We start from the raw sequence: 57,671 nt of genomic DNA on the forward strand, positions 1-57,671 counted from the left end.
TAAGATTACCGACAACGAGGGTAACGAGATTACGCTCCAGGGCGGCGAAAGTATCGTTGTTCCTGCCAGCACCAAGACATTGAAGGTAGAAGGAACCCTGAAGTTCCTGGAGACATACGTATAATTTTAAAGGTAAAAAGGTAAAAAAGTAAAAAGGTAAAAAGAGCCTGGCGGGATATCATCTGCCTGCTTTCTTTTTACCTTTTTACTTTTTTACCCTTTTACCTTTTTACTTTTTTACCTTTCTAAATACTTTTCCACATCCGCCTGAATCTTCTGGAATTCGGGAGAGAACTGGTAGAAGGTGTTTTTCTTCATCATCATTTTTACCTTGCCCAGACTGTTCTCGTAGCATGCCATCTCGGTGCGGGCCTGCTCGGAATGGAGGGCACGGTCGCGGATTTCATTCTCCCTATCGTTGCGCAAAGCATCGCAGACGCTCTGGACGATAGGACTAACTACCAGGTCGAAGAGATGATGACCCTGTATATATAAATAGGTATTGCTCTCGTTTACACCCAGATTATTGAGGTAAAGAGCCATTTCATCCAACTCATCCTTAAACTTCTTGAAGCGGCGCTCCAGCTGGAACAGCTTTGCCCGCACCTTCTTTCCCAAATAATCTATCGCCCATTTAGGATCCTGGATTCGGACAGAAGGCAGCATGATGACCTTATCAAACTCCGCCATATCAAAATGCATCGACATCTTGCGATGACGAACATAAAACAGCATGTGCCATAAAAAGAGGGGCCAGATGGTACGGGAATAGGACTCAAGAAAACGCTCGAAATCGAAGATGCGACGGTCGTTGAGCGTCACCATCACACAGGTTTCGTGCAATCCTCTGGCATAACATTGGAAGTTTTCAATGGCATAGGCATAGGTATGGAAGATGTAAGGATTCTCCAACATCTGCTGGGAAGACTCGGTTGAGCCCTGACGCAGATAATCGTAATCGGCATCTACACAGGCTATCATATCCCTACCTACTCCCTTCAGCATACTGGAGATAGCAGCCTTCTTGCCTCGGTCTAAATGCTGGTTACGGGTAGGCAGCATGATATCAAAATAGCGTTTTTCATTTTCAAACTTTCCCAGTACAGAACGCCAGAAGAAGACATCATCATAGCTCTCGACGTAAGCCACAATCTTGCGCCGAGCCTTCTTCGAGGTCATCCTGTTGGCTGCCTCGAAGAACTGGGAATTGATATTATCGGTTAAACGTTTAGCCATAAGCTGAAAAAATCAACATTCAACACTTAACATTCAACATTACGAAATCGTAATATCATTCACATCCGTCACCCTATCGGTCCATCCATCCATGACCACAGCAGGACTGTGGGTGGTCATGATAATCTGGATATTCGGATTAAGCTGCAGCACCAGACCGATGAGCTGCTTCTGCCATTCGAAATGAAGGCTGATTTCCGGCTCATCCATAAAGAGGACGTATGACTGGTTGTCCTCCACCAGCACGGTGAGGAGGATGGCAAGAATCTGCTTCTCACCAGCCGAGAGCTGATAAGGCGAGAGCTGCTCGCCTATCTGATTGAAGCGGATTTCATTGGCTGTACGAATGATGGTCTTGCCGGTATCCTTGAAAAGATTATCTACCATATCCTGGAACAACTTCTTCGGTTCACTCAGTTTCTGAGCCTTGAAGGCTGCATCCGGTTCGCCACTCTGCAAGACGGCGATGATGCGGTTGCCGATGTTCACCTGATAATCCAGATACTTGCGCTGCAGCTGGAAGAGCTGCCAGTCGAGTTCGGTAACCAGGGTAAGGTCTATCTTGTTGATCATCTCGGCATTCATCAATGGTCTATCTACCGAGCGGATTACATCGTAGCGAATCCACTTTGCCTCCTCCGGCTCCACCTTCAGATGCACGCCCTTGATCATGTGACTAGGGAATTCACCGCCAGCCGCCAGACCCTTTACCACCTTATTTAATATAGTACTCTTGCCCACGCCGTTTACACCACTCAGGATATTGACACGGCGGTCGAGGTTCCAAAGAATATGTTTGGTACCGCTCCAGAGAGATTCAATCTCTATCTGTTTGATATAATCAGCATATTTCTGCATAAGAATAATCTCCTATCTTTAATAGTCAAGAACAGAAAAAAACTATTGTCTTAGCTTCTTAACTCCTTTAAGTTTCAAAAAATATACCGCAAATATAGCAAAATTCCTCGAATTTTTGTACCTTTGCACTCGATTTTATTCAAAAATAGGAAGATTTAAATAGAAATAAGGAAAAAATGGATAACAAACGACCTCTTATCGCCCATCTGTGCCTCTTCTGTTCCGGCGCATTCTGGGGACTGATGGCTCCCGTAGGCAAGGATGCCATGCTTCACGGCATCGACGGCATCGACCTGGTGAGCTTCCGTGTATTGGGTGGTGCCATTCTCTTCTGGCTCACCTCGCTCTTCACCAAGAAAGAGCATGTTCCAGTAAAAGACATCTTCAAGTTTGCTGCTGCCGGACTCTTCGCCCTCGTGTTCAACCAGTGTTCTTACACCATCGGTCTGAACATGACTTCGCCTAGCAATTCCAGTATCATGACCACTTCGATGCCTATCTTCGCCATGGTTCTCTCCTTCCTGATATTGAAGGAGCCTATCACCTGGAAGAAGGCGCTCGGTGTATTGATGGGATGCGCAGGTGCCGTCATCATCATCATGACGAGTGCTACGGCTGGCAATGCCAAGGTGGGAAACATCTGGGGCGACCTGCTCTGTATGTCGGCGCAGCTTTCCTTCGCCCTCTACCTGTCGCTCTTCAAGAACCTGCTGTCTAAATATTCGCTCTTCACCATCAACAAGTGGATGTTCCTCTGGGCAACGGTCCTGATATGGCCTTTCACCATCAGTCACGTGATGAGCATCGACTTTGCACAGGTTCCGATGAGCACCTGGTGGGAAACGGGCTACGTGGTTCTCTTCGGCACTTATCTGGGCTATATCTGCATGATGATTGGTCAGAAGACCCTGCGCCCTACCGTGGTGAGTGTATATAACTATGTGCAGCCTCTGGTATCGGTCACCGTGAGTGTCATCGTGGGGCTCGCCGTATTCAAGGGTATGCAGGCAATAGCCGCCATCCTCGTGTTCTCAGGTGTATGGCTCGTGGTAAAGAGCAAGTCAAAGAGAGATATCGACCAGCACGATCACAGTCTGGCCTACGAGAAAAGACATGCTTAAAAGATTTAATGTCGATTTATAAAACTGAAACTGTCCCCATCTGAGATAACAGATGAGGACAGTTTTTTATATAAGAAAAGAAGATCAGCAACCGAAGTAAACCATCAGTCCGCCCAATACGATATACAGCAGGGCGTATGGGATGGCCGAACGGAGAATCTCTCCATCCTTTCCCTCCATATCGCAGGCTGCAGTAGCAATGGCGATACTCTGCGGACTGATCATCTTGCCACCAGTGGCTCCCGTGGTGTTGGCAGCAACCAGCCAGTTTTCCTGACCGCCCTCCAGACCGAAGAATGTGCTCTGCCCCGTCATACCCAACTGGTTGGCAACATGAGCCTGGAGCTTGGCAAAGAGGATATTCGAAGAGGTATCAGAACCCGTTACGAAGGTTCCGATGGCACCAATCATCGGCGCTACCAGAGGATAGTAATCACCCGTCACAGCCACCAGTCCGGAGGCGATGGCAGTAATCATTCCCGAATAGTTCATCACGCTCGCCAGGGCTATCAGCGAACAGATGGTCACCACCGTCTTGCGCAGATTCACCGTGGTACGGGCAAGGAGCACCATCAATCGTTTGAGGCTCAATCCCTGTATCAATCCACCAATCGTAGCACCCAGGAAGAGCATCAGGCCCGCATTGGAAATCCAGCCAAACTTAAAGGTGCTATCGAGCACAGGCAGATGAACCGCACTCACCAGATGACTTTTGAGGAAAGCATTGACCGGAGGACAGAGTGCGCCGGAAACCAGGATGAATATCAATATAAAGAGGTAAACGCTCCATGCCTTCAGGCTCTCGGCAAGCGTAAAGATTTCCTTATCCTGCACCTTGCTCTTTCTGGCAAACACCTTGGCGTATGCGATGATGGCGATAATGGCAGCCAGCGAACCGATGATGGCTGGTGTCTCCGAACCGAGATAATAGCCGCAGACAAACTGCACTACCACGGAAATCACTCCCACCCAGAGGGCGATGATGAGATTCTTGATAAGATTGTGCTTATCGGTAAGCGTCAGGATGATGAAAGGCAGGATGATAAAAAGAGGTGCCAGCTGGATAATGGCGAAGGCCGAAGTCTCGCAAATCTGTGCCGCCGAAGCCGATCCGCTTTCAGCCACCTCATTACAGAGCGTAGTAACCGGTACACCCACGGCACCAAATCCCGTAGCCACGGTATTACCGATTAAGGAAACCAGAGCCGAGAACATCGGTTTGAAGCCGAGTCCGATGAGGATGGCAGCAGGTATCGCCACCGCCGTTCCGAAGCCCGCCATACCTTCGAGCAGTCCGCCGAATCCCCATACAAGGAGCAGCACGAGCAGCCCCTTATCATCGGTAATCGATGTAAACTGCCTCTTGATTACCTCTATCTGCTTGCTTTCCACGAGGATATTATAGCTGTAGATAGCCATCAGGATGATGATGAGAATCGGGAATACCGCCTTCAGGATGCCTTCCACCACCGCCCATCCCGTCAGGGCGATAACACTGTCCTCCGCATGTTCCGGGGCAATCATGCCCAGCGGCGAAGCAGCGAAGAGAGCGAGCAACACGGTAACTACGAGCGTCAGCAAGGCGCTTTTATGACCTGCCATCTTGAAGCCGAGCATCAGGATGAACAGCAACACGATGGGAATAATAGAAACTACAGATGCCATAAGCCATTCAGTTTTTTAATGTTTTCGATTGCTAAATTTTATGTTTATGCTTGCAAAAATAACATTTTTCTTTGAAAAAAGAAAGCATTTTTTGAAAAAAATATCTTCTTAGATGTCCGATTTTTCAATTTCATACGTCTATAGAGTGTAAAGGTTATGAGAACAGAAGAATTCAACCATATCATCCTACCGATGCGCAGCGACCTGAAAGCGTATGCGCTAAGGTTGACTGAGAGTGACGACAATGCCGAAGACCTCGTGCAGGAAGTCATGCTCAGGCTGTGGGACATACGCCAGAATATCCAGGCAGAAGATAACCTCAAGGCGCTAGCCATCACCATCATGCGCAACAAGTTTTATGACCAGTGCAGGCATGAGGAGCGGAACTTCACCACCGACAATGTGATGGAAGTACCCATAGAAGACCGGCGGGCAGAGCAACGGGACGAGGTAAACCTCATCAAGCAGATAGTGGCACAGCTACCGCCCTTGCAGCAGCAGATATTCCGCATGAAGGAGATAGAAGGCTATACTGCCGATGAAATCATGCAGATAACGGGATGCACTGCCGATAATCTCCGAAAGAATCTCTCCAGAGCACGACTCAAAATCAGAGAGACCTATATGAATATCGTGAAACAGAACAGAACAAAATAAAGAAGGAGGAAAGAATATGAACGATAAAATAAAAAGAATACAGGACTTGCTCGACAAGTATATGGATGGTGCCACATCCAATGAGGAAGAGGCAACGCTCAGAAAATATTTCGAAGAGCATGCCAATGATATTCCGGAAGAATGGGAATCCTATCGCGCTCTCTTCGGCTATATCGGATTCGAACAGATGAATCTTTCTCAAATTCTAAAAGAAGAAGAGAAGGAGATAGAAAAGGAGGATATTGCAAAGGAGAATATCGAAAAGAAGGAAGAAGGGGAAATCCTGAAGAAGGAAGCTTCTCGCAGCAGATGGCTCAAATATTTTGGCACTTCTGTGGCAGCAGCCGCTATCATCGCATTCCTGATTGTGGGCATCCAGAAGATAGCCCAGCCTCAGCCTGAATGTTATGCGGTTATCGATGGAAAGGTTTATACCGACCAGGAGTTCGTTCACCACGAAGCCCTGGATGCCCTGGAAGATGTTTCGGCAGATTCTGAAGATCCATTCAGTGCCCTGGATATGATGAAACAATAAATTCATCTTTTAGATGAAACAATCAATCAAACTATAAAGTATAATATATATAATAAGGTATAGAATATGAAACGATGCAACTTGATAAAACGCTTCTTCATCGGACTGCTTCTTATCGTGGTAGCCTCGATTTCGGCTAATGCCCAGGAGGGGCTGTACGTAAAAAGTATATTCCAACGATTCGGGCACGCCAAGGGATGCAAGATGGTTACAATGCAGAATGCGCAACTCAAAGGTTACAGGCTCAAGATATACAAGAGCCTGGTATATAAGAACCATGCCACGGAAATAGCCCACTATCTGAAGTCCGACCGCAAAGCTGCGAAAAAGATCAGAGAGGTGGTGGAGAATGGCAAGATGGTGAGCGGCTATTACATGATGGCACCCTTGAGCAATGGCAACAACCGCTTTATCCTCTTCAGTAACCCGAGTAAAAGCAAGGGAACCGTGATTTATATCGAAGGCGACCTGTCGCCCGAAGATATCATGCAACTCTGCTATTCCAGAAGATAGAAACAACATTTTTCTTCTGGAATCTTCTCAATAAGAATAAGAAACAACATAAAATAAAGTATTATGAATCACTGCTGTCCCGTTTAGAAATCATCGGGCCTGAAAAGGCTTGGATATAGCCAATCCTCCGTCTCTTCTGTTGGAACAGCTTTGTTAAACAATTCATTTAAAGGAGTCTTGTCCGTAAGGAATAGACCCACGTTCTTTGAAATAGTGTGTAGCGATTGATCTATGTGCATCACTTTCTTTGCATAAGCTAAAAGCAAGTATGTGCATATGGCAATCCAGATTTGCAGATATATGGCATTCTCGGAAGTTCCATAAAAGGATTTGATGTGAAGGTGTTGCTTAATCCATTTAAAGTAAAGTTCCACGTTCCATCTTTCCCTATATAATTCAGATATGGTAAGCGCTTCATATTCCATGTTGTTTGTGAGAAACCTATACACCTTACTTGTTGCATAGTCCTCATAGGTTATCATTCTAAGTTCTTCAGGATACCATTTGGCAGTATGTAGTCCTGTTAATTTGATACGTTCATCAGAAATGATACCAGTACTCTTGTCAACTTCGGCTTCTGATACAACTTCAAAAAGCATGTTATCTTTTGCCCTAGTAACAAAGAATGCATTCTTCTTAGTTATCAACTTGAAGAGTCTGTTGAAATCTACATATCCTCTGTCCATCAAATAGATAGCAGAAGGTTCTATGTAGAGATCATCAAGAGCTTTTACATCATTAACTGATGCAGAAGTCAAATAAACTGAGACTGGAAGATTTCCTCGCAAATCGACTAATGTGTGCATTTTGATGCCACCTTTGTTTTTGTGATACTTTGCCCAAGGACATAATTTGAGACACAGACTTATAGTACTGCTATCAAAAGCATATACCATGTTGTCTAGGTCTAATCTGAACTTGTCTTTGACATAAAGAGGACGTACTTTTTTCAAAAGAACGTCTGCAAAATCTTTATAGATATGCCAATCTCGCTTCTCGTTAGCTTTTGCTAGAGTATTACGTGGTACAGCATAACTAATACCACAATGGTAAAGTTTGCTGGAGAGTGCCGTAAGGCAGTTTTCTATATCTCGAAGACTATCACGACCTGTTAATTGAGCATAGCTCATTACTAGGAATTGGTCTTTGCAAGAGAAGTCTCTTGCTCTGTAGTTTCCCTTATAACGGTCTACACAAGTTTTGAAATCACGTTCTGGTATAAGTGACATAATCTGAGAGAATATAGTTTTGCCTTTGTTCATCGCACACGTATTTTAAATATGCGTGCAAAGATACAAAATCAAATCGAATACACTATAAAAAGTCCGTAAACTTTTGAGTATTAATAACTTATTTAATAATCGTCTCGTTTTAACGGGACACTAGTGATTATGAATATCAAAAACGTAATGATGATGGCTGCCATGATGCCAGCCTTCGCCCTTGCTGAAACCAACAGCAACAGTGCACCAGCCTCTGTAGAGGCTAACGACACCACAATCAGAGTGAACGACCAGAACATCGTCATCAAGCAGGATGGTGAACAGACTTCTGTGAAGATATATAAGATGAACGGCAACGAGATGACCAAGATTTCCGAAACCCAATTCGTAGATGGTCAGGAAGTAGAAAAGGTATTTGTCACCTCACCATTCATCCCTCAGACCTTGAGCAAGCGCAAGCGCAGTCTGGAGAGTCATTATCCAACCTTCTTCTTCGGCTGCAGCCAGTTGCCAGGCAGCAGGGGAAGCATGGGAGGCAACAACGAGATGCACAGTCGCGACTCCAAGTCGTGGGAATGGGGCATCACCCTCACCAGTCTCTGCTTCCGCCTTTCCAACGAAATGGCGCTCACCTCCTCTCTCTCCATCGGACAGGTACACCACCATTTCAAGGACAATTATGTATTAAGCACCGAAAACGGGGTATCAGCAATGACTCCGATAGAAGGCGAAACGCTGAAGAAAAGCTATATCAGCTACAATGTGCTCCGCCTGCCTATCATGCTGGAGTGGCAGAAGCGCATAGGATGCCATGATGCATTCCTGGCGCTAGGTCCATCGGTAGAATACCGCTGGCACGAGCATTCCCGCTACTTCATCGGAAAGCACAAATATACCGAAACGGGCGATATCAACCTCAACCCTATCGGCCTGAACTTCGAGGCCCGTGCCGGCTACTCAGGAGTAATGCTCTACGCCCGTGCCGGAATAACCCCGCTGCTCAACAAGACCAAGGCTCCCGAGTGCTACCCGATGACCATCGGCTTAGGATTTAGACTGTAATTTCTCTCAAAAAAGTGGCGATAGGTGTGCGAAATCTCATAAAAAAACATAGATTTCGCACACCTATCGCCACTTTTTGCTGTTTAACGGCCAAACTCGGAAGTGAAACACAGCCAAATTGGGTAACAAATCACGGCCAAATTGGGTAATTTTGCCCATTTTTCTGCTAAAAAATGCCCGAATACCACAAACGTGGTAGCAGGAATACTACTCATATGCTATTTCAGAATCCAAAAAATCGCCGTACCTTTGCAGCGTCAATCAGAACAAACAGCATGATGACTTTCAGAAGGACATCAGAATGTCTTTCAGAGAGAGAACATCAATCTGATTTTTGGGCGACAAATTTATATAAATGAATAAGATTGAATATTAACGTAAAATTAAAGAAAGGACATAGATTATGAGTACAGAAAAGAAACTTCGCTTTGAGACACTTCAGTTGCATGTAGGTCAGGAAAATCCAGATCCAGCTACCGACGCTCGTGCGGTGCCTATCTACCAGACCACAAGTTATGTGTTCCGCAACTCTCAGCACGCTGCCGATAGATTCGGACTCCGTGACGCAGGTAACATCTATGGTCGCTTGACCAACTCTACTCAGGGTGTATTCGAAGACCGTGTGGCTGCCCTCGAGGGTGGTGTAGCAGGTTTGGCTGTCGCTTCTGGTGCTGCCGCCGTTACCTACGCTCTGCAGAACATTCTTCAGAATGGCGACCACATCGTAGCTGCCGACAACATCTATGGTGGTACTTATAACCTCATCACTCATACATTATCCACACAGGGTGTCAGCTACACCATCGTGGATCCTCGCAACTTCGAGCAGGTAGAGGCTGCTATCCAGGACAATACCAAGGCACTCTATGCAGAGACCTTCGGAAATCCTAACTCAGATGTAACCGATATCGATAAGTTGGCAGAGATTGCTCATCGCCACAACATCCCATTGATTATCGATAACACCTTCGGCACTCCATACCTCATCCGCCCTATCGAGCACGGAGCAGACATCGTGGTTCACTCAGCAACCAAGTTCATCGGCGGTCATGGTTCATCTCTCGGTGGCGTCATCGTAGATGGCGGTAAGTTCGACTGGAAGGCAAATGCCGACAAGTTCCCTACTCTCGCTAAGCCAGACCCATCTTATCATGGTGCCGTATTCGCAGATGTAGCCGGAGCAGCAGCCTTCGTAACCCGAATCCGTGCGGTCATCCTTCGTGATACCGGTGCAACCATCTCTCCATTCAATGCCTGGATTCTTCTTCAGGGCTTGGAGACATTGAGCCTCCGTGTAGAGCGTCACGTTCAGAATGCATTGAAGGTGGTAGAGTATCTGGAGAACAACCCTAAGGTGGCTAAGGTTAATCACCCAGCCGTTCCTTCTCATCCAGACCACGAGCTTTACAAGAAGCTCTTCCCTAACGGCGGTGGTTCTATCTTCACCTTCGATATCAAGGGCGGTGAGAAAGAGGCATGGGAGTTCATCGACCACCTGCGCATCTTCTCTTTGCTGGCTAACGTAGCCGACGTGAAGTCACTGGTTATCCACCCAGCAACAACCACCCACTCTCAGTTGAGCCCAGAGGAGTTGGAGGAGCAGCACATCTATCCTTCTACCGTTCGATTGAGCATCGGTATCGAGAACATCGACGATCTGATTGAGGCACTCGATGAGGCATTTACGTATGTGAAGTAATTTCAGTGTTGAATGTTGAATGTTAAATGTTGAATTGCCTGACGGACAATAACGGCATTCAACATTCAACACTCAACATTAAAATTCAACATTCAACACTCAACACTCAACACTTAACATTAAAAAAATCATTATGGCAAAGATATATAAACAGATTACTGATTTAATCGGTAAGACCCCATTGGTAGAATTGGGGAAGTATTCAGCATCCAAGGGGTTGGAGACTCCTGTAATTGCTAAGGTAGAATTCTTCAATCCTGGCGGAAGCGTAAAGGATCGTATCGCCCTTGCGATGATCGAAGACGCTGAGCAGAAGGGCATCCTGAAACCAGGTGCCACCATCATCGAACCAACCAGCGGTAACACGGGTGTAGGCCTGGCTCTGGTATCAGCCGTAAAGGGCTACCACCTCATCCTCACCATGCCTGAAACCATGAGTGTGGAGCGCAGAAACCTGGTGAAGGCTTACGGCGCAGAAGTGAGACTAACCAGCGGTAAGGACGGAATGCCTGGTGCCATCAAGGCTGCCGAGGAGCTCCGCGATTCCATCCCAGGCTCTGTGATTCTGGGACAGTTTACCAACCCAGCCAATCCTACCAAGCACTATGCCACAACCGGACCAGAAATCTGGGCAGATACCGATGGCGAGATTGATATCTTCGTAGCCGGTGTAGGAACAGGTGGAACCATTTCGGGTATCGCCAAGTACCTGAAAGAGCAGAATCCTAACGTGAAGGTGATTGCCGTAGAGCCTGCCACATCGCCTGTATTGAACGGCGGACAGAGCGGTCCTCACAAGATTCAGGGTATCGGTGCCGGTTTCATTCCAGAGACTTACTCTTCAGAATATATCGATGAGGTATTGGATATTCAGAACGATGATGCTATCAAGGCGGGTCGTGACTTGGCTCAGACCGAGGGTCTCCTGGTAGGTATCTCATCAGGTGCCGCCGCCTTTGCAGCCACCGAGATTGCGAAGCGTCCTGAGAACAAGGGCAAGAAGATTGTAGCCCTCTTGCCAGATACTGGTGAGCGTTATTTAAGCACTGTACTCTACGCTTTCGAGGAGTATCCATTGTAATTCACAATCGGATATTTTCTGATGGAAGCAAAATCTATCATAATTTCCCCAACCAGCTTTCCCATAGCAGGTTGGGGATTTGCATATCAAGCCTTTCTGTTCCTGTCAAACAGGCCTTGATAGGAGTCTGCTATGGCGTGGTGCGCCTCATCCACTACGATGAGTCCTGGCGTACACTTCGCCCGTGTCATGGTTGTCAAGAAACCATTTCACCACAGCCGCACAACTCCACAATCAGTGTAATCCATGCAATCTGTGGGACTAAAGAAGAGTAAAGTAGAAAAATATGAAAAGGCAATAAGCCAACAAGATGAGCAGAACTTTTATTCAAAGCTCAACCCATCTTATCGTATATAATTAAAATTTAAAATTTTATCCTTTTGTGTTTTCCAGATATTAGGCAATTAAAGTGTATATCCGCATCCGATCCGTATGGAATTTTAATCATGCCGTTACCATGGGCGGTTACCCCTACAGCTAATTATTTTTCCATCCAATTTACAACAACAATACCATTAAGCCTCCCTATGTGCTTAACGTTTTCTGTAACCATAACCATGTTATTTATGATAGCTGTAGTACCGATAATTATGTCAGCATCTTCAATAAGTTGACCTTTTTTACGAAGAAAAGCCTTTTGTACAGCAAATTCATTCCAAATATTTGCCGTTGGCAATATTGTTACATACTGGCAAAACACATGAACAGCTCTAATGTTCTCAGAAGGTCTATCGCTACACTGAGCCCCATAAAGTAATTCTCCCAAAGTCATCTCAGAGATAAAGAAATGTTCTTGACCAATTTCTGAAATTTTAGCAGCAACATTACGTTTACCCCTCATAAAATATACACAAATATTGGTATCCAACAAGTAATTCATATCATCCAAAATTGACAGGTTCTGACTTTGACATTTTACTCTCGTTGATATTAGCTATAATATCTTCTGCCGACTGTTCGCCAACCCATGAACCACAGCAACGTTCTACCATTTCTTTAGTCCTATCTGCTGGCGTTTTAATTTCCTCTGCATCAGCTATCGACATGGAAAGTAAAGCAATAACCTCTATCTTATCTTCCTTACTTAACTTTTCGAGTTCATGCCAATGAGGAACCTTACTTGCAAGCCTATTACTTAAAGCAACTATATTCATAATTATCTCCTTTAAAACGTTCAACTTTTCCGCAAAAATACGCTTTTTCTACGAAACCACCAAGAAAATCAGAATAAATCTGCAAATTATCAGCCAATTACCCAAAATCATCAGAAAACAGCAACCTATAAACTATTAATTGTAAACTGTTAACTATAAACTATTAACTGTAAACTTTCTTCCCCCGGCGGTCCCATCCCGCACAATTTGGCGAGGGCTTTGATGCCCCGCCATCCTTAGAGCGTAGCGGTTCCGAGCACCGAGTAGGGCGGTTTTCCTCTTCTTCCCTGAGGGGAGAAGACCGAGATGAGAGGTGGAGCCCTCTTTAAGGGGAAAAAGCGATGCCAATGAATGCAATGAAAGCTTGCTTTCAAATTGCCGAGTGCAGCTCGCTTTATCAACAAAGAGAGACGGGGTGATTTTCGAAAAGAGATACCACTTCACTATTTTCTCAATACCCTTCTCAAACAAGAGAGATGCCCCCAAAATCCTTCTACAACTTGCGAGAATCGAGTATAAATTCTAGCATTTATCATTTAAAAGATTATAAAAATCAATAAATATCATTACGAGTTCCCATAGTGGGAACTCTCATTTATTTTATTTTTTCTATCTTTGCAAAAGATTACCACTTTGGAGGCGCCACGACAAAAACAGTAATTTGTGGATCTCTACTTCCGAAAGCTAACGGAGGCGGAGACAGGGGAATTTGTGTCCGAAGCCAAAGAGCGATACCAAACATCTTCTGCTCTGTTCACGGTGACACGGTGACACGATGACACTAGTTTTTCAACTTTTCGCCTCGCACGCGGGCAGGCAGGAACTTTCGGCTTGATTTTTCCTGCCTGCCCGCGCGAGAGTAAATCTTCAGAAATCACTGTCATAAGTGTCACCCTGTCATCCAAAAGCAGGTTACTTCCGAATCAAAAGTCAAAGACTTACGGTGCAAAAGTCAGGCACTTACGACGCAAAAGTCAGGCACTTACGCCCCGTAATTCCCTGGCTTACGAACCGCAATCCAATCATAAAGCCCTTAAAAATCAAACAAGCCAGGCATTTAGAAGTGATACCAAGCAAGGCATGTAAAAGGGCTTACAAACACCAGGGCAAAGAGAATCTATGAAAAAGTATGAGCAACTGTGAGCAAGTATGAGCAACTGTGAGTTGCCTCCTCACCGATTTCGTATCTTTGCATTGTGATTCAGAGATACTCAGCGGTTCCAATCAGCAAGCTATAGTAAGGCGTCCCCATAGCAAGCTATCCCCAGGCGGTCCCATCCCGCACAGCCATGGCAAAGACCGCTTTGATGTGATTTGATAGCCAACCAGCCAGGTATTAAAAAGAGAGTGGATTTGCGACAACCAGTTCCTATATAAAATAAGTTATAAGCTCGGGGAGGAATGAGTTTGAACCAATCGTCAAAGTTTAAAGAATACTAAAAGTTTCGTTTCCGCTTGAAAATTTCTTTTAAAATGCCTATATTTGCAATGCCGTTAGTAATGGCGGCAGACATAAAGAGGTAGCAACTACGCTTAGTTCGGACTGAGAATCTGGACAGTTCGCAGTACACAAGAATGACAGTTCCAGTTGTTTGCCCCAATATGTATACTAATATCCATCCCGCTTCTGTGGGATGGGTATCTCTATTTAGTTAATTTTGCAACCGAATTATCAACCCAGTCTGCGTAACATGGATTCATATTCTGGAATCATCATAGAAGAAAGCAGAAGGTCTGAGCAATTTTCAGACTTTACTCCCATACCTTGCAAAGGATTCAACATTCTTTGCAAGGCAAAGCGCTATGGCAGATGGTGGGTACTCAAGGGGTTGAAGGAGCCATACCGTCAAGACGAAAACCACAAGAACCTGCTGCACAAAGAGTTCGATATTCTCATATCCCTGCAGCATCCCAACATCGTATCAGCCTACAGCATGGAAGAAATACCGGAAATGGGTACCTGTATCGTAATGGAATGGATAGATGGTATCACGCTGGAACACTGGAGCGGTAGGAAGACTGAGGGAGAAGACATCTTCCTCCAGTTGCTTGATGCTGTGCATTACATCCACGCCAAGCAGATAGTACACAGAGACTTAAAACCTTCCAATATCATGATTACCCATAACGGCAATCATGTAAAGCTCATCGATTTCGGACTTTCAGATACCGACGACTTTGCCATCCTCAAACAGCCTGCCGGCACACCGGGCTACATCTCACCTGAACAGATTGTATCCCAACAGGCAGACATCCGCAACGACATCTTCAGCATCGGTTGTATTCTGGAAAAGATACTTCCCGGCAACCCCTATCCAGCTATCATCAAGCGATGCAAGGCACCCATAACCCAGCGATATGCCAATGTTGACGAACTCAAAGCCGATTTCATGGCTCGCAGAAACAGCCATCCATCCGGTATCAAGCGTATCGGAATCGCAGCTTTGGTCTGTATCATCTTATTAGGTTTCATCAGTTACCCATTACTGCATCAGCCGGAGAGGAGCATAAACACTACCCCTGAACATACCGAAGCCAAGAAGGATACAGTCATCCGCCAGCAAACCAAGAAGCCAGCCCCACTTTCCTATGGCCGGAAATCCCTGCAGCCAACAGCTACCGAGCCATCTTCTGCATCACAGGCACAAGCCGCCGAACTCCTATCCGAAGGCAAGAAAACAATCGACAAGATGTGGAAGGAATCCGGCATAGACACCATCCGGTCTGTTGTGAAAAAGAGCGAGGCATACTATCGGTTTATAGATAAGAGCAATGATTTCATCACGACCACTTATCCGCAGACATTCTCTAAAGACATCGCCGGCAGCAAGAAGACCGATATCATCTACGAGCTGTCCTCTTATACCTCTGAAAGATATGTGAAGCCCACCTTGTCGAGATTTCAATCTTCCAGATAATGCTCCACGATAATGCCGTTCTTCTTACCTATGACGTAAGTAACCGGTTCATCATCTCCATGTTTCCAGGCATGGAGATAAGCAGGCTCATGATTGATAAAATGACGGCACTCCAAAGTATCATCTTTCGCCAATCTGGTATTTTCAGATGATACCACCTTGAAACTACCGTTTCCCTGATACCTGATGATGCAGGTTCTGTCGGGCAGCCAGGAAAGTTTGAGCATCTGTCCCTCATAAAGATCATCGCATGAGATTTCCTTGCCTATAACCATCTGACTCTGCTGCTCTCCCGTTCCTTGCGACAATCCAAACTCCTCAAAGTCTGCATAACCGAGAAAATTAGCCAGCACATTCTTGGTAAACTTGCTGGCAGAAACCCCTTCGCTCACGTATCCCCAAAACCGTCGCAGCGTAGAGGCACTCACCCTTTGCTGGGTACGTTCCTCCACCTTTTCGCTCAACCAAGCGAAGTCGCGAGGCACAACCATCTTGCGCCCCACCATCTTTTCTATCATTTCACGTAATATCTGTTCCATGCTGCAAAGATACTGAAACAAATCCAAGCAACACACAAAAAAGCAAATATTTCCACTAAAAACGCCCTATATTTTGAACTTGGAACGGAATGGAACGCTGAAAAAGCAGAAAAAACACCTATTTTTGCAAAAAAATCAGCTCACAATGAACAACTTTAGAAAAAAAATGGTATATTTGCAGTGCTGTTATAAACAAGCAGCAGACATGTTAAGGAAACAACCATGCTTGGTTCGTACTGAGAATCTGGACAATTCATTGTACACAAGAACGAAGACAAAAGTTGTTCACCCAACCGTGTATTATTGTATCCATTCCGCTTCGGCGGGATGGGTATCAACATATACCCATTGGTGTGAGCTGATTTTCATTCTTTGTGTACAGGTAGTCCAGAACCTTCAGAACAGAATGAAATTGGTTCGCACCTTTTTTTGTGTCTAAATCTTAAAAATAACTTTAACAATGAAAGAACTGACATTAAACGAAGTAATCTCTAAATATATAGAGAAAGGCTTTGGCTCTATGAACAAAAATGACTTTGAAGTGTGGATATTCCATTATTTATTGGAGCACGAACTTCAAGGAAAGAAGAACTATGAAATCAGCATAGGTCTGAAGATACCAGAGAGCAAAGTTAAACGTCTGCGCTATGAAGCAGAACTGAAATATAGCAACAATACATCCGTTGATAAATATAATATGGTCTGCGAACATCTCAAACAGGCTCATTTCAAGAAAGACGGCAAGTGCATACAATTTGTCATAGAAGATATGTACTTGCGCAGATATTTAGACTCAACTTTAAAAGCTGGAGGCAGATTCTCAGACAGTTCCTTCAACTCTGAAATAGTCTCAATGGATTACGACGACCTTGAATATTTTCTCAGTATTCCAGCAGATGGTAAAGAAGAAATTAACAAGCTGCTAAAAGAAGTTCGAAAAAGCAAGAACAACGAAAAGCTGACTTTCAAGGAACTGATGACGAAAATGGCAGAAAAACTCGGCACGGTAGCCTTAGACTTCACTGTGCAAGGTATTCTCAATGCTGCAACAACAGCATTGTTTGCATGAAAACAAATTAATAAATATAATTTTAAACAAAAAGCATCATGAAACATTTAAGATTAATTCTACTGCTACTGGCAGTATGCTTCACACAGATTTCTTTCTCACAGGATTTAGCAAAGAAATTGGAATCAGAAAGAATTCTCAAGTCTATGATCTCAGAGATTCTTGCAGAAGCTGACACAGAGCAAGAAGCTGAGGAAAAAATCAGTCGTCTGTTGGTACATGACGGCGAGTACATCACAAAACAAGAGAAGGTAAACTGCGCCAACGAATATTTCGAGAAATGCAAGAAGAAACTTGCCAAATGGGATGCAAAACTTGCTGCTGGCAAGAAAGTGTATTACGAAGATGCCATGTATGCAGCCAACTACTACGTCTTGGGATTTAAGAAGATTTGCAACCAGGACTATTCCAAGGCTTTGGAATACCTCAAGCTGTGCCCACAGATTCCTGTCACCAAGATGTATACAGTAGCCCTGCAGTACCAGCTGAACAAAGACAAAGCTGCAGCATTGGCTGCCATGAGCTTTATAAACAAGCCTTCTAAACAACTGTCCGACGTGGCATCACAGTATGGGCTTGAAGACGTGTATCACGAAAAAATAATGTCACTGATTGCAGACAAGAAGCAAACTCTCAAGAGAGCTATCCGCTCAAAGGACTTTGAAACTCTTCTGTCGTTCATACCATACGACATACCTGTGGTAGACTCGCTTTTTGCAACAAGCAATGCTGATATTGCCATCGCAGAGTATGTAAAGGACAACACTTCATATATCCGCAAAATCGAAGAGGTAGAAGACTTCGATGACCGGAATGTCATTAAGATTTATAAAGAAGGAGACTTCCCCTATGGATACCGCAACAATGGTTGGGCTACGCAAAAAGATGACTACAAGGATTATTTCATAAATAAATGCATCTTCAAGCACGAGATGCCATGGGCGCTGAACGCACTGGAGCGTTTTGACATTGAAGAAATAGCTAAAAGTTACCCTGTTAATCTGCAAATGCTGGCTTTAACCATTAAAGGTAAAATGACGGTCGGTGATTCAAGAGGCATGGACTTAGAATACTACAAATTTTACAGTGGAATAGTATCATTGTGTAGTGAAATTATCACTTACCAAGGCCAGCACGACAACGTAAACGGGAGCAAAAGAGAACAGGATATGCTCAATTGTATAAAAACTTTCAAGTCACGAAACATATTGGCCAGTTTCCTTGTCGCAGTGATGGTGCAAGTGAATAGATACTCATCATATTTTACTCCGGAATTCAAAATGAAATTGTTTAACGCCACAAAGGAAATCGTTGACCAAGTTCCTTCGCTGAAAAATAACGAGGCTCTACCTGTCATTATAAGCAGCAACGGAAAGGTCACAACAAAAGAAAACTGTAAGTCTAATGAGATAAAGAAGAAAATATACGAGCCTATAATGAACTTAATTTTGGCAGAATACAACAAGAATAAAGATAAATAAAATTCAATATGATAAAAAAAATATTATTGACAATATGTTGTGTATTTAGCGTTCTTTTGTCCTACGCCCAAGGCGCGGAACAAAGTGCTGAATCCGTTTGGAAAGCGTATCAAGCCGACCCAAGCAAGATGTACACATTCATCGACGCCATTACAAATTCCGATTCACCAAAGGAATTCATTCCTTACGTGCAACGCTTCGTGAATGAGAACATTAAAAGAGGTGTTGACTGGGATGTGCTGTATGACGAGTTGAAAGAAACCATACTCCCAAAGGATCCGGATGTCGCAACCTACTTTGGAGTAAGCCTTGCACAAAATACTGAAAGTTATTCCAATATGATAAAAGCTTTGGACGTGCTACCAAAGACCCATACGTTTGACAATGACTTCATAGAAGATGCCGTGATATATCCCGACGGAAGAATTGTTATAGTGATAAATGGGGATGAAAGCAAATTAAAATATGGTCGTCTTATATATACTCTCTTCGAAAAGGACAAAGAGCCAAATATTATATCCCCATTTGAAACAAACATCCAGGTATTATTGTATCAGCCTGAAGGCAACTCTATGCTTGGAATTTTTAAGTATGCAGGTACTAAAGACGACTATTCTTTCACGCCAAAGACCGCCAAAGAGAATGACAAGTTGGAGTTATATGTTGGAATATATCTGAACAAGAATGGCGAGAAAGTTGGCGAGAAGTGTATACAATACGATTCTTTTGCACAAGCATATAATGCAGAAGTAAAAGCAGGACAAATAGCTGAAAAGAAGATAAAAAACGCTGCTAGGAATAAGCATGCACAAATCGAAAAAGTTCTCGTACAGAAGTATGGTCGAAAAGCATTCGATGCGATGGAAGACTTTAGACCATACATAGGTATGCCTGAGGGCATTGTTCGAGAATATAAACTTGTAATGCAGGACGTTAATTTTAACGCATATGGCTTTGTAAGAGTAGAAAAAGGCTATAAGGTATATCTCCCGACACGACTCTTCATAACGGCTGCCTCATATATAAATGCAAGGTTTCCTAGAGCCATCTATACCAAAAACGGGAAAGTGGCTGCTATTAAGTGGTAATTACAAATTAGAGGTCCACTACTGTCCGGATAAAATCCGAATTATGTAGCCTAAGTAATTGAAAATTAATTAAATATATCGTTCTTTGAATTTTTGGATTAAATTTTGTACTTTTGTAGACGAGCCTCAAATAGCTCTGATTTTCTGTAATGCGTACAAAGAAGACCATATTTTCTCTGATTATGTCTCTGGTTTTTCGTTATGACTTCCAGAAATGTATTGACCGTTACAAAGGTGATTGGCATGCCAATTTCGCTGGATTAAACAACATCTACATATCAAGAAGTTCTATGGCACTACGGAGCAAGATGATATCCATTCCATATTCAAAGTAACTAAAGAATTAAGTATTAATAGTCCGAAGCCTCAATACATAGGGGTTTACCTCTTCTGAGATTTTATCCGGACACAAATGCATTTTCTATGAAAGCAAAAAGTATCATAACTATAGCATTGATGGCAGTCCTAGGGCTGTCATCATGCGACTCTAACAAGAGTACGGTCGAAGATTTGACCAACCAATTTATCGCAGCCGTCAAAGACGGTGACAAAGCGACAGCATATGACATTTATCCAGCAGCAAAGCTGTATGGTGACCTATCATTGCCTGATAGCATCGAGAAAGGTGATTTCGACATTCAGAAGAATGAGAAGGACAGCAGCTATATAGTCAGCATCAAGAACACAAGAATGTCAAAGATAATTTTCAAGTCAACAGACAACAAGACTTTTAAGATTATCAATACATTCTCTGTCCTCAAACTCGACTCTGTAAGTAACGAACTTGCTCTGAAGACTGGAGTACCAATCAAGAAGATGCCCGACTTGGAACTTGGCAAACTGATGCTTGAAAGTAGCGACTTTATAAGCTATCTTATCAATAAGTACTCCAACAACATGTCGCTCTCACTTATTAAAGAAACAGGAAGCTATGGTTGGAGACGTGATGCCACTGGACTTCATTGCCAAATCGATCAACCTATCCGAAATACAGGATCAGAAATGGTAAAGGGTTCAGATTACTCAGTTGAAATCACTATCATGCAATCTTCAACTGGTGTTATAAAAGCAAAGAAAGTACATCAAGGAGTAGATTTGGCCTCTGGAGAAAGTACTATTTTTTCAGATGACATACCTGAGCTATACAACTATGCATATAATAAAGATATAAGTTGTAATACTAATATTATCGTCAAAGATCAGGATACAGTCAAAGAGAGTTTACTCAAAAAGATTGACTATAATGGTCAGGAATACGAGGAGTTTCTGAAAGCCAAGAAGGAAGGAAAGCTCAATGCAGCAGATATCACTGACGATGATGGTTCTCCACAAGATGAGCCAGATCCAAATTACAAAGAACCATCTGAAGACATTCCTACAGAGATTCCTAGCGATGTTGTAGTCGATACTGTACAAAGAAACAGATAAAAAGGCAACTATAAATTCAGAAACAACCCTCATCTGATACACTTTCAGATGGGGGTATTTTTTCAACGTTTTCCCCCATTTTTCCCTATCTCATGGGGGCAGTATCAGTTTTGAAAACGGACATTAAAATACCGTTTACCGCAAAAATACAAAGCAAAGTACCGCAAAAGCACAAAGTAAAATACCGTTAAAACACAAAATAAAATACCACAAAAAATACAAAATTATTTGTAGATTCCACTATTTATTACTATCTTTGCAAACAAAAATATATTGAATATGAAGTATTTAGATAGAATAGCAGACAGAATGCTCCAACTTCGTCTGGAAGCCTTTGGAGCAGTACAGATTGTTGGACCAAAATGGTGCGGAAAAACCACTACGGCCATGCAGCAGTCAAAGAGCGTAATCAAGATGCAAGATCCAGATAAGCGTGAAGGATATCTGGCGACGGCACGCACCAAACCATCCTTGCTGCTCAAAGGCGAAACACCACGACTGATAGACGAGTGGCAGGTAGCACCAGTTTTATGGGATGCTGTTCGGAATACCGTAGATGAGCGAAACCAGAAAGGTCAGTTTATCTTAACCGGTTCTACAGTCGTCGAAGACAAAAACGGAGAAATCATGCATACGGGTACTGGCCGCATCTCCAAGATGCTCATGTATCCTATGAGCCTTTATGAGTCAAAGGAATCAACAGGCACCATATCTTTACGTTTATTGTTTGATGACCCAGCTTACGATATTGATGGATTTCTGTCAGACATGACCGTGGAGAAACTGATTTTCGCTGCTTGCCGAGGCGGTTGGCCAGCATCACTGGACGTCACTTCGCAGGAGGCACAATTACTGATAGCACAGGATTACGTAAATGTGATTTGCGATGAAGATATATCGAGGGTAGATGGCGTAAGAAGACAGCCAGCTTTGGCTCGACTCATCATGCGTTCTTATGCCCGGAACATCTGCACCCTCGTCAAGAAATCCAAGATGTTGGCAGACATCACGGTAGAAATGGAGAAAACGTCGATGCCAACATTTGATGATTATGTTTCTGCCCTGCAACGATTGTTTGTCATAGAAGATGTGGAGGCATGGTGTCCGGCAATCCGCTCAGCCGCTGCAATCCGTTCGGGAGCCAAGCGTTGCTTTGTAGATCCTTCCATAGCTGTTGCTGCTTTGGGTATGTCACCAAGAAATCTGGAATTAGACCTTCGAACCTTTGGTTTCATATTCGAGTGTATGTGCATTCGCGACCTGAAGGTATATTCGCAAGCCTTGGGAGGTAGAGTCTCTTACTATCACGACCGCTATGACCTGGAGGCAGACATCGTGCTTCATCTTGCAGATGGCCGCTATGCCTTGATAGAATGCAAGTTGGGTAGTCGGGAGATAGAAGATGGTGCCAAGCATCTCCTGCAACTACGGGATCTGATTCGTGAGAAGAACAAGACAGAGCATCAGATGCCACTCAGAGAGCCAGACCTGCTGATTGTCATGACAGGAGGCGAAATGGCTTATACCAGGGAAGATGGAGTAAAGGTTATACCTTTGGCTACATTAAAAGACTAAGAAAAGGGCACTCATCCTTACCTCACTTAGGATACCACCGCCCTAACTACCTTTTTTAACATAGTTAGGGCGGACTTATAAGCCGCTAATTCAATAATCAAGCGCCAATACTTTTTTTTCAAAATATTGGCGCTTTTTTTTGAAATTTTCCCTTCATATTACTATATTATAAAGGTATAACCAAAAAGAAAGAATAAAATGGCAAATAAAATGTCTTTATGTATTATCAAATACACCTATACTCAATACGCAGGGGTGGATATCGAAAAATATACTCGAGGACTATTCGAGTATGTGAAGGAAGCGTTTGGGGAGTTTCGACCACAAATGTCAGAGCCTGGAACTATACCTGATATGCCAGATTATCTGGATATCGTGCTCTGCAAAAAGGATGGAAGTATCTTCTACGAAATGGATATCCAAAGACGTGCCATCAACATCCCGCATGATTGTCAAATGGATGGATTAGTATTGGAAATCTTTATCCAGAACTGCGATGGCACGAGATACAAAAAAAGACATGCATATCCCAAGCCTTGGTGGAACCATAAAGCTAACGGCAAGTCGGACATGAGAAAACTGAAAATTCATAAAACTATCACCAAAAGGAATCTTAACAATCAAGAAGGCAAAGACTCTGAAGGCATCAGAATACCTGAACTTAGATCTCAGATTCTCAAGTTTCATAAATTCTTAAGATAACCATCCCATGACATACGAAGAATTCAAGCATTTGGCTGAGCATCCACAGCATCGGGATGTTCCTGCCATCTTCAAGCTCGAAGTTTTAGAAACGGAAGAGTTGGAGGAGAAGAAGCGTTCACATTATCCGAAATATAAGGTGAACACCTATTGTCCGCAAGCCTTCACTACAACTTTGGAGGAGGCAGAGAGACTGATGCACCAGGATGTCCTTTACCGCAAGAAGATGAAGGAGGAAGACGACTATCCGCTGGATACCTTCTGCTATTATATCTCGGAGATTCCAATGGGACTGTTGCACTACGACCGCGAATGTCTTTCGGAAAGGATGTATGATGGGGAAGGAAAACTGATCGACCGGTCTTACTGCTGTTCGCGTTTCAGCATTTACTATCCCGGAGTCTGCGATTTGCCTGCATACAACCATCATCCTGACGAGACCTTCCGAGGCAGAAACGCAGAACAGATTAGATTCAAGAAGGGTGACATCGTAGAAGTATATCGTGGCGATGAGGTAAAACTTGCCATCGTTGTCGGAACTCCGCTTACCACCGAATGGATCTGGGAGAGAAACCAGGCTGCCAAGGATAAAAGGGGATTGGATGAACTGCCATATGATGAGACGGATGACAGCTATACCGTGATAGATGGTCCCAGCTACGAATACCACGACCACGTTCCGTCGCTGTATGTCTTCGCCCCTCACTATCATGTGCCGCTCTATCTTCAGAGACGATTCAAGGGTTATTTGGAAAAGGCTGAGAAAAAGCAGAAAGAAGAGGAGGAGAAAGACAGGATCTTCCGCCAGGCTCACGATTGCTGCTTCAGCAACAAGGAACAGATAGAGAAGTCAGAAAAGTGCGGCTGCTTCAGCTGTTGCGAAATCTTCACGCCATCCGAAATCACAGATTACCTCCCTGATGAGCCGCCTACAGCCGAATGTCCCTTCTGCCATATCGACTCCGTAATAGGTGATGCCTCCGGCTTCCCTATCACCAAGGATTTCTTGAAGAAAATGAAGAAGAAATATTTCTAGGGCGATTTTTCAACGTTTTCATCTACATTCTCCCCTATCTCATAGGGGCAGTATCAGTTTCCAAAACGGACATTAAAAATGCGATAGCACCGCCCTAACTACCTGTTTTTATACAGTTAGAGGGGTGCTATCGCTAAAATTCGAGACCAACCGCATAGAGCGGTACGTTTGTAACCCAATCTTCCTGCTGATAATCATTCATGGAGATGCGATAGGCCTTCTTTGACTGGTTGTCTGCAACAAACTGGCGCAGGCTCTTTGCCTTGACATTCGTCTCGGCTTTCACCTCCAGCGGAACAATCTCGTCCTCCTCACCCTGGAGCAGAAAATCAATCTCCTGAGTACTGTTGGTCTTGGCATAATAATACGGTTCATACCTGAGAACGAGCTGCTGCAAAACATACTGTTCCGTCAACGCCCCTTTAAACTCGGTAAAAATACTGTTGCCGTCCACTACTGTCGTTGCCTTGAGATTAGACATCGCACCTAGAAGCCCGACATCCAGGACGAAAATCTTGAAGACCGCCCGGTCTTCATAACTGACAAGTGGCAGTCGAGAAAAGGGACAGTATCAGTTTTGGAAACGGACATTAAAATACCGTTTACCGCAAAAATACAAAATAAAGTACAGCAAAAATACAAAGTAAAATACCGTTAAAACACAAAATAAAATACCACAAAAATACAAAATTATTTGTAGATTCCACTATTTATTACTATCTTTGCAAACAAAAACATATTGAACATGAAGTATTTAGATAGAATAGCAGACAGAATGCTCCAACTTCGTCTGGAAGCCTTTGGAGCAGTACAGATTGTTGGACCAAAATGGTGCGGAAAAACCACTACGGCCATGCAGCAGTCAAAGAGCGTAATCAAGATGCAAGATCCAGATAAGCGTGAAGGATATCTGGCGACGGCACGCACCAAACCATCCTTGCTGCTCAAAGGCGAAACACCACGACTGATAGACGAGTGGCAGGTAGCACCAGTTTTATGGGATGCTGTTCGGAATACCGTAGATGAGCGAAACCAGAAAGGTCAGTTTATCTTAACCGGTTCTACAGTCGTCGAAGACAAAAACGGAGAAATCATGCATACGGGTACTGGCCGCATCTCCAAGATGCTCATGTATCCTATGAGCCTTTATGAGTCAAAGGAATCAACAGGCACCATATCTTTACGTTTATTGTTTGATGACCCAGCTTACGATATTGATGGATTTCTGTCAGACATGACCGTGGAGAAACTGATTTTCGCTGCTTGCCGAGGCGGTTGGCCAGCATCACTGGACGTCACTTCGCAGGAGGCACAATTACTGATAGCACAGGATTACGTAAATGTGATTTGCGATGAAGATATATCGAGGGTAGATGGCGTAAGAAGACAGCCAGCTTTGGCTCGACTCATCATGCGTTCTTATGCCCGGAACATCTGCACCCTCGTCAAGAAATCCAAGATGTTGGCAGACATCACGGTAGAAATGGAGAAAACGTCGATGCCAACATTTGATGATTATGTTTCTGCCCTGCAACGATTGTTTGTCATAGAAGATGTGGAGGCATGGTGTCCGGCAATCCGCTCAGCCGCTGCAATCCGTTCGGGAGCCAAGCGTTGCTTTGTAGATCCTTCCATAGCTGTTGCTGCTTTGGGTATGTCACCAAGAAATCTGGAATTAGACCTTCGAACCTTTGGTTTCATATTCGAGTGTATGTGCATTCGCGACCTGAAGGTATATTCGCAAGCCTTGGGAGGTAGAGTCTCTTACTATCACGACCGCTATGACCTGGAGGCAGACATCGTGCTTCATCTTGCAGATGGCCGCTATGCCTTGATAGAATGCAAGTTGGGTAGTCGGGAGATAGAAGATGGTGCCAAGCATCTCCTGCAACTACGGGATCTGATTCGTGAGAAGAACAAGACAGAGCATCAGATGCCACTCAGAGAGCCAGACCTGCTGATTGTCATGACAGGAGGCGAAATGGCTTATACCAGGGAAGATGGAGTAAAGGTTATACCTTTGGCTACATTAAAAGACTAAGAAAAGGGCACTCATCCTTACCTCACTTAGGATACCACCGCCCTAACTACCTTTTTTAACATAGTTAGGGCGGACTTATAAGCCAGCGAATTCAATAATCAAGCGCCAATACTTTTTTTCAAAATATTGGCGTTTTTTTTGAAATTTTCCCTTCATATTACTATATTATAAAGGTATAACCAAAAAGAAAGAATAAAATGGCAAATAAAATGTCTTTATGTATCATCAAATACACCTATACTCGATATGTAGGGGTGGATATCGAAAAATATACTCGGGGACTATTCGAGTATGTGAAGGAAGAGTTTGGGGAGTTTCAACCACAAATGTCAGAGCCTGGAACTATACCTGATATGCCAGACTATCTGGACATCGTGCTCTGCAAAAAGGACGGAAGTATCTTCTACGAAATGGATATCCAAAGACGTGCCATCAACATCCCGCATGATTGTCAAATGGATGGATTAGTATTGGAAATCTTTATCCAGAACTGCGATGGCACGAGATACAAAAAAAGACATGCATATCCCAAGCCTTGGTGGAACCATAAAGCTAACGGCAAGTCGGACATGAGAAAACTGAAAATTCATAAAACTATCACCAAAAGGAATCTTAACAATCAAGAAGGCAAAGACTCTGAAGGCATCAGAATACCTGAACTTAGATCTCAGATTCTCAAGTTTCATAAATTCTTAAGATAACCATCCCATGACATACGAAGAATTCAAGCATTTGGCTGAGCATCCACAGCATCGGGATGTTCCTGCCATCTTCAAGCTCGAAGTTTTAGAAACGGAAGAGTTGGAGGAGAAGAAGCGTTCACATTATCCGAAATATAAGGTGAACACCTATTGTCCGCAAGCCTTCACTACAACTTTGGAGGAGGCAGAGAGACTGATGCACCAGGATGTCCTTTACCGCAAGAAGATGAAGGAGGAAGACGACTATCCGCTGGATACCTTCTGCTATTATATCTCGGAGATTCCAATGGGACTGTTGCACTACGACCGCGAATGTCTTTCGGAAAGGATGTATGATGGGGAAGGAAAACTGATCGACCGGTCTTACTGCTGTTCGCGTTTCAGCATTTACTATCCCGGAGTCTGCGATTTGCCTGCATACAACCATCATCCTGACGAGACCTTCCGAGGCAGAAACGCAGAACAGATTAGATTCAAGAAGGGTGACATCGTAGAAGTATATCGTGGCGATGAGGTAAAACTTGCCATCGTTGTCGGAACTCCGCTTACCACCGAATGGATCTGGGAGAGAAACCAGGCTGCCAAGGATAAAAGGGGATTGGATGAACTGCCATACGATGAAACGGATGACAGCTATACCGTGATAGATGGTCCCGGCTACGAATACCACGACCACGTTCCGTCGCTGTATGTCTTCGCCCCTCACTATCATGTGCCGCTCTATCTTCAGAGACGATTCAAGGGGTATTTGGAAAAGGCTGAGAAAAAGCAGAAAGAAGAGGAGGAGAAAGACAGGATTTTCCGCCAGGCTCACGATTGCTGCTTCAGCAACAAGGAACAGATTGAGAAGTCAGAAAAATGCGGCTGCTTCAGCTGCTGCGAAATCTTCACGCCATCCGAAATCACAGATTACTTCCCTGATGAGCCGCCTACAGCCGAATGTCCCTTCTGCCATATCGACTCCGTAATAGGTGATGCCTCCGGCTTCCCTATCACCAAGGATTTCTTGAAGAAAATGAAGAAGAGATGGTTCTAGGCAAAACAAGAAAAATCGCCCTAACTACCTGTTTTTATACAGTTAGAGGGGTGCTATTAATAAAAAAGAAGCAGGATGGAAGACTGGTCCACCCTGCTATTTTTATTAGAATACCTTTACGAAACGGTCGATATCGATAGAAAGGCCTACTGAGAAGGTGCGGCCGGTGGTCATCGCAGAACTCCAATAATAGTTCTTTGGCGTATAACCGAAAAGATTATCTACCGTGAAATTCAGATTGACGGCATCCAGGAATCGCTGCTGAAGCGTGAACTTCCACAACTGATAACTGCGGTCATGCTTCTTGATGTTCGTATCAGGAGCAGACAGGTATCTGCCTGACAGAGCGGCATTGATGCGATAGAACGAACAGAGCTGACGGTCGTAGTCGAGACGCCAGGTTGCAGAATGCGGACGAGGCTGGGAGAACTGGGAATCTACACTTCTGCCACCCACATGGAGATAACTGTAGTCGAGTTTCACACCGAGTCCCATATCCGAACGGTACTGGGCACTGAAGTCGATGCCGCTCACCTCTACTCCATCCTCGTTGCAATAACGCGAAGCCACATCCGGCTGACCGGTTCCCGGGGTATAATCGGCATAATCCTCGGTAGTGATGCGCTTATCATACTTATTATAATAGCCCATCAGGGTAAGACTATACTGACCGGTAAAGAAGCCAGCATTCTTCACCCTTCCGGTATGCTCCAGCGCCAGGTTGTAGTTGTCGCTCTTCTCCGGCTTCAGATCCGGATTACCGTAAATCATCTGCATACCTGCCATATCAAAGTTCATATACATCTCCTTGAGCGTTGGGGCACGGAATCCGCCGGCATAGTTGGCACGGATGGAGAAACCCTTCCACTTGGTCATCAGAGCCAGACGACCGGTAGTGGCATGCTGGCTAGATGCGGAGAAGTAATCATGACGAAGACTTGCCACGATGTTCAACCACTGCAAAGGATTGTAATCGAACTGGGCGAAGGCATCACATGAATTCTGATTCTTTGATTCATTATCCTCAAACTGATAGGTGGTAAGATAATCGTTCAAGAAATCTGCACCTACCGTCAATGTATTCTTGCCGAAGATATGGGAATAGAGGGCACGGACGGTGTTCTGACGGTTGGTATAATCGTGGTCGTGAGTACGCTCATCATTCACATATCGAGCCTTGTCATACTGGTCGAAGCCGTAAGAAATCTCCAGATTATCATTCCCCGAAAGATTCATCACGGTCTTCAGTCCGGCAGAATAATCCATGTAATGATCATCATAGTTGCTGCGCTTGCTGATACGATTGAAATAACCGCCACGACCTATCAGTTTTACCTTATCAGAGAGCTTGTAGGTAAGACGCTCCTTCACATTGAAGGTCTCTCCACCATAGATATGGAGGATGTTGGATTCTGTATCGAAAGGACTGGTGAGCTGAACCTCATCCGATGTGGTGCGCTGGATGCTGGTCTGCGAATTCCATTTTCCGGCATTGAAGCTGAAGCTTCCACCGTGGCGCCACTCCTTGTTGAAGTCGTTGTAGCGGGTATTGACATTGGCAGTCCAAGGTTCGCTGTTTTCACGGGAGATGATATTGACAACTCCGGCTACGGCATTGGCGCCATAGAGCGCCGAAGCAGCCCCCTTTACAATCTCGATACGTCCTACATTATCCAAGTTCAGACGACTATAATCTACATTATCCATGGTTTCACCAGCCAATCGCTCGCCATCTACGAGGAAGAGCACGGCATTTCCACCGAAACCATTCATGTTGAGAGAAGTCTCCTGATTCATGGCATAGCCGAATTCCAGACCCGGCATCTGCTCGGTGAGGAGGTCCTGGATATTGGTAGCATCAGCTATCTTGATATCATTGGCGGTAATCAGACGGGTTACCACAGGAGCATCCTTCAAAGCCTTCGGAGTTCGGGTTGCGGTAACTACCACCTGATCGAGGGCAGTAGCATCCGGTTGAAGGCGAAGCACATGCTGGTCACCTTTTCTCTCATCCGCTTTCAGTACGAAAGTCTGAGTCTGATAGCCCACAAAACTCACCTTCACTCTCACCGCTCCATCCTTGCTGTAAGGAATGCGGAAATATCCGTCTTCATCAGTTGTTACCCCACTCTTTGCATGCAAAATCTGGACGGTAGCACCCGCCAGAGGTGCGCCCGAATCATCGAGCACCCTACCCACGACATCGCCCTGGGTTTCGGCTTTCAGATTCAGGCACAATCCGCAAAGGATCAGGAATAGTGCGAATATCTTTTGTTTCATCGACAATTACTTCTTTGTTGCATTTGAAGAACAGTTCATGATAAAAGGCATTTTACCATACTGTAAAACAAAAGTAATCTGCATTTTACCATCTTTTATAGTTGCTTTTATAGCAGTTTTAGAAAGACCTTTGCCATTTTCCAATGTTTGATCAAAACTGGTTTCAGGAATAGAATAAGTACCATTTGACTCTGTTACAGCAAGATTCTTCACTGTAATTGAAGGTAAAGCCATAGGTGCAGATCCAAATGCAGGAAGGATGATATTTACATGACTATCATCAACTTTTTCCAACTTAAAAGTTGCATTCTCCAATGGGTCCATATCACCCTGACCTGCCAAAGCAATAGACATTGTTTCACCAACGTAAGTACCAACAACCTGTTCTGCTGTTGCTGAAGAGCCAGCACCATTATTGTCATCATCATCACTGCTGCAAGAGCTGAATGCTACACACATAGAAACCAAAGCCAACATCATGGCCATCATTGTCTTAAACTTTTTCATTTTTCTTTATTTTTCTTTTAGTTACAATAATATTTTCTGTTTGAGGGGATTTGCAATCCCCGATTATTTATCTTCCGGAACATAGATGATTTCGCCATTCTCCAGCTGGTAAGCAATGCCTACCTTCTTTCCCTTGTTGCCCGACTTCTTACTCTGATCTTCTGAAGGAGTATAGCGATTTATCTTCTGTCCATCCTTGGTAATGATTTCCATATTCTCCTTGCCATGGTTCTTCACCATCGTGAAGTTATCCTTGCTGAACATTTCCGTCATATTATAGCGCGAAACGAGTGCCACCATCAGGGCAAGGGCAAACACCATCGCCACATCGAAGAGGTTGCTCACTACGCTCATCGGATCATCATCCTCGCCATCATGCGCAAGCCTATTTCTGCGTCTCTGTCTCATAAATTATTTATCTTTAGTTTTTACCTTTAAAAGCCATTTTTACTTTTTTACCTTTTTACTTTTTTACCTTTAAAAGCCTTTTTACTTTTCCTCCAAAAGGTCTGCCATAAACTCGAGGTTGCTCATATCCTCAGTGTACCAGCGGTTCTTGGTCTGCTTGGTTACAAAACCGATGGCTGCAGAGAACAATCCCACTACGGTGGTAGCGAAAGCCACCTGCATATTGTAAGCCATCGAAGCAATATCGCCGGTAGAAAGACCTACCAGGGCAGGACCCATCGGAATCAAGGTACCCATCAAACCGAGCATCGGACCCATCTTCAGGAGTGTAGAAGGAAGAGAAAGATCCTTCTCAACAAACTGGGCATACTGGTCGAGGATGCGGTTCACCTGCGCCTTGCTCTGACGGTTGTCCACGAGTTTCTTCATATAGGAAACGATGACAGCCTGCTTGTTCTTTGGCAAGCGATCGCCCAGGGTATCGATGTTATCGAGTGTCAGGGTGTTCATCTGTTCACGAATCTCCGCCCCCGACTTGCGCTTTACAAGATACTGTCCGAAGAAACCTCCAAGGAGCAACAAGGCTCTGAGGAAGAAGAAAATCAACAAAATAATCACAGGAACCAGCATGCCTGTGGAAATCCAAAACAATACGTCTGATATGTAATTCATCTTTTTTATAATGTTAAATGTTGAATGTTAAGTTGGCTTGCGCCTTTACAGTTTCTGTGATAAGCGCTGCATCTTGATGCGATAGCAGCCCCATCCTATCGCCATTCCTACGATGACGATGGCGATGACGCCGAGAAGCGAGAGGGCATCGAAACTGTTGAATCCTGCCACCGCTGTCCTGCCATTCACTGTACCGATGATGCCCATCAATCCGAGCAGCACCTCTACCAGGAAAAGCAGTTCCAAGCGGATTGGTCGCTCCGGCAAGAGCCATCTCAAACCGTAGGTGAATACCGGCGTCAAGACCAGCAGCACTACGGCAAGCACCCATGCCACTACCTGGAACGATACGCCGGGAAGCAGGAAGATGGTCATCACCAAAACGCTGAAAAGCACTGGGAAAACCAGCAAACCCGGGAAATACTTCAGGAAGATGAAGAACACCCATTTGCGGCGACTCACATGTTCCGAAGTCTTCAGATCTACGTGGTGCACACAGAAAAGCATCGTGAGTGCCACGTCGATACTCAGCAGCACCGCCATATCGAGCATCAGCTTCTGGTCGGCTATCCAAGCCGCAATCTGCGTCTTCGACTGCTCAATGGCGAATGGCCAGGTCATTCCCACGAAGAAGGCTACGAGCACCGAGATGATCATAATCTCCTTCACTCCGTGGAAGGTCTGCTTCAGCACAAAACTGAAGCAAACCAATATCATCATTACTAAAACTAATGTCTCCACTTTTTTTAAAAATGTTGAATGTTAAATGTTGAATGTTGAATTATTCTTCACTGTTAAGTGTTGAATTATTCTTCACTCATCATTTTGCGACGACGTCGCAAATATACTGCGAGCACAACGAAAGCAACGATGACGATGACACCTACTACGATGCCGCTCACCACAGTGGTGGTCTTCTGAGCATCCTCACTCAGCGTCTCCTTCTTCATCACCATACCCTTGTCGCTGCTGTTCTTCGCAGTCTCAGCATCGCGGATCTGCTCTACATTCTGCTGATATTCCTTGGCAGAAGCAGCATCGGTCTTGCTGGCGATATAGTTGCGCAGCTTGGCATTGTCGCAGACGAAACCGGAGCATGAAGGCTTATACTTGTTCACGGTCTCGGTATGAAGCTTGGCGATGTCCTTGAGCTGCTGAGGAGTAGCCTTCCACATTCCCTTGCGGGCACTCTCCATCATCACGGCGGTCATCTCCATCAGCGCTGCCGGATTCTGCTTGTCGAAGAACTCCTTGGTGCCGAGATTGTACTTGTCCTTGACATACACATTATATATCTCGTCCCACATCTCCTTGTCGATTGCCTTTGGCTTCATCACATTCCAGCCGTAGGTATTGGTTACGATTTCAGCGAATGTGCTGGCACTGCTGGCTCCACCCTTCATCTTCTCCTTGATATAGGCTGGATTGAAGATGGTGGTTCTGCCCTCGATGCCGATAGCCTCCTTCACCTCCTGCATTCTCATATTGCTATGGTTGCGATAGTCGGCGAGATAAGCATCCGGATCCTTACCGGTTACGTTGCGCACAGCGAGGTTCATACCTCCCATGAATTCATATACGTGGTCGAGACTCAAAGCACCCCAAGTGTTGCTCTGGCGTGGCTGAACTACTACATCAGTACGGGTCAGCGCTGCCTCGAAAGCAGCCTTGCGAACGGTCTCCCAGTTCTTCTCATCACCATAGTAGGCACCCATATTGTTCATATAGACCTCGGCAATCTGACTCTCCTTATCCCAGCGGTCGCCTGCGGTTACCATCTCCTGGATACCGGTACCATAGTTGCCGTTTACGCCTCCAAAGACACGATACATACTCACCTCGCGGGCCTCCTTTGGTGACATGCCCTTCTCTACGAGCACTCTTTCAGATTCGGTAACACCGGCTTTCACCAGGTTATCATACTTATCACCCTTGGCATTTGCCGCCATCTCTATCGCCTTGTTGATGAGGAAGAGACGGGATGCTGCCAGGTCGCGGAGCTGACCGGAAGTCTGAACCACGACATCGATGCGAGGACGGCCCAACTGCTTGGATGGAATGAGACGCAGATCGGTAACACGACCGAAGGCATCTCTTACCGGTTCTACACCGAGCATATAGAGAATCTGAGCGATGGTAGCACCCTCTGTTTCGATAAACTCGCTACTCCAGAGCGTATAGCTTACCTTACGAGGATATTCACCCTTATGTCGCTCGCAATACATCTTGATGGTATTGTCGCAAAGTTCCTTTGCCTTCTCCCAAGCATCCTCCGAAGGTGTATTCTCCACATTGATGGAGAAGAGGTTTCTACCGGTAGGCAGAGTGTTCGGATTCACAATCAGATCACCACCAGGAGATGGGGCGGTAAAGCCGCCATTCAGGGCATTCATCAGAGAAGACATCTCGTTGAACGGACTCTGACGGAGCGCCTCCGAATACTTGCCCACATTCTGCAAGGCATGCTCTACGGTAGTAATCGCCTGAGCCAGATGAATCTGCTGACGGGTATATTTTGGTGCTTTCGACATCATCATACCCTTATCTTTAGAAGATTTCTGAGATGCTTTGCCCTTGCCGGCTTTCGCCATCTTCGCCTTCTTCAAATCCTCCTGATACCATTTCTGTCCCTTTTTGATAGCTTCCATCATCTTGTCAGGGAAGCGACCGGTCTGCTCCATCTTCTCAAAAGCCTCACGACTCATCTGCGGAATCTTCTTCTTATGAGAAACCTTGGCAGCACGAAGCTCGCTTACCGTTCGGTGGTCTACCTTCTTCGGCTTCGCCTCCTTCATTCCACCCATCTGGTCTGCCATCTGCATCATCATCTGGATAGGATCCGGAGCAGCCTGCATCGCCTCTACCTTACGGGCCATCTGGAGTTCGGCAGGAGTGATTCCTACATAACGGCAGATGTATTCATCAGAAACAGAGGCTGAACCCAGAAGCTGGGTCACGGTATTGCGTGCCTTACTCAGATAGAGACGGTCGAAAAGCTGCTTGTGCTTCTCCACACCCTCCTGAGCACGACCTTTCAACTTATCCACAGCCAGCATTCCGTAGGCAATAGGATCTGTAGCCATCGCATAGACACTGGTACGGACATCATCATTATCGTATGGCACACCCAAAGTATAGAGCTTGCCGGTAATCTTCTCGTTTGCCAACTCTTCCGCAAAGTTCTCTACTCTCGCAATTTCATCTGCAGAATAAGGCTTGTTCATCTGCTTGGCATCGAGCCCCAGTTCACGGGCGATTCCCATCTTCACGGTCAGCGCCTTCACTTTCAGCGACTGTTCGGTAGATGCCTTTTTTTCATAAGACTGGATGGCATCGCTCAACTGCTTATAGGTCTGTCGCAACTCGCTCTCCTTGAAAGGAGGGGTGAGATAGCTCTGGGTCTGGGCATAGGTGCGGCGCTTGGCAATCATCGCCTCGCCCACATTGCCAATGGTATATATATAAAGATGTGGAACCACACCAATCAATCGGTCACTCCAGTCGTTGCTGTCGAGTGCCACCTGCTTTCTCGGAGTATATTCCAGCGAGCCGTGGGTTCCGAAATGGATGAGTGCATCGGCACTGAAACCATAACGTGCCCAGAGATAAGAGGCAACATAGGTGTAAGGAGGTGCCTGGTCGGTGCCATGCACAATCTTGAAGGAGTCGCCTCCCACGCCTGCCATCACCTGTGGAAGCAGAGCCACATTGCCAAACTGCAGTCTTGCCACCGCCAACTTACCGTCATCGGTAGCCATATATTTGCCAGGGAAGGAACCATAGAGCTGGTTCATCTCCTTGATCATCTTCTTAGACAAAGCCTTCTGGGTCCATCCGGCAAACTGCTGGGCGGTAACCAGGGCTGGATGTCCCGACTGGAGGAACTGGGTATAAGCACCCTCGGCATAGGTTCCGAAGACGGCACCCTGAGCCTGGATCATCTTTGCCAGTTCCTGAGGATTGGCAGGCAACTTGCCTACATTGTATCCCTCATTCTTCAAGCGAACCAGGAGATTGTAGAGCGATGGAACCACTTCCATTCCCGAAGCGGTGAGTGCATTCTGACCGGGACCCTTGAAGTAGAAGATGGCGATGCGCTTGTTGTTGTTCTTCTTGTTCTTCAGATTCACATAGCCCTGCACGCTCTCCACGAAACTCTCCATTCTGTCAGGGATACCGTAAACCTCCTGCAAGCCCTCCTTGTTGATGCGCTGTCCGAAAACCACGTATGGACGGATGGCACCATCAATCTCCGGAGTCACGATACTCTGCGACATGAAACCGCCATTCATTCCCTGCTTGTCGTTCTCCCAATCGGTGGTCAAACGGTTGATATTAAGAGGTGAGAACAATGGAATATTCTTCTGCTTCAGGAACTCAACGAAGTAATCGCCCAGTCTGCCATGCGCCATATTCACTACGGCATTCGCCTGGATACTGTCGGCATGATGACCGGCGATAAAGCTCTGCAGCTGGTTGATGCGATACACCATGAATCCCTTCTTCTCGAAAGCCTTCTCCATATCAGGAGCCGCACCCATAAAACCGGTGAGCAAGATGGTAGGAGCACCTTTCTTATATAATCCGTTCTTCGCCAGGAATGCATTGTACTCACGGACGCTGTTGAAACCCAGCTCATCGCCCTTTTCATCTTTCGGGTCAAAATGAGTCAGGAGATAGTTTGGTCGCTCATCCACACGTTCCGGTTCTGGAGCCATGAACTTCTTTCCGTCGATAAACTTACGGATATAAGCGAGCATACTGTGATAATTCTTCTTGCTGCCATTCTCGATGTACTGCATCAGATAATCTGCATCGAAGTTATCTACCGATACGATATTGTTGGCAGGGTTGGTAGCAGCATGAGTCAGGGTCGGCACCTTGTAGGAAGCCTCTTCCAACTGCTTGCGCTGGTTCTCGTCGATTCGGAGACCCATACCATTCACGATAATCATATCGTAATCATCCAGATGATCGAAATCATCGGTTGTGATCTCACTCAGTTTAATCATCGCATTGTCGTTGGCATGCGAAATCTGTCCCAGCGCAATAGCCTGATAGTTGAGGAAAGCGATGCGGGTAGTACCCACCCAGGCAGAGTAAGCCTTCGCCAGACCTCCCAGAACGATCACGGCCAATAAGGCCAGGAAGATGTGTTTCTTTTTAATCTTTCTGATTTTTCCTAATCCTTTTTTCATATCTATTCCTTTTTTCGGGCTGCAAAGGTAAGGCTTATTTAGAAATTGTACAATACCGAGAAATTGTGATTTTCACATTTTTTATACTTAGAAGTTGGTATCAGGTTAAACGAATTGATATAGTCTGTACTAATAAATAAGTAGTGTTTTCAGGACTTTTTCTTTCATTTCAGCCCTCAAAAAGAGGAATTATTCCGAAATATGCAGAAAGAGCGTAATCACCATTACGGCAATCACGCTCTTTCTACTTATAAACATAAAACATTACAATGATGAAAGAAAAGCTTAGCAAACCTTCTTCTTCCGCTCACAATAGCGTTCGCATTGGGCACAGATGTCATATCCCAGCATGGCACCCAAGATGAAATCCTCTTCCGGTGTAAGCTGGCACAACGGTTTGGTGATTATCATGCGGATAGCATCCAGGCATTCCTTCTTACCAAAGAAGAGATTCAGACGGTCGTTGCCAACCGGCTGGATGATATAATCAATGTTCTGACGCTCTAATCTAGTTATGGCAAAAGACTCATATTTCTTGTTGAAGGTGTAGAGCACCAGGCGGCGCACGCCCTTCTTATATTCATATATATGATTCATCAGAACCTTCAAATCTACTGGTGTTGCGATTTCCTGCTGCATACTATCCGAATTTATCTGTTTTTAAACCAAGAATCAGAGAATTCCATCATTCTCCAATTCTTGAAAAATATTTTAGAAAAAATTATAGCGATGGTTTGATGTCCTCGAGCCAGGCATCGATACGCTCCTCTGTCTTGTCGTCCTCGTTCACCTCGTCGAGTGCGAGTCCCAGGAACTTGTCGCCATCAATCGCCTCACTGTCATCATAGGTGTATCCGTCTGTAGAAACGCCAGGCAATACGGTAGCGCCAGCCTCAACGGCAGCATCATAGAGTTCCTTCATGCCGCCACAGAATGTATCAGGGTAAGACTCGCTGTCGCCACAACCAAACAGGGCCACGGTCTTGCCAGCCAAGCCGGCACTCTTCAATGTCTTCACGCCATCATACCAATCATCCTGCATCTCACCGGCACCCCAGGTAGAAGTACCGAGAAGAAGATTCTCATGACTTGTGATAGTAGCGTCATCGATGTTAGCTACATCTACAGCTTCCACGCCCAACTTAGAGGCGATGGTTTCGGCAATCGACTGGCATGAGCCAGTAGAAGAGCCATAAATTACGATTGTTGTTTTCATTTGTCTATCTTACTTTTAGTTACATTTATTTTCGGGTGCAAAGATACATCCTTTTTCCATCATCTGCAATACCTAAAAATGATGGTTTCGCAGAAATACCTAAATATGGGGATAGATAAAAAGTTTTAGGACGATTCATCCTAAAACTTTCTTAAATGCATAAGGGTGTGTCATAAATCCATGACACACCCTCTTCTGTTATTTGTCAATTTCAGCACGTATGAACATACCTTTATAGCTGTAATAGAGGTCGTAACCAGAAATATCAATTTCATATCCGCCAACCTCTTTTTCAATTTTGTAAGGCTTCAAATCAGGATATTTCTTTGCAATATCCTCAGCTATGACAGTAGGAATAATGCCTACAGGGATCTCAGAGTATTTGCACTCAACACTCGTCCACTCTCCCTTCTCATTAAACTCCACTTTAGAGCCATCACTGAGCAATACTTCATATTCCCAAAAGCCATTATCTTTCTCCTTTTCCACACGGCTGTATGATGCATCAGCAAAATATTGCTTTACAAACTGCTGTGCCGACATCGGCAATGCTGCATAATCAAACTCTTTCTCTTCACTGCTGCATGAAACTGAAAAAACTACAAGTAACATCGCAAAGAATGCAGTAATAAATGTTCGTTTCATTTTCATAATGTTATCATTTAAAATTACTATATTTATACCATAATCTCTAGAACCAATATCTATGATACAGATTCGAAATCTATCAGCCACAAATATAATAGTTTTACTTTAAACTACAATGATTTCAAACTCAAATTAACTATAATTCAATGTTTTTTTATTTTTCCATTTGTTCTACTGCCATAGTTCTTAGTTGTTAGGCTTATTCAGGTTACAATAGATATTGCATAGATAGAAATTACAAGGTAGACTTTTAGGTTCGGTTTTTGAAAGTGAGTCCTGCTGGCAGTAATGCCGGCAGGATTCTGCGTTATTATACTCTAATGCAGACTGCGCTTACTTAAATTCTTCAATCTACGGGCAAACTCAGGTGCAACCTCTATCCTATAACTCATTAAGCAAATCCTCCGCAGGAATAAAAACCATTTTTCCTTCGCGATGAAGCTTCAATTCCGTAAAGGCCTGATTGATACTAGCAAGGGCTTCTTCCAAATAGCTCTCGTCATTAGAAAGTACGCCCAAGCTATTATAAATATCAGTATTCAATTGCATCACATTCATTATCGAATCCTTTCTTTTAGCGATACATTGCGTAGAAATCCTGCACCTTGTCATGAAGCATAGAAGCATAGAGAAGACCATTCCTCCATTCTTCAGGAATTTGGTCTATTCCAAATTTAGCACCCAGGATAGCTCCTGCTACTGCTGCATTTGTATCCGCATCTCCTCCTGATAAAACAATCTTCAGAATACCCTCTTTATACGAGGTTGCATGCCAATAAGCCCATAGGGCTGCCCCTAAAGTTCTGAGCGTATATCCCATACTCTTTTCATTATCCAGACACAAAGAATCCAGACCTTCATAATATGCCAAGTCAACAAATAGAACGATTCGTTCATCATATTGTTTGGCAATGCCAATCACCTCTTCATAATCCAATATCCTGTCTTCAAAGACAAGAGCATGTATAATAGAAGAAACGACAACGCAAGAGCCCACACAGCGTGGATCAAAATGAGTTAGCCTACAGATATTCTCTGCATTACTAGCCACATTTTCTTTCAGAAGTCCTACCACCGAAGTTCTCATGACAGCCCCATTAGCTGCAGCTTTTTTCTTTCCCATCTTCCAGATAATCTCTGCAGCCTTCTGTGGATTCGAAGTATAGTCGCCAAGAGCCATTACATTATATGTATGCCGACCAATTCCCATGCCTCCGTTCATCATCCATTCCTTAAACCTTCTGGCAATATCAAGAATATCTACCTTTTGACAAGCCACAAAGGAATCTAAGATACACAGCATCATATCGGTATCATCAGTCCAGTCGCCTCTTTGCCAACGACGACGATGATCATCCTGTACGATTTGTGAATAGTCCTCTATCCCATTAGGATAAAAACGATCCACCTCTTGCTTGGACATAAACTCCGTGCTCAGTCCCAAGGCATCTCCTACAGCTTGCCCGAAGATTGTGCCGAGGAATCTTTCTTTTAGAGTTTCATTTTCCATATTTTTTTCATTCATACAACCAACAAATCGTAAAGTCATCCATATCAATCACTCCTTGGTGATATAATCCTTTTAGATATTCCTCAAAAGTCAATTGATTATCAGATGCTTGAATTAATTTATCAATAACGTCGTTCTTGAAATTAGACCTCAATGTTTCTGCCGTCTTTAGTAATTGAGAATTACCAGACTGCTTTAGATATTCCTCTGCAAGTTCTTCGCTAAATTCCTTATAATGAGCTAACTCATACATCATTAAAATACAATGAGATAAAGCATCGCTGGCAGCAAAAACTACAGACGAACCATCTAACACAATTTCACCATTTCTAAAGCCTTCTTCTTCCAACGGGTCTTTGCAGCTTACCAATCTTGGCGGATTACCGAGACATGCCAATTTCGTAAAACAGTGTTCTAAGATAGTTGTTTGAAAACTATAATGGAAAGGACCTAGTATACCATCATGAGGATAGAACGCACTCAACTTTATTAAGTCATCTTCTTCCGCATGACTCGTCACATCTGCAATAATTGCATCGGAATATTTCTTTAAGATATTCTCTCACTTCCTTCGTTTAGATTCTACTATAATCATTCGAACACCTCCTTGCCAAAAGATTTTTCAAATCTTTGCTTAGTAAAAATATCCATATTTTTACATCCGTGAAAAGCTCCTTCACGAATTATTACATTTTCATTTATATTAGATATTAATCGCAAAGAGTCACAACTATCGAAGGCCCCGACACCAATATATGATAAAGACTTTGGGCAAGACACACCTACCAAATTCATACAAGCTGAAAATGCAGAATCCGCAATATACTCAACACTATCAGGAATATTCAAAAATTTAATTTTTTGGTTAAAGTCAAACGCACTTAAACATATCATCTTGGTACCTTGACGAATTGAATAATTATCAACCAACAGATCAGACCCTGACAATAATAAAGTCCCATCGTTACTATATCTTACTCCATATTCATCAACAATTGAGTTTTTCCAAACATCATCAGTAACCTCTGATAACATTTTCTCAGTTAACCGATTAAGCAACCTAAAATATCTATTAACGCTCTTCGGTAATTTTCTTTTTGTACATACCATAAAAAAAATAGAAAGAAGGTGCATTATATCTTCATCGTACATAAAGCCTTGTAAAGTAGACATGATTTTACTCTTACTTAAGTCACGATAATCCTCAGCAGAGAAAAGTAATCTATCTGTAGCACCATATTCATCAAGCAAAGAAGATTCCAATGAAATAGCTTTCAAGGATAAAGCGATGCTTGCCAAAGCAAAGTCATCAATACTTTCATCAAAATCATCGACGGTTCTCAAAGGATGAGAAAAGTCCTTTGTACCAAATGTTGGAGACTTCTGTCCCTTCATGGCAGGAACAAACATACCATCATAATCTACCAAAGTCAGATTTCCATCAGGACGAACCATGATATTGTCTGGCTTAATATCACCATGAGCAAATGGCTGAGAACGTAGCCATGCAGCCATTTTGCAAAAGCGATAGCAAAGCATAGCCATGGCATAATTGTCTTGATAGTTTTCTGCAATGTAATTCTCCATTGTTTCACCATCAATCCAATCCATCAGAAGAACAGGAAATTCGTCTTCCTCACAACTGCTATCTACGAAGATTTCTTTGTCTAAGTACTTTACAGAAGTAATATAAGAAGAATCTACGAACTCCAACTCATCTGCAATCTGGCGATAAGCCTCAGCTCTACCTTCTTGTTCTTCAGTAAAACACTTTAAGGCATAGCATTTCCCTGTCTGTTCATCTTTCATTTTGAACACGACAGCAAAGGCGCCACTGCTACGATATGGTTCACCATGATCATCTAGCACTGGTACCAAATGAGCCAACTCATCAAGATTGTTACTAGTATCTTGTATGGCTCTAACATATTCTGAAATTAACGGATATTGCATAGCTCTTTCTTCTTTATTCTCCTTTTTTTCTATCTTCGTCTATATACAAATATTGCTCACAACCAGCTTCCTTTATCAGTTTAAGCCATTTCTTTTCTTTTACCTTTGCACCCAGGAATCAAGTTAGGATATTTGGTTAATGGGTGTTAAGGTGAACTATCTTTCTTTCAAGGTATGCCCTTTCTCATGTCATAGTCCTTATATAATCCAGCCAACTTTCTTGATTCCATTTAACTATTAAATGTCAAAATTATGGATAAAGAACTTTACATAGGCGTGGATGTCTCAAAGCAGACTCTCGACCTTGCTTATTATGACGGAGAAAGCATTGATTGGAAGAAAGCCCATATAAAGGTGAGCAACAACAATGCAGGTTTCAAGAAAATTGGTTCATGGGTGGCAAAGGTAAGCAAGGGGTTTGATATAGTCTTGTTCTGTATGGAATATACAGGACTTTACACCCAAAACTTTAGACTGTGGTTGGAAGAGAAACATTATATTTATAGGATGGTGGAACCTCGCAAGATGCATCGCTTTGAGCCAGACTTGGATGATGGACTGCGTTCGCTCGACCGCATCAAGACTGACGAGCTTGATTCTTTCCGCATAGCCATTTACTGTGAGCAGAACCACAGAAAGATTCTTCGCAACCCATCAAAACTTCCTTCTCCTGTATATTTTAAGTTGAAGAGGCTTTTGGCGGAACGCAAGCAGACAGTCAAGCAGTCAGTCCTTTACAAGCAGCAGCTTCATGATATATGTGCGTATGACACAGATTTGTCTGTGGAACGTAAGAATGGGCAACTTAAAACGCTCAATGATGCACTTAAAGGCATAGACAATGAAATTGACATGTACATAAAAGAAGATGCGGACATCAGCAAGAACTTTTCCCTGCTGACATCAATACCTGGTATTGGGCGTGTTGTCGCACTTGAAACCATTGTCTTGACCGAAAACTTCATGGCAATAGATAACCCACGTAAATACGCTTGCTATATTGGTGTCGCTCCTTTCAAGAAAGAATCTGGTACATCTGTGAGAAAAGGCTCGTCAGTCTCTAAGAAAGGTTTTAAACAGGCAAAGGCAGATTTGTCCATTGCCTGTTTGGTTTGCATGCAGCACATTCCGAACATCAGAGATTACTGGGAACGCAAGAGAAAGGAGAAATGCAGTGGAATAGTGTTTAATGCAATCAAGTTTAAGATGATACTCCGTATGTTTGCCGTTATAAAACGAGGTACTCCGTATGTGGAGACGGACAATTATCGAAATGGGAAAAACAAGCAACCAGGAGTGAACTAACAGTGTTTTAAGACCATCACTATACCATGATAGAGTCTCTTGGTTGCTTTTGGCACTACCTTTGCGAGGAATCCTCAAAAGGAAGGAACTCCAGACAGAGGTAGTGAACTTTTTAATCTTAGGCAAAGCCCTTTCCCTTGATATAGTCTCCTCTGCCCGAAATGTCAGACTCAGTGCCTTTTAGGGAATTAGCTGTCCGTCCCAGCTTTTAAAAGATTTGGCTTATCCTGACATAGAGAGTTCCTTTCGTAAAGCGGTGCAAAGATATGAAAAATAAATCATTTGTAGGCATTGACATCTCTAAAAATGTCATAGATGTATCTATATTTCGTGAGGACACCAACATCAAAATGTTCCCTCATGAGGTGTTCAACAACACTCGCAAGGGATTTGGCGATATGTGCTCATGGCTCAAAAAGAGCCGTGTGGTACTTTCCCAAGCCCTGTTTGGCATGGAATTTACAGGTTGCTACTCCTTGGACTTGGAAAAATTCCTCACGTCCAAGAATTACTCTTTCTGTATGCTTAGTACACGTATAGTAAAACATCATCCTATGGGGACAATAGATAAGCGAGACAAGAATGACTCTGCAAAGATAGCTGACTTCCTCTATCGTTATGATGGCACGGAATGTGCCAAGCCATACAAGTTGCCAAGCAAGGCTATGCAACAATTGAAGCAACTTGTCAATGAGCGTAAGTTCCTTGTGGAGCAACGGACAAACTTTATGAACCGAATGCAGATGTTTGAAACGAAAGAGGATTCTGCCATGTATGAGAGCTACATTAAAAAGCTCAATCATGACATTGAGAAGATAGATCAGGAAGAGTGTGAATTAATGTCCAAGGAGGAAGATGTCTTTGACACTTTTCAGAATCTGTTGACGATACCAGGAATTGGTTTTGTCAATGCAACAAACATAATTGCCATCACACGAAACTTTACCGCTTTTGACACAGCTCGGCAATATGCGAGATATGTTGGCGTAGCTCCATGCAGTCACACTTCTGGTACCAGTGTGAAATGGCGTGCCCGACCTTCCGCACACTGTAACGGTCAAGTGAAAGCTGACCTGTCTATGGCGGCATTGAGAGCTGTTGAGTACGATGTGGAAATGCAAATGTTTTATAATCGAAAGTTAGGAGGCAGAAAAGATTCTGATACTAAGCGTAAGGCATTGAATGCCGTCAAGTTTAAGCTCATTTGCAGAATGTTTGCCATAGGCAAGCAAAAGAGAAAATGGGAAGTGTTGAACACCTCTGACGACAGAAAGAACTTACATATTGAAAAGTCCAAAGCAAGTGAACTATGACAATGTACCATTGTCTCTTATAGTCTTGTGAGGACAGATACGGATAACTAATTAGGAATCGAGCAAAAAGCTATTAAAAGAAAGAGTTCCGTATCGTTTTTTTTGTAACAGAAAAGTCAAAAAATGTCTTCTTCTGCTACAGGGGTAGGTATGACTATATGCTTTCTGGGGGCTATTTTGCTTATTTTAACACAAAAAAGCTCTCAAAAATTTGGTGATGTCTTAGGAATCATGAGTCCAATATTTATCTCCTTTTCTGACATATGCCATATTGAACAAATCGAAAAGGTCATTACGTTGCCATTTATACTGACCAACCTCTAAACATTTAAAATAATAATCCAACACCTTAAAAAACAACTCGTTATTAGATAATATATATTTTTTCAACTTATACCGTCCATTGGTTGCTGTATCAGCCCAAGAATTCACGAGTTGATACACTATAGGTAAAGTTAATAATTTTCTATGTTTTTGATTATTTTTAATTTTCATTTTACATTCAACAGCCATCTCATTAACCTTAATTCCTACATTCTGCATTTCTTCTTTTGCTTTATTTATATAAAGTTCAAATTCAGATTGCAGTTCCTCTTTGATAGCCGCACCATCAGATACTTTTTGAGCCATAAGAAACAACTGCTTCACATATTCCCTTCTACCAAGACTACAATTCTTATTTGACAATTCTATTAGATATTTCAAAGGCTCTACAAAAAGTAACAGATCTTTACACTGCAACATCTTTTGAATTGCTCGCCTTACCACAGAGAACTTACTAACCAAACTACCCGTATTAGTCAATTCCCATAAATTTACATAGGTTGGGAAAAGATAGTCTTTCACATGCATAAACAAACATTCATCCGTACCAAGTTTATACCAAATATTGGTATCTGGTATAATCCGAAAAGGAACAATACATTTTAAAGTTTGCTTTCTTCTATGGCACAGTTTTTTCTTATGCCTCGTCCACTTTTTATAATTCATAAATTTATTCATAATTATTTTTTTTGTTTTAATGGACTCCAAAACCATTCTGGTTTATCCAGATGCAAAGTTACATAAATCTCAGCTAACAAAATTAGTCAAACTAGTTTTTTAAGATTATTTGTATGCAGAGTAAGACCACTTAGCCTTTACACCTTTTACAGCACTCGCATCTTTCCCATCTGCAACTTCAGTTAGTCCATGAACCTTAATTCTATTTATTAGAAGAATAAGGAATAATTACATTCGACTTTATATAGACTTGCATATCATCTTTTGACAGGAGATTTCCACCAGGATCTAAAACAGCAAGAATTATTGGACGCAAATCCCATTCTGTCTCTCTGTCTTTACCAGGAAATGTTCTATAATTGCATTTTTCCATTGCAGAAACAATGAAATACATATTTTTATCTCTCTGAATAAATATATTTGTATCTTTTTCTGCAACAAAAACCTTATAAAAATGATCTTCAAAATTTTCATTAACTATATAGTAGTCATAATTCTTTTCAAACAGATTACGACCTCTAAAGATAGCAAGTCCCTGATAAAAGGGTTCTAATTCACCTACACTATACGAATATTCGTAATCTATCATTTCATAACGGATATTCCTAATTCTTGTTTTTATTATATATTTTTTCATCATTTATCAATTTTAACGTATCCATTACAAACCTGGTACCTCTTCCGAGATTTTATCCGAACTCTAGTGATGCAGCATCTTTAGTGCCTCAAGTTCATACCCTATTATAAATATGCAACACAAGGATCATCAGGATTGTCATCCTTATATTCCTTTATCTTTTGTTCAAAAGCATGTTCACCTTGGTTAGAATAATATATGCAAAAACAAGTAGATGCAATAGCAAATATTAAAGTGAGTACGCTTCCAAGCCAATCTCTTAATCCCAAACATGCATCTGCTGCTAGAACATAAAGAAGAAAGCCTAAAACACCAAAGAATATAGCCTTTGTCTTTTTGGGATCTTGGTATTTTATTTGTATCTCGGCCTTTATTTTCTCTGCCCTTTCGCGATTTGCTTCTTGTTTAGCTTTTTCAGCAAGCTCATTGTCTTTATTCTGTTGTTCAATCTGCTTCTGCTTTTCCTTATCTAGTTTATCCACTAAATATGTATTTAGTTCTTCCAAAGTTTTTGGAGCAAACAACGCTTTGTTGTTTTCATCTATCATGAAAGCGTATCTATCCGTACCATCCAACTGGAAGGCTAGGATATTTTCGTCAACAAATGCGGTACGAAGCATCACAAAACTATTTCCGTCACCTTTGATAAGAATCGACTTGTTTGCAGGTATATATTTCCAAGTCTTAACAGAACCTATGCCGTTCGTTGTTATCAATACGGTTCCATTCTCTTGAAAGATATACACTTGCTTTTCACCTTCATCATTAAAAACTATCCATGCTTTGTTGGAAAGCACAGCTTTCGCATCAAGGCTCTCCGAGAACCTTTTATAGCGATTTAATGTCTCAAACAAATATGTCTTCATAACCATTTACTAAAATGTTACTCTTGCTTAATATATTAGGCAAGTATATTTACTAGAAATTAAAGATTCATAGAATTTCATTATTTATCGCATACAGCTCTAACTTGAAGCATTCTATATCTTTCAATACAATCTATTTTACTTTTTCTAACAAAATCCATATTGTCATTGTATGTTTCACCAATAAATAAATATGCAGCAGGATTATCGTCATTAAATTGATAACAGTTATTAAAATACAATTGACCTGTATATAAATATATTGAATATTCATTATCTTTCAAAATCCAATTTCCTGAAGTTCCATCAACAAACCCTGCTGATGGAAGAATTATATAATTATTATTTGGTCCTATTATTTTCGCCACCTTTTTACCATTTAATTCTGTGAGATAAATCTTACATTTTGTAATAAGTTCTCTACATTCTTTTTTTGTAGGCATACGCCATTTTCCGCCCCAATTAACTTTTGCTATATCGTACTTTGTATTTGTGATATAAAGTGGTGGACATGTTTCCGCATCACGTGATGGAAATCGACTATTTAAATCTCCTACAAGTTCTTTCCCATCAAAAACGTCTTGTCCAATAGGTTCTCCCCACCCATAATAATTACCTGATTCTTCAGGATTGTTTGCACCAACATTACAAGAAGCCCATTGTACACTTAACCCTAAATCAACCGCTTTTCGATTTTTGATTTCTGTTGTATATAATCTTGGATGCTTTTTCCAATATTCTATATAATTGTATATTACATTCCCAATAAAAAGCAAAAATAGGATTGCGACAAAAGCAATAAAACCTATAAACAAATACTTATCATTACGCTTTTGTATGAGCTTATCACGTTTTATTTGTCTTTCTTTTCTAATTTTTATCTCCAGCTTATATTTCTCACGTTGTAATTCTGACAATATATCTATATTGCATTTTTTTACAAGATACCATTGTATCTTTTCATACGAAACATCTTGTAAACTATTAGATTTCGTATTAATCAAAAAACAAAAACAATTTGTGCTATCTATATTTAACACAATTATATCTGTATTGAAAAAAAGAATATTAAACAAGATTTTTTCTCTTTTAGTATCCAATATAAGAGAAAAATTAACAGGAAAAAATTGCCACTTTGCATATTGCGACTTCCCGTTAAAGGATATCAATACATTGTCTTTATCAACAAAGATAAATTTTTCTATTTCATCCTTGTCTTCATTAAAAACCATCCATTCAGAATTTTGCACAAAAGAAACAAAATCCTTTTTATTGGCTATAGACTTTAAACGTCTAAACTCATTTATTATATAAGTCTTCATAATTGTACATTTTGATAATTAATAAAAAAGCACCCCCAAACTTTGCTCCACATCGACTATATTACGATAAGCCTCAGCTCTACCTTCTTGTTCTTCAGTAAAGCACTTTAAGGCATAGCATTTCCCAGTCTGTTCATCTTTCATTTTAAACACGACGGCAAACGCACCACTGCTACGATATGGTTCACCATGATCATCTAGCACTGGTACCAAATGAGCCAACTCATCAAGATTGTTACTAGCATCTTGTATGGCTTTCACATATTCTGATATCAAAGGATATTGCATTGACTTTTTCTGTTAATTGTTTTGCCCCAAAGGTACAAAAGACTTGCGATACGACCAAATCTTCGCTCGTCTTTTCACCTCATTTAATATAGAATGCTATTTTGTTCACTTTATTGTCTTAATCATTCATGTTTGTGAAGTATATTTACACATCAAGCTTATACTCTAGTATAAATATGTAGAACACATACTATTCCCCAAACATTCTATTATTATATAAATGATATGCCAAAGCATTGACAACCATCAGAGTATGATTTCTGTAATTACCTTGTTGTGAGTCAGAAAGAAGTTGCTCTGCGTTTCTACGTTGAGTCACCCATCTTGCCAGCAAAGTCTTGGTATCAACTGCATATTTCTCCAGTTGACAATACAGTTGTTTGTATTCTAATGCACTACCATAAGACTTAATCAACTCTTTGTCCTGAGTTTCGTATTTAACAGAGGCCAGTGCCTGGTGTAACTCTTCGCTCCAAACCGAAGTATCAATAACCTTCATCTTTGCAAATGACGGCTCTTGCTTATTGGTGAACAATTCATAATCATCCTTCAGGCAAGCCATTCGGATATAAGCGATGTTCATAGGCGCATCTGCTTGACAGATAATCCCCATCGTACCACCAGTATAATAACACAATCTGAGATACATGGCATCAAACTTATTAAGCGAAGCCTGCAACTTGTTCCAGCAATCAGTCTCCTGCTTAAGGCAGTCTTTCAATGTTGGCTGCAATGGCAGACTACCCAGCTTAGCAGAATAAGCTGCTATATTGTTCTTGTATCGTTTCTCTTGTTGGGTACACCACATTGCCATCCCTGAAGTTGTCTCCTCTGGATTTTCTGATGAATCAAAATACAAGTCACCAAATTTCGCGATGATTTCCTTTTGATAATCATCTTCGTCTAATGGCATTGCATTGACACTGGTTGGAGCATCATCATATCTCGTCCAGTCAACCCCTGCGTAAGCTACATTTGTCAATAGAAGCAACAGACTTGACATTGCAATTCTTACATGATGAGATATTGATAAAAATGGTATCACCATAGTTATAACCTTTTTAAATTAATACTTTATGAGATGGCAAAGTTAGTTCTTTTCTTGAATACAGATGTATTACCTAGAGAAAAGCACACCTCCACAAGGCTTGTGGAGCTAAAAGATTTGCTGATTATCAGATTTTACACTATCTTTGCCCCCAAAATTTTCAAACGAACTAGAGTATGGACAGATTAGTATTATTTGTAATTGCGATTGCGATAGCATTCGGCATCGGCTGCCTCGGCAGAAAGAGAAAGATTGGATTTGGTTGGGCATTCGGCTTATCACTCATCAATGCCATTATTGGACTGATAGCAGTATTATGCTCCAAGAAATTGGACGAAACAGAGATTGAGGGCAAAAAGGAACAGGAATTATGAAAGGATTCGGCTGGTTTTGCGTCATCCTAGGCAGTGCCTCCTTTCTAGGCGCTGCCATCAATGGCAACAGTGTGTTTGGGCCAGCATTCTGGTTAGCCCTGGGCATCTATCTCGTACATCGGGCAAAAAATCGAAAAGAAAAATAAAAAATATCACAGAATATTTGGCAATTCTTGCTATTTGTCGTATATTTGCTGCGAATATATAATTCGATAAGATTATGAATGTAATAGAAATCAATTCTGAAAATTATAAGGATTACCTACATCTTGACATTATCGCATTCTCCTTTGCAGGAGAAGGGGCGCAAGGAGAAGGGGGTGGACTTTGGATGGTGACTTCCGATGGCAAGCTATATCACACCAATTTTGCTTATACCATCAGTTGGGAACAAGCCATATTGCTTTGCCCTACCCTCCAGGCATGCGACTGCGATTTATTCCGTACCACGCCACCTGAAGGTTGGCAATCATACTATATGGGAGGTGGCAATTTCCTTATTGTTAAGGATACATATACTGAGATATTTTCTCAGTTAGACCCTTACGACCTATATGGGCAATGGAAAGATATCTTGATAGAGAAAATTAAGTAAGAAATATGGCTGGTAAAACAAGAAAAGTAAAGGCACTGAGGTTCAGGAACTTCCCCACTCAGTGGCGTGGTTATGTGTTCTTCGTGGAGCAAGGATACAATGAGCAGTTGAATCTTTCCATCATCAACCATTTGGAAGAGATACGAAAGCTGCTGTGGAAGGAATCCATCAACTTCATCTATTTCCCTTATCTGATGCATGAGATAAGGGATGCTGCCGTATACAATTTTCCACAGATGACGAAGGGGGATTTTTCACAGGCTGCCACCTCCGACATTCTTCTGCAACTTCTTGATGAAAAGAAAGATGCCGAGAATTTGCCTCCTTGCATCATGCAATACGAAAGAAGCGAGGACGGCATAGACTATGTAAATGCCTTTCCAATATCCATTCAGGAGGATGCCGACTTGATGCCACAGATGGAGAAGCTGCTAGACAAGCAACTCTCCAGTGCCAACGTATTCTGTAGCTCTGTCCCTGAATTCACCTTAAGTGATTACAAGCCACAGCTGCCAGCAGACGAAACCTTTGATGAAGATGTAAAGAAAAAATGCGGGAGGTATATCACCAAGTGAGAGACCTACAACTTAGGGGTGTGAGCGAATGGGTGCTCAAGCAGTATCTCTTCCCTGAGAAGCAGTTGAGCCGACTGATTATCACGGAGAAATACGACATCATCCTGCCCGATTATCATGATATGCAAATCAAGATGGAGCCATTGGTAAAAGCTGTATTCATCCTCTTCCTGCGCCATGAGGAGGGCATCGTATTCAAGAGCCTTTCCGACTATCGAGAAGAGCTACACACCATCTATCTCGACATTTGCGCCAAGCAGGAAAGCCCTGTGCATCTATCTGCAGAAAAGATTCGCCAGAGCATAGATGCCTTGACCAACCCCCTCTCCAATTCCATCAAAGAGAAGTGCGCCCGAGTAAGAGCCGCCTTCGTATCCCAGTTTGACGAGTCACTCGCCAAGTACTATTATATAGATGGTAAAAGAGGCGAAGCTAAGAAGATTATACTAGACAGGAAACTCTTAGAATGGAAATCTGTTGTCATAGAAGATTAAAATTGTTGTCATACGACATAAAGGGTAATGGTCGTACTGCGCCATAGACTTATGCCCCCTCCCAGTGCAATCTAGACTTATTCAGGTTACAATAGATATTGCATAGATAGAAATTACAAGGTAGACTTTTAGGTTCGGTTTATGAAAAGTGAATCCTGCCGGCATCACAGCCAGCAGGATTCTTGCTTAATAGCCCCAGTAAAACTCGTCAAGTATCACTTCATCAATCGCTCTATCCATTCATTGAACAAAGGGCATTTCTCACGAATCTTCTCCAAACCAATGTCCATAGCAACACAAATGCCAACAACTACCTTATTATAATCAGGAATAGCAGCTATCAATCGTTTGGACGGAGCTGTCTCAGGACTATTGTTGATAAGCTCTGGCGATTGGAAAGCCTCTGCCGTAGCCTGCAACTCTGCATAATCAAACTCACTCTCCTCAAAACTATTCAAGAATGCACTCACATCACTGAACAGCAATCCCTCAAACTCATGAAGTTGTATGTATGGAATGAAGCGAAAGCGATATTGCTCAGAAATATCCTTCGCCATTCTATCTATCAAGAAATGAATACGCTCCGTCTTATCCACTATCTCCTTAGATTCTTCCCATCCAGGAAACCCGAACTGGTCTTTGATGCCATAGTAATCCACTAACATGCTGACATAGACATCGCCTTCTTGGAGATGATTCAATATTTGCTTTTTGATGGTGGCCCAAGGAACTATACCACCATGCGAGTGCTTGATGACAGGGGCTTCCACATAAATATCATGCTTAGCAAACTCCACCCCAAGCACTTCTGTACAAAACTCTTGTTCCGTAGTACCCTCACATACTATGATTAGTCGTTTCATCGTGGCTGACCTCCTTTCATTATATTTTGTTTCCACAAATCACCAAGTGTATAATCCTCAAGCCAATGTGCCAATTCTTCGCTATTCAGCCGATTGATGGTTGTACCATCTTCGTTCTGATTAACAGTCAAGACATCCTCTGGTTCAAAGTTACTGATTAGTTCAGCACTCTGAGTTGCAACGATAACTTGCGTGCCCTTTTGTGCCGCCATCTTAATCAAACCCGAAAGTTTTTCGATAGCCACAGGATGCAAACCAAGCTCTGGCTCATCAATGATGATAACTCGTGGTAACCATGGCTGCATAAAGAGCACGGTCAAGGCAATAAAGCGAATGGTTCCATCCGACAAGTCGGTCGGTCCGTAAATCATAGAGCTATACTTATCCTGCCATTGCAAGCGCACCATATCGGCTTCGGTTGGCTGGAAATAAAAGTCCGAGAAATAGGGAGCCACACTCTGAATGACGCGGATGATGCGACGATAAGCCACAGGCTTCTCTCGCTGAATACGATAGAGGATAGCCGCCAGATTTTCACCATGCTCATACATACGATAAGCATCGTTCACAATATGGCTATCAGCCGTAAATGGAGAACGGCGACCTGTATCGTGGAAGTGAAACTTGCGGATTTGGGAGATATAATTAGATAAATCTTCCTCTTTATGGTCTTTTAAACTCGATTCGCTCTGAAACTCCGTTATAACATTTTTCCTCACTAAATCTAAAGGACAAACATCATCATAACAACCAACAACTTCTCTTTCTACAATGAGTTTACCATCAGATTCCAATAAAGCCAAGTCATATTCACTCTTAGCTATTAGCAAGTTTACAGCTATACGATCGGTAACTTTTCTGCCTTGATAGAGTAATTTATCTACTCCACCAACTTGAGCGACATACGCCCCTAATCTCTTCTCATAGATGTTGCCTAACATCTCGAAAAGAGACAAGAAGTTACTCTTACCAGCCCCATTGGCACCTATCAAGAGATTGATAGGATGCAGTTGAACTGATAACTTTTTAAAAGACTTATATCCAAATATTCTTATCGAGTCCATATTATAGTTTCATTCAAATAAAAGCAAAGGTACACTTTTTAAGTGTATTTACCAAATTATTTATTCAAAACTTTTGTTTTACTCGCAAAATTAAGCTATATTTATCTATTACTAATTGAAAAACAAGGAAAATCTTCCAAAGCGACAATACTCGTTACCCTCTTCTCCATGATTCCCCAAAAGTCTAATGGAAAGGACACAGTATCGAACACACCGATACAATACTATCGTCATCTTATCGGGGCATAGGTAGACTCAATATTATATTCTATATTTTGAGTTCGACTAAACGTTTAAAAGCGCAACTAAGTTTAATCACGCAACAAACAACTGACTATCAAAGCATTACCACAAAGCAACTAGCTTAAGTTCGACTAAGTTTGACAAAAAATTCGACTAAGTTTGACTAAACTACGACTAAGATTCACCTCTTTCCATCTATTATTTTTATGATACCTTTTTTCTTAAGCGTAGAGAAGAAGACACCCATGTAGCAACAGAAGAGAACACCCAGGCAGAGCAACCAGCTACCGTTCAGGAAACTCCACAAGAGAATACTCAGGAGGAGACAACTCTGCAACAGGAGACTACAGAGACAGAGCAGCAGGCAAATGCTGAATAAGAATTCACAAGAAAGTTCTATTAAGTTCAATTGAGTTCATTTTGCAATCGACATATAAGAAAAGCGTAGAATCCTGCTGGCTGTAATACCAGCAGGATTCTGCGTTATTATTACGCATTGATAAATTTTTGTGTTAAATTCGTAAAAAATACTTGGAAGATAACTGAAAAATGATTACCTTTGTATTAATTAATGTAAGAATGAGTTTTATGCATATACTGAATGAACAGACACGAGAAACATTAAGTCGGAAGTTAGGAAAAACTTACGATGAGATATTGCAGATGAGTGCGGAAGAGTTAGATGCACTTGTCGAGGCTCGTATTGGCAAAAAACTAACTCCAGCATTCTCTCTCAAAAACATGGTTAATAGAGGTTCTGTCTATTTGTTTTTCAAACGTTTAGTTTCAAAAGATGATATAGACAAACGTTTAGCACGAATTTAAAATGGATAATAGCAAGCAAATTATAGCACTATATGACGACTACAATACGATTATCAAACCGCTTATTGCAGAAGTAGAAGCGAGGACTGAACAGTTCCCGTTACCATTATTTAATGAAATACGTGCATTGCATGACCATATTGCCCGATGCTACTTTAAAGATATAACTCCAGAGCAAAGAAATATCGAAATTCATAAAGCAGAACGTCATGTACTTAGAATTATACTTGACTGCTATAAGTGTTTGAACTTATCTATTCACGATTCGGTTTTATTATTTGAAAAACAAACAAGACATGTGGATTTGACTGTGCTGCAAAACGGCACTTTTTATCCAAAATATAAATCTCTACGCTCTGATGCAGTAAGAGCTGTACGTAAAGCTAAGATTTTAGAAAGTATCAATACTAGCGAAGCGTTAGATATCTATCAGCAGGCCTACAATAAATATAGTGAATTGGAACTTCTCATGGATACAACAGCTCCCGATGTTCACTGGGCTCGTGTACATTTTACAGTAAGACGTGCTTTACAAGTCTTACTATGGATTTTAAGTGCTGTTGCATCAGGAATCATCTCCATAGTATTGGCTGATTTATTCTAGAGTTATTGATATGATATGAGTACAACTATAGAAACTAAATCAACAAACGAACTTTTTGATGGCGCTGTACCGAACACACCGATACAGCGCTATTATATTTTATGAACAGCAGAGATGAAATTCTCATCGGAGCATTGCGTAGAATTCCTGCACCTTGTTATGGAGCATAGAAGCATAGAGAAGACCATCCCTCCATTCTTCAGGAATTTGGTCTTTTCCAAATTTAGCACCCAGGATAGCTCCTGCTACTGCAGCATTGGTATCCGCATCTCCGCCTGATAAAACAATTTTCAGGATATCCTCTCTATACGAAGTAATGCCAATAAGCCCATATTCTTTTCGTCATCCAGACACAAAGATGCCTGTCCTTCATGATATGCCAAGTCAATAAATGGAACGATTCACTCATCATATTGCCTGGCAATGCCTATCACATCTTCTTCCTCCAATATTCTGTCTTCAAAGACTATAGCATGTATTGTTCCATTTTTTATTGTTTATAAATCCAACAAATCGTAAAGTCATCCATATCTGGCGATGATGCTATACCGATTACACCATACCGTTCAGAGGAGGTAAGAGAAATGAAAAATATAAGCCTTGCCATAGCTTAAATTACACTACTTCACTATCCTGTTCTATTTTTTGAGCAATATTTACCAAGTCACCTTTAATATAGCCAATCATACCCATAAGAACATCCTTAAGTGCCTTACGATAATCCAATATTCTATTGATTTCTGCCAAAACCACCTTGATGTCATAATTTGTATAATCAGGAGTTTCGGACTGAGCAAATACAACAATAGCATTAAGCCTTTCTTGGTTACACCCCATCTTTGCACACAACTCAAAAAAGCTTGTACTGCAATCCAACATAATAGGTTTCAACTTTTGACGAACCATACCTCCCAATTCTATCTTTAAATCACAATAATCATCAGGCTCCTCGTCATCATCGTAAGGATGCATATAGCGCTCTCTTAATTTATCTATATCTTCATCAAGAGCATTAAGGCTATCTATAGCATTCATACCAGCAAACAAGTATTCATACATCGCCTTAACACTATCTTCCGAATTTGCAGCAAGATAAGAATACATTTGTTGCTGAATAGCACAATGTTTTTGACTAAGTTCTTTTACTTGCGCATCCTTTTCTTCACATGGCAAATCACTTACTGCATATACTTTTCCCCGATAAGTAGCATATTTTATTTCGTCTTGCAACTGTAGTTGATGCATAATTTGTGCATCTTTGATTTCCATCTTATAAGCTTTCATTATCGTTCTATTAGCTTCAGTAAAAGGATATTGCGTTTTCTTATCAACATCCAAAGAATCTAGGTCAAAACGTCCCATCATTTCAAAGAAAGGCCGATAGAATTTTGGTAAGCATACACCTTCATAATCTTGTTTGATCCATTCTACCAAATCAGTTTC

Annotated in this window: 59 protein-coding genes and 1 pseudogene (2 of these 60 only partly in view); 28 read left to right on the forward strand and 32 right to left on the reverse strand. The window is 42.5% G+C overall.

The features are described 5' to 3' along the window. Positions 1-124: the final stretch of a type I phosphomannose isomerase catalytic subunit gene (locus tag ONT18_RS09855; RefSeq protein ID WP_264905270.1), read on the forward strand. It extends 839 nt beyond the left edge of the window; the window shows 124 of its 963 coding nt (coding positions 840-963); the start codon falls outside the window, past its left edge; its stop codon occupies positions 122-124. Between the two features lie 113 nt (positions 125-237). Here ONT18_RS09855 and ONT18_RS09860 read toward each other — a convergent pair whose 3' ends face one another. Together ONT18_RS09860 and ONT18_RS09865 are read right to left on the reverse strand one after the other, a co-directional pair. Then, positions 238-1,236: a DUF4435 domain-containing protein gene (locus ONT18_RS09860; protein ID WP_118255590.1), complete on the reverse strand. Its 999-nt coding sequence runs from the start codon at positions 1,234-1,236 to the stop codon at positions 238-240. 39 nt (positions 1,237-1,275) lie between these two features. Continuing rightward, positions 1,276-2,094, reverse strand: a complete 819-nt coding sequence (locus ONT18_RS09865; RefSeq protein ID WP_118139649.1) for an AAA family ATPase — start codon at positions 2,092-2,094, stop codon at positions 1,276-1,278. 176 nt (positions 2,095-2,270) lie between these two features. On the opposite strand from ONT18_RS09865, the gene ONT18_RS09870 reads away from it, so the two are divergent. Beyond that, a complete protein-coding gene (locus tag ONT18_RS09870) occupies positions 2,271-3,215 on the forward strand; it encodes a DMT family transporter (protein ID WP_233338755.1) in 945 nt (314 codons plus the stop codon). 84 nt (positions 3,216-3,299) lie between these two features. On the opposite strand, the gene ONT18_RS09875 is transcribed toward ONT18_RS09870, so the two are convergent. Next, entirely contained in the window at positions 3,300-4,880 is a 1,581-nt protein-coding gene (locus ONT18_RS09875) for an L-lactate permease (protein WP_264905274.1), read from the reverse strand. A gap of 156 nt (positions 4,881-5,036) precedes the next feature. On the opposite strand from ONT18_RS09875, the gene ONT18_RS09880 reads away from it, so the two are divergent. From ONT18_RS09880 to ONT18_RS09890, 3 genes are all read left to right on the forward strand, one after another. Further along, a complete protein-coding gene (locus ONT18_RS09880; protein ID WP_264905276.1) occupies positions 5,037-5,537 on the forward strand; it encodes an RNA polymerase sigma factor in 501 nt (166 codons plus the stop codon). Between the two features lie 16 nt (positions 5,538-5,553). Further along, positions 5,554-6,072: a hypothetical protein gene (locus tag ONT18_RS09885; RefSeq protein WP_264905278.1), complete on the forward strand. Its 519-nt coding sequence runs from the start codon at positions 5,554-5,556 to the stop codon at positions 6,070-6,072. A gap of 66 nt (positions 6,073-6,138) precedes the next feature. Continuing rightward, on the forward strand, positions 6,139-6,585 hold the full coding sequence (locus ONT18_RS09890) for a DUF6108 family protein (protein ID WP_006849394.1): 447 nt from the start codon (positions 6,139-6,141) through the stop codon (positions 6,583-6,585). An 83-nt stretch (positions 6,586-6,668) separates the two neighbouring features. Here ONT18_RS09890 and ONT18_RS09895 read toward each other — a convergent pair whose 3' ends face one another. Then, on the reverse strand, positions 6,669-7,847 hold the full coding sequence (locus tag ONT18_RS09895) for an IS4 family transposase (protein ID WP_264904630.1): 1,179 nt from the start codon (positions 7,845-7,847) through the stop codon (positions 6,669-6,671). A gap of 129 nt (positions 7,848-7,976) precedes the next feature. Here ONT18_RS09895 and ONT18_RS09900 point away from each other — a divergent pair, with 129 nt between their 5' ends. From ONT18_RS09900 to cysK, 3 genes are all read left to right on the forward strand, one after another. Next, a complete protein-coding gene (locus ONT18_RS09900) occupies positions 7,977-8,870 on the forward strand; it encodes a hypothetical protein (protein WP_264905280.1) in 894 nt (297 codons plus the stop codon). Between the two features lie 403 nt (positions 8,871-9,273). Further along, complete coding sequence (locus tag ONT18_RS09905) at positions 9,274-10,569, forward strand: O-acetylhomoserine aminocarboxypropyltransferase/cysteine synthase family protein (protein WP_006849406.1); 1,296 nt, start codon at positions 9,274-9,276, stop codon at positions 10,567-10,569. Positions 10,570-10,702: 133 nt separating this feature from the next. Continuing rightward, on the forward strand, positions 10,703-11,650 hold the full coding sequence (gene cysK, locus ONT18_RS09910) for a cysteine synthase A (protein ID WP_118255384.1): 948 nt from the start codon (positions 10,703-10,705) through the stop codon (positions 11,648-11,650). A gap of 481 nt (positions 11,651-12,131) precedes the next feature. Here the strand turns inward: cysK and ONT18_RS09915 are convergent, their stop codons facing one another. Continuing rightward, positions 12,132-12,530: a type II toxin-antitoxin system VapC family toxin gene (locus ONT18_RS09915; protein WP_117728507.1), complete on the reverse strand. Its 399-nt coding sequence runs from the start codon at positions 12,528-12,530 to the stop codon at positions 12,132-12,134. 1 nt (position 12,531) lies between these two features. Continuing rightward, positions 12,532-12,804, reverse strand: a complete 273-nt coding sequence (locus ONT18_RS09920; protein WP_118067395.1) for a hypothetical protein — start codon at positions 12,802-12,804, stop codon at positions 12,532-12,534. 1,691 nt (positions 12,805-14,495) lie between these two features. Here ONT18_RS09920 and ONT18_RS09925 point away from each other — a divergent pair. Further along, positions 14,496-15,722 (forward strand): serine/threonine-protein kinase, encoded by a 1,227-nt coding sequence (locus ONT18_RS09925; protein ID WP_264905282.1) that lies wholly within the window; start codon positions 14,496-14,498, stop codon positions 15,720-15,722. Here ONT18_RS09925 and ONT18_RS09930 read toward each other — a convergent pair. Next, positions 15,707-16,261 (reverse strand): hypothetical protein, encoded by a 555-nt coding sequence (locus ONT18_RS09930; RefSeq protein ID WP_264905284.1) that lies wholly within the window; start codon positions 16,259-16,261, stop codon positions 15,707-15,709. The two genes, ONT18_RS09925 and ONT18_RS09930, sit on opposite strands and share 16 nt — an antisense overlap. A 460-nt stretch (positions 16,262-16,721) precedes the next feature. Between ONT18_RS09930 and ONT18_RS09935 the strand changes: the two genes are divergently transcribed. From ONT18_RS09935 to ONT18_RS09965, 7 genes are all read left to right on the forward strand, one after another. After that, the gene (locus ONT18_RS09935; protein ID WP_264905286.1) at positions 16,722-17,330 is read left to right on the forward strand and encodes a hypothetical protein; all 609 of its coding nucleotides are present in this window, start codon (positions 16,722-16,724) and stop codon (positions 17,328-17,330) included. Positions 17,331-17,368: 38 nt separating this feature from the next. Continuing rightward, positions 17,369-18,811, forward strand: a complete 1,443-nt coding sequence (locus ONT18_RS09940) for a hypothetical protein (RefSeq protein WP_264905288.1) — start codon at positions 17,369-17,371, stop codon at positions 18,809-18,811. A gap of 8 nt (positions 18,812-18,819) precedes the next feature. Beyond that, on the forward strand, positions 18,820-19,899 hold the full coding sequence (locus tag ONT18_RS09945) for a hypothetical protein (protein WP_264905289.1): 1,080 nt from the start codon (positions 18,820-18,822) through the stop codon (positions 19,897-19,899). Positions 19,900-20,322: 423 nt separating this feature from the next. After that, complete coding sequence (locus ONT18_RS09950; RefSeq protein WP_264905291.1) at positions 20,323-21,327, forward strand: hypothetical protein; 1,005 nt, start codon at positions 20,323-20,325, stop codon at positions 21,325-21,327. A 279-nt stretch (positions 21,328-21,606) separates the two neighbouring features. Further along, complete coding sequence (locus tag ONT18_RS09955) at positions 21,607-22,902, forward strand: ATP-binding protein (protein ID WP_264905293.1); 1,296 nt, start codon at positions 21,607-21,609, stop codon at positions 22,900-22,902. A gap of 198 nt (positions 22,903-23,100) precedes the next feature. Beyond that, a complete protein-coding gene (locus tag ONT18_RS09960) occupies positions 23,101-23,604 on the forward strand; it encodes a hypothetical protein (protein WP_228113673.1) in 504 nt (167 codons plus the stop codon). A 7-nt stretch (positions 23,605-23,611) separates the two neighbouring features. Next, complete coding sequence (locus ONT18_RS09965; RefSeq protein ID WP_264905296.1) at positions 23,612-24,640, forward strand: hypothetical protein; 1,029 nt, start codon at positions 23,612-23,614, stop codon at positions 24,638-24,640. A 133-nt stretch (positions 24,641-24,773) separates the two neighbouring features. Here the strand turns inward: ONT18_RS09965 and ONT18_RS09970 are convergent, their stop codons facing one another. Further along, positions 24,774-25,193: a DUF4143 domain-containing protein gene (locus ONT18_RS09970; protein ID WP_264906850.1), complete on the reverse strand. Its 420-nt coding sequence runs from the start codon at positions 25,191-25,193 to the stop codon at positions 24,774-24,776. Positions 25,194-25,385: 192 nt separating this feature from the next. Here ONT18_RS09970 and ONT18_RS09975 point away from each other — a divergent pair, with 192 nt between their 5' ends. The 3 genes from ONT18_RS09975 (at position 25,386) to ONT18_RS09985 (ending at position 28,418) form a co-directional block, all read left to right on the forward strand. Further along, positions 25,386-26,681, forward strand: coding sequence for an ATP-binding protein (locus ONT18_RS09975; RefSeq protein WP_264905293.1), 1,296 nt, complete (start codon positions 25,386-25,388; stop codon positions 26,679-26,681). Between the two features lie 197 nt (positions 26,682-26,878). Further along, entirely contained in the window at positions 26,879-27,382 is a 504-nt protein-coding gene (locus ONT18_RS09980) for a hypothetical protein (protein WP_264905298.1), read from the forward strand. A gap of 7 nt (positions 27,383-27,389) precedes the next feature. Further along, positions 27,390-28,418, forward strand: a complete 1,029-nt coding sequence (locus ONT18_RS09985; protein WP_264905300.1) for a hypothetical protein — start codon at positions 27,390-27,392, stop codon at positions 28,416-28,418. A 105-nt stretch (positions 28,419-28,523) separates the two neighbouring features. Here ONT18_RS09985 and ONT18_RS09990 read toward each other — a convergent pair whose 3' ends face one another. The 14 genes and pseudogenes from ONT18_RS09990 to ONT18_RS10050 form a co-directional block, all read right to left on the reverse strand. Next, positions 28,524-30,698, reverse strand: a complete 2,175-nt coding sequence (locus ONT18_RS09990; protein ID WP_264905302.1) for a TonB-dependent receptor — start codon at positions 30,696-30,698, stop codon at positions 28,524-28,526. A 6-nt stretch (positions 30,699-30,704) separates the two neighbouring features. Further along, positions 30,705-31,205, reverse strand: a complete 501-nt coding sequence (locus ONT18_RS09995) for a calycin-like domain-containing protein (protein WP_153084980.1) — start codon at positions 31,203-31,205, stop codon at positions 30,705-30,707. Between the two features lie 63 nt (positions 31,206-31,268). Next, positions 31,269-31,613 carry a DUF2149 domain-containing protein gene (locus ONT18_RS10000; RefSeq protein ID WP_264905305.1) on the reverse strand — a complete coding sequence of 115 codons (345 nt, stop codon included), beginning with the start codon at positions 31,611-31,613 and terminating at the stop codon, positions 31,269-31,271. Between the two features lie 81 nt (positions 31,614-31,694). Next, positions 31,695-32,285: a MotA/TolQ/ExbB proton channel family protein gene (locus ONT18_RS10005; RefSeq protein ID WP_022120345.1), complete on the reverse strand. Its 591-nt coding sequence runs from the start codon at positions 32,283-32,285 to the stop codon at positions 31,695-31,697. 45 nt (positions 32,286-32,330) lie between these two features. Further along, positions 32,331-33,026 carry a hypothetical protein gene (locus ONT18_RS10010; RefSeq protein ID WP_264905307.1) on the reverse strand — a complete coding sequence of 232 codons (696 nt, stop codon included), beginning with the start codon at positions 33,024-33,026 and terminating at the stop codon, positions 32,331-32,333. Between the two features lie 65 nt (positions 33,027-33,091). Continuing rightward, positions 33,092-37,453, reverse strand: a complete 4,362-nt coding sequence (locus tag ONT18_RS10015; protein ID WP_437183737.1) for a cobaltochelatase subunit CobN — start codon at positions 37,451-37,453, stop codon at positions 33,092-33,094. 315 nt (positions 37,454-37,768) lie between these two features. Then, the gene (locus ONT18_RS10020; protein WP_022120342.1) at positions 37,769-38,122 is read right to left on the reverse strand and encodes a DUF2023 family protein; all 354 of its coding nucleotides are present in this window, start codon (positions 38,120-38,122) and stop codon (positions 37,769-37,771) included. An 82-nt stretch (positions 38,123-38,204) separates the two neighbouring features. Next, positions 38,205-38,699, reverse strand: coding sequence for a flavodoxin FldA (fldA, locus tag ONT18_RS10025; protein ID WP_264905311.1), 495 nt, complete (start codon positions 38,697-38,699; stop codon positions 38,205-38,207). Between the two features lie 198 nt (positions 38,700-38,897). Further along, the gene (locus tag ONT18_RS10030; protein ID WP_264905313.1) at positions 38,898-39,434 is read right to left on the reverse strand and encodes a PepSY-like domain-containing protein; all 537 of its coding nucleotides are present in this window, start codon (positions 39,432-39,434) and stop codon (positions 38,898-38,900) included. 294 nt (positions 39,435-39,728) lie between these two features. After that, positions 39,729-39,899, reverse strand: a complete 171-nt coding sequence (locus ONT18_RS10035; protein WP_264905315.1) for a hypothetical protein — start codon at positions 39,897-39,899, stop codon at positions 39,729-39,731. Between the two features lie 22 nt (positions 39,900-39,921). Next, the gene (locus ONT18_RS10040) at positions 39,922-40,857 is read right to left on the reverse strand and encodes an ADP-ribosylglycohydrolase family protein (RefSeq protein WP_264905317.1); all 936 of its coding nucleotides are present in this window, start codon (positions 40,855-40,857) and stop codon (positions 39,922-39,924) included. A gap of 7 nt (positions 40,858-40,864) precedes the next feature. Continuing rightward, positions 40,865-41,206: a hypothetical protein gene (locus tag ONT18_RS10045; protein ID WP_264905319.1), complete on the reverse strand. Its 342-nt coding sequence runs from the start codon at positions 41,204-41,206 to the stop codon at positions 40,865-40,867. Between the two features lie 75 nt (positions 41,207-41,281). Beyond that, positions 41,282-41,413, reverse strand: a pseudogene (locus tag ONT18_RS17405) (DUF6939 family protein); the annotation flags it as partial. A gap of 35 nt (positions 41,414-41,448) precedes the next feature. Then, on the reverse strand, positions 41,449-42,810 hold the full coding sequence (locus ONT18_RS10050; RefSeq protein ID WP_264905320.1) for a leucine-rich repeat protein: 1,362 nt from the start codon (positions 42,808-42,810) through the stop codon (positions 41,449-41,451). A 252-nt stretch (positions 42,811-43,062) separates the two neighbouring features. On the opposite strand from ONT18_RS10050, the gene ONT18_RS10055 reads away from it, so the two are divergent. Together ONT18_RS10055 and ONT18_RS10060 are read left to right on the forward strand one after the other, a co-directional pair. After that, positions 43,063-44,115, forward strand: coding sequence for an IS110 family transposase (locus ONT18_RS10055; protein WP_007896891.1), 1,053 nt, complete (start codon positions 43,063-43,065; stop codon positions 44,113-44,115). Between the two features lie 266 nt (positions 44,116-44,381). Then, a complete protein-coding gene (locus tag ONT18_RS10060; RefSeq protein WP_007896893.1) occupies positions 44,382-45,428 on the forward strand; it encodes an IS110 family transposase in 1,047 nt (348 codons plus the stop codon). A gap of 222 nt (positions 45,429-45,650) precedes the next feature. Here ONT18_RS10060 and ONT18_RS10065 read toward each other — a convergent pair whose 3' ends face one another. The 6 genes from ONT18_RS10065 to ONT18_RS10090 all read right to left on the reverse strand — a co-directional run bounded on the left by ONT18_RS10065 (position 45,651) and on the right by ONT18_RS10090 (position 50,591). Beyond that, positions 45,651-46,430, reverse strand: coding sequence for a hypothetical protein (locus tag ONT18_RS10065; RefSeq protein ID WP_264905322.1), 780 nt, complete (start codon positions 46,428-46,430; stop codon positions 45,651-45,653). 202 nt (positions 46,431-46,632) lie between these two features. Then, positions 46,633-47,070 (reverse strand): hypothetical protein, encoded by a 438-nt coding sequence (locus ONT18_RS10070; RefSeq protein WP_264905324.1) that lies wholly within the window; start codon positions 47,068-47,070, stop codon positions 46,633-46,635. 101 nt (positions 47,071-47,171) lie between these two features. Continuing rightward, entirely contained in the window at positions 47,172-47,933 is a 762-nt protein-coding gene (locus tag ONT18_RS10075; RefSeq protein WP_264905326.1) for a hypothetical protein, read from the reverse strand. Between the two features lie 80 nt (positions 47,934-48,013). Continuing rightward, positions 48,014-49,255, reverse strand: a complete 1,242-nt coding sequence (locus tag ONT18_RS10080) for a hypothetical protein (RefSeq protein WP_264905328.1) — start codon at positions 49,253-49,255, stop codon at positions 48,014-48,016. 18 nt (positions 49,256-49,273) lie between these two features. After that, complete coding sequence (locus tag ONT18_RS10085) at positions 49,274-49,543, reverse strand: hypothetical protein (RefSeq protein ID WP_264905330.1); 270 nt, start codon at positions 49,541-49,543, stop codon at positions 49,274-49,276. Positions 49,544-49,733: 190 nt separating this feature from the next. After that, entirely contained in the window at positions 49,734-50,591 is an 858-nt protein-coding gene (locus ONT18_RS10090; RefSeq protein WP_264905332.1) for a hypothetical protein, read from the reverse strand. Between the two features lie 176 nt (positions 50,592-50,767). On the opposite strand from ONT18_RS10090, the gene ONT18_RS10095 reads away from it, so the two are divergent. The 5 genes from ONT18_RS10095 to ONT18_RS10115 all read left to right on the forward strand — a co-directional run bounded on the left by ONT18_RS10095 (position 50,768) and on the right by ONT18_RS10115 (position 52,629). Next, positions 50,768-50,965: a hypothetical protein gene (locus ONT18_RS10095; protein ID WP_264905334.1), complete on the forward strand. Its 198-nt coding sequence runs from the start codon at positions 50,768-50,770 to the stop codon at positions 50,963-50,965. Next, positions 50,962-51,111 carry a hypothetical protein gene (locus ONT18_RS10100; RefSeq protein ID WP_264905335.1) on the forward strand — a complete coding sequence of 50 codons (150 nt, stop codon included), beginning with the start codon at positions 50,962-50,964 and terminating at the stop codon, positions 51,109-51,111. Before ONT18_RS10095 ends, ONT18_RS10100 begins: the two co-directional genes overlap by 4 nt. Before the next feature lie 74 nt (positions 51,112-51,185). Continuing rightward, a complete protein-coding gene (locus ONT18_RS10105; protein WP_144152985.1) occupies positions 51,186-51,560 on the forward strand; it encodes a hypothetical protein in 375 nt (124 codons plus the stop codon). A gap of 5 nt (positions 51,561-51,565) precedes the next feature. Next, the gene (locus ONT18_RS10110) at positions 51,566-52,135 is read left to right on the forward strand and encodes a hypothetical protein (protein WP_264905338.1); all 570 of its coding nucleotides are present in this window, start codon (positions 51,566-51,568) and stop codon (positions 52,133-52,135) included. Continuing rightward, the gene (locus tag ONT18_RS10115; protein ID WP_264905339.1) at positions 52,111-52,629 is read left to right on the forward strand and encodes a hypothetical protein; all 519 of its coding nucleotides are present in this window, start codon (positions 52,111-52,113) and stop codon (positions 52,627-52,629) included. The genes ONT18_RS10110 and ONT18_RS10115 overlap by 25 nt, the downstream gene beginning before the upstream one ends. 215 nt (positions 52,630-52,844) lie before the next feature. Here the strand turns inward: ONT18_RS10115 and ONT18_RS10120 are convergent, their stop codons facing one another. Beyond that, the gene (locus ONT18_RS10120; RefSeq protein WP_264905341.1) at positions 52,845-53,492 is read right to left on the reverse strand and encodes a DUF4276 family protein; all 648 of its coding nucleotides are present in this window, start codon (positions 53,490-53,492) and stop codon (positions 52,845-52,847) included. Continuing rightward, the gene (locus ONT18_RS10125; RefSeq protein ID WP_264905343.1) at positions 53,489-54,556 is read right to left on the reverse strand and encodes an AAA family ATPase; all 1,068 of its coding nucleotides are present in this window, start codon (positions 54,554-54,556) and stop codon (positions 53,489-53,491) included. Before ONT18_RS10125 ends, ONT18_RS10120 begins: the two co-directional genes overlap by 4 nt. Positions 54,557-55,348: 792 nt before the next feature. On the opposite strand from ONT18_RS10125, the gene ONT18_RS10130 reads away from it, so the two are divergent. Both ONT18_RS10130 and ONT18_RS10135 read left to right on the forward strand, forming a co-directional pair. After that, a complete protein-coding gene (locus tag ONT18_RS10130; protein ID WP_264905345.1) occupies positions 55,349-55,624 on the forward strand; it encodes a hypothetical protein in 276 nt (91 codons plus the stop codon). A gap of 1 nt (position 55,625) precedes the next feature. Next, on the forward strand, positions 55,626-56,228 hold the full coding sequence (locus ONT18_RS10135; protein ID WP_153138782.1) for a hypothetical protein: 603 nt from the start codon (positions 55,626-55,628) through the stop codon (positions 56,226-56,228). A 123-nt stretch (positions 56,229-56,351) separates the two neighbouring features. Here ONT18_RS10135 and ONT18_RS17340 read toward each other — a convergent pair whose 3' ends face one another. Both ONT18_RS17340 and ONT18_RS10140 read right to left on the reverse strand, forming a co-directional pair. Continuing rightward, complete coding sequence (locus ONT18_RS17340) at positions 56,352-56,552, reverse strand: ADP-ribosylglycohydrolase family protein (RefSeq protein WP_367398940.1); 201 nt, start codon at positions 56,550-56,552, stop codon at positions 56,352-56,354. 291 nt (positions 56,553-56,843) lie between these two features. Then, positions 56,844-57,671, reverse strand: the end of a protein-coding gene (locus ONT18_RS10140) for a M48 family metalloprotease (RefSeq protein ID WP_264905348.1). 1,278 nt of this gene lie beyond the right edge of the window; only the last 828 of its 2,106 coding nucleotides appear in the window; its start codon lies beyond the right edge, outside the window — the gene reads right to left on this strand; its stop codon occupies positions 56,844-56,846.

The sequence above is a fragment of the Segatella copri genome (assembly GCF_026015295.1).
Lineage (GTDB): Bacteria > Bacteroidota > Bacteroidia > Bacteroidales > Bacteroidaceae > Prevotella > Prevotella copri_C.

Coding starts and splice junctions, on each gene's coding strand:
- ONT18_RS09860 (WP_118255590.1), bottom strand. CDS start 1,236: ATGGCTAAACGTTTAACCGATAATATCAATTCCCAGTTCTTCGAGGCA.
- ONT18_RS09865 (WP_118139649.1), bottom strand. CDS start 2,094: ATGCAGAAATATGCTGATTATATCAAACAGATAGAGATTGAATCTCTC.
- ONT18_RS09870 (WP_233338755.1), top strand. CDS start 2,271: ATGGATAACAAACGACCTCTTATCGCCCATCTGTGCCTCTTCTGTTCC.
- ONT18_RS09875 (WP_264905274.1), bottom strand. CDS start 4,880: ATGGCATCTGTAGTTTCTATTATTCCCATCGTGTTGCTGTTCATCCTG.
- ONT18_RS09880 (WP_264905276.1), top strand. CDS start 5,037: ATGAGAACAGAAGAATTCAACCATATCATCCTACCGATGCGCAGCGAC.
- ONT18_RS09885 (WP_264905278.1), top strand. CDS start 5,554: ATGAACGATAAAATAAAAAGAATACAGGACTTGCTCGACAAGTATATG.
- ONT18_RS09890 (WP_006849394.1), top strand. CDS start 6,139: ATGAAACGATGCAACTTGATAAAACGCTTCTTCATCGGACTGCTTCTT.
- ONT18_RS09895 (WP_264904630.1), bottom strand. CDS start 7,847: ATGAACAAAGGCAAAACTATATTCTCTCAGATTATGTCACTTATACCA.
- ONT18_RS09900 (WP_264905280.1), top strand. CDS start 7,977: ATGAATATCAAAAACGTAATGATGATGGCTGCCATGATGCCAGCCTTC.
- ONT18_RS09905 (WP_006849406.1), top strand. CDS start 9,274: ATGAGTACAGAAAAGAAACTTCGCTTTGAGACACTTCAGTTGCATGTA.
- cysK (WP_118255384.1), top strand. CDS start 10,703: ATGGCAAAGATATATAAACAGATTACTGATTTAATCGGTAAGACCCCA.
- ONT18_RS09915 (WP_117728507.1), bottom strand. CDS start 12,530: ATGAATTACTTGTTGGATACCAATATTTGTGTATATTTTATGAGGGGT.
- ONT18_RS09920 (WP_118067395.1), bottom strand. CDS start 12,804: ATGAATATAGTTGCTTTAAGTAATAGGCTTGCAAGTAAGGTTCCTCAT.
- ONT18_RS09925 (WP_264905282.1), top strand. CDS start 14,496: ATGGATTCATATTCTGGAATCATCATAGAAGAAAGCAGAAGGTCTGAG.
- ONT18_RS09930 (WP_264905284.1), bottom strand. CDS start 16,261: ATGGAACAGATATTACGTGAAATGATAGAAAAGATGGTGGGGCGCAAG.
- ONT18_RS09935 (WP_264905286.1), top strand. CDS start 16,722: ATGAAAGAACTGACATTAAACGAAGTAATCTCTAAATATATAGAGAAA.
- ONT18_RS09940 (WP_264905288.1), top strand. CDS start 17,369: ATGAAACATTTAAGATTAATTCTACTGCTACTGGCAGTATGCTTCACA.
- ONT18_RS09945 (WP_264905289.1), top strand. CDS start 18,820: ATGATAAAAAAAATATTATTGACAATATGTTGTGTATTTAGCGTTCTT.
- ONT18_RS09950 (WP_264905291.1), top strand. CDS start 20,323: ATGAAAGCAAAAAGTATCATAACTATAGCATTGATGGCAGTCCTAGGG.
- ONT18_RS09955 (WP_264905293.1), top strand. CDS start 21,607: ATGAAGTATTTAGATAGAATAGCAGACAGAATGCTCCAACTTCGTCTG.
- ONT18_RS09960 (WP_228113673.1), top strand. CDS start 23,101: ATGGCAAATAAAATGTCTTTATGTATTATCAAATACACCTATACTCAA.
- ONT18_RS09965 (WP_264905296.1), top strand. CDS start 23,612: ATGACATACGAAGAATTCAAGCATTTGGCTGAGCATCCACAGCATCGG.
- ONT18_RS09975 (WP_264905293.1), top strand. CDS start 25,386: ATGAAGTATTTAGATAGAATAGCAGACAGAATGCTCCAACTTCGTCTG.
- ONT18_RS09980 (WP_264905298.1), top strand. CDS start 26,879: ATGGCAAATAAAATGTCTTTATGTATCATCAAATACACCTATACTCGA.
- ONT18_RS09985 (WP_264905300.1), top strand. CDS start 27,390: ATGACATACGAAGAATTCAAGCATTTGGCTGAGCATCCACAGCATCGG.
- ONT18_RS09990 (WP_264905302.1), bottom strand. CDS start 30,698: ATGAAACAAAAGATATTCGCACTATTCCTGATCCTTTGCGGATTGTGC.
- ONT18_RS09995 (WP_153084980.1), bottom strand. CDS start 31,205: ATGAAAAAGTTTAAGACAATGATGGCCATGATGTTGGCTTTGGTTTCT.
- ONT18_RS10000 (WP_264905305.1), bottom strand. CDS start 31,613: ATGAGACAGAGACGCAGAAATAGGCTTGCGCATGATGGCGAGGATGAT.
- ONT18_RS10005 (WP_022120345.1), bottom strand. CDS start 32,285: ATGAATTACATATCAGACGTATTGTTTTGGATTTCCACAGGCATGCTG.
- ONT18_RS10020 (WP_022120342.1), bottom strand. CDS start 38,122: ATGCAGCAGGAAATCGCAACACCAGTAGATTTGAAGGTTCTGATGAAT.
- fldA (WP_264905311.1), bottom strand. CDS start 38,699: ATGAAAACAACAATCGTAATTTATGGCTCTTCTACTGGCTCATGCCAG.
- ONT18_RS10040 (WP_264905317.1), bottom strand. CDS start 40,857: ATGGAAAATGAAACTCTAAAAGAAAGATTCCTCGGCACAATCTTCGGG.
- ONT18_RS10050 (WP_264905320.1), bottom strand. CDS start 42,810: ATGCAATATCCGTTAATTTCAGAATATGTTAGAGCCATACAAGATACT.
- ONT18_RS10055 (WP_007896891.1), top strand. CDS start 43,063: ATGGATAAAGAACTTTACATAGGCGTGGATGTCTCAAAGCAGACTCTC.
- ONT18_RS10060 (WP_007896893.1), top strand. CDS start 44,382: ATGAAAAATAAATCATTTGTAGGCATTGACATCTCTAAAAATGTCATA.
- ONT18_RS10065 (WP_264905322.1), bottom strand. CDS start 46,430: ATGAATAAATTTATGAATTATAAAAAGTGGACGAGGCATAAGAAAAAA.
- ONT18_RS10070 (WP_264905324.1), bottom strand. CDS start 47,070: ATGATGAAAAAATATATAATAAAAACAAGAATTAGGAATATCCGTTAT.
- ONT18_RS10075 (WP_264905326.1), bottom strand. CDS start 47,933: ATGAAGACATATTTGTTTGAGACATTAAATCGCTATAAAAGGTTCTCG.
- ONT18_RS10080 (WP_264905328.1), bottom strand. CDS start 49,255: ATGAAGACTTATATAATAAATGAGTTTAGACGTTTAAAGTCTATAGCC.
- ONT18_RS10085 (WP_264905330.1), bottom strand. CDS start 49,543: ATGCAATATCCTTTGATATCAGAATATGTGAAAGCCATACAAGATGCT.
- ONT18_RS10090 (WP_264905332.1), bottom strand. CDS start 50,591: ATGGTGATACCATTTTTATCAATATCTCATCATGTAAGAATTGCAATG.
- ONT18_RS10095 (WP_264905334.1), top strand. CDS start 50,768: ATGGACAGATTAGTATTATTTGTAATTGCGATTGCGATAGCATTCGGC.
- ONT18_RS10100 (WP_264905335.1), top strand. CDS start 50,962: ATGAAAGGATTCGGCTGGTTTTGCGTCATCCTAGGCAGTGCCTCCTTT.
- ONT18_RS10105 (WP_144152985.1), top strand. CDS start 51,186: ATGAATGTAATAGAAATCAATTCTGAAAATTATAAGGATTACCTACAT.
- ONT18_RS10110 (WP_264905338.1), top strand. CDS start 51,566: ATGGCTGGTAAAACAAGAAAAGTAAAGGCACTGAGGTTCAGGAACTTC.
- ONT18_RS10115 (WP_264905339.1), top strand. CDS start 52,111: ATGCGGGAGGTATATCACCAAGTGAGAGACCTACAACTTAGGGGTGTG.
- ONT18_RS10120 (WP_264905341.1), bottom strand. CDS start 53,492: ATGAAACGACTAATCATAGTATGTGAGGGTACTACGGAACAAGAGTTT.
- ONT18_RS10125 (WP_264905343.1), bottom strand. CDS start 54,556: ATGGACTCGATAAGAATATTTGGATATAAGTCTTTTAAAAAGTTATCA.
- ONT18_RS10130 (WP_264905345.1), top strand. CDS start 55,349: ATGATTACCTTTGTATTAATTAATGTAAGAATGAGTTTTATGCATATA.
- ONT18_RS10135 (WP_153138782.1), top strand. CDS start 55,626: ATGGATAATAGCAAGCAAATTATAGCACTATATGACGACTACAATACG.